Source organism: Candidatus Hydrogenedens sp. (assembly GCA_035378955.1).
Lineage (GTDB): Bacteria > Hydrogenedentota > Hydrogenedentia > Hydrogenedentales > Hydrogenedentaceae > Hydrogenedens.
Genome location: DAOSUS010000002.1, coordinates 57672 through 112230 on the forward strand (window position 1 = coordinate 57672; position 54559 = coordinate 112230).

Sequence of the window (54559 nt, forward strand, 5' to 3'; positions counted from 1 at the left end):
GCTGTATTACCTGCTTATATAGCAGGTATGGTGCTTGCAGAATTTAGTCAAAGGAATCCAGTTTGGTTGCGGAGATTACGAACCTTAACTGTAGGGTTTCTAACCCCATTTTATTTCTTAAGAGCCGGGACACTTGTATCCATTCCTGCATTAATTTCTGCTCCTCTTCTTATCATTGCCTTATTAGTAGCAAAGGTAATTTCCAAAATATTAGGGCTATATCCTTTCATTTCTCAATTCCGGCGAGAAAAGAATGAACGATGGTATTACACCTTGATGATGTCCACTGGACTTACCTTCGGAACTATATCGGCTCTATTCGGGTATACTCATAAGATTATTAATACAGAACAATATTCTTATATCGTGATTACGGTTATTGGAAGTGCTGTAATTCCAACGATGATTGCGTCTTATTTCTTTACCCCCAAACATCTTTTAACCCGAAAACCTCATCCCACAGAGGCTACACATGAATTATCAGAAGAGTAATATCTTTAAATAACAAAAATAAATTGAATATTCCCTTTAACTTATGCGATAATATAATCCCCGACAGATAAAGAGAGCGGTAAGGGGGAATAATCAGAGAAAAATTCCGTTATAAAGACGGATAATTATATATTTGAAGGATATAAAAAATATATTATCAACAAGTATTCGTTTAATTAAAACTAAACAATTAACTTTTAACAAGAAAGGGTTCAGTTATGGCAATCAAGGTTGGTATTAATGGTTTTGGTCGTATCGGTCGCACGGTATTCAAACTGTTGGTAAAGAATGCAGATTTTGAGGTCGTTGGTATAAACGATATTACCGATGCGAAGACATTGGCTCATTTGCTTAAATACGACAGCACATTTGGTGTTTTCAACGCAGAAGTAAAGGCAACGGAAAATTCCATTATTGTTAATGGGAAAGAGTACAAAGTAACCGCAATAAAAGACCCGTCCCAACTTCCCTGGCGAGATTTAGGTGCAACCGTTGTTGTTGAATCCACAGGGATTTTTACAAAGAAAGACGATTGCTTAAAGCATGTTTCTGCAGGGGCTAAAAAAGTTTTATTAACCGTTCCTCCGAAAGATGAAGTTGATGCGATTATTGTTATGGGTGTTAATGATGAGACATTAAAACCTACGGATGTAGTTGTTTCTAACGCCAGTTGCACAACGAATTGCCTTGCCCCTGTGGCTAAGGTTCTTCACAAGAATTTTGGGATTGTTCGTGGATTTATGACCACGGTTCATGCGTATACGAATGACCAGCGCGTGCTTGACATGCCTCATAAAGACCTTCGTCGTGCCCGTGCTGCTGCCAATGCGATTATCCCTACAACAACAGGTGCCGCAAGAGCCGTTGGTAAAGTATTACCTGAATTGAAAGGCAAGTTAGATGGCTTTGCCATGCGTGTTCCGGTGATTGACGGTTCCGTCGTTGACCTTGTTGCGGAATTGGAAAAGAAAGTGACCAAAGAAGATATTAACAGGGCTATCAAAGAAGCTGCCGAAACCTATCTTAAAGGTATCCTTGCTTACACCGAAGACCCGATAGTCTCCTGCGATGTTATCGGCAATCCTAATTCCAGTATTTTTGATGCACAAAGCACTATGGTAATGGGTGATAACTTTGTGAAAGTAGTATCCTGGTATGACAATGAATTTGGTTATTCCAATCGCTGTGTTGATTTGCTTAAACTGATGGCAAAATAACCTATTGGAATGCATAGAAATACATATAACAACACACCTTATTGAAAGGATGTGGATATGAATAAATTAACATTGAAAGATATTGATGTTCGTGGGAAGCGTGTCCTTATGCGGGTAGATTTTAATGTTCCTCAAAATGAGGACGGTTCCGTCCGTGATGATACCCGTATTCGTGCCGCTTTGCCCAGCATTCAGTATGTTCGCGAAAACGGCGGAAAATTAATTCTAATGTCTCATTTAGGAAGACCGAAGGATTATATTAAAGCGGGTGATACCGAAGGATTAAAAAAATTGAAGATGGACCCCGTTGCAGACCGTTTACGCGAGTTGATAGGCGGTAATGTAAAGAAGGTAGACCAGGTAGTCGGTCCTGAGGTGGAAAAAGCAGTAGCAGAAATGCAACCCGGTGATATTTTATTACTTGAAAATACACGGTTTGAAAAAGGTGAAGAAAAGAATGACCCAGAACTTTCTCAGCAATTGGCAAAGTTAGGGGATGTATATGTCAGTGATGCCTTTGGAACCGTTCACCGTGCCCATGCCTCTACGGAGGGAGTTACCAAGTTTATGCCTGTAAGTGTAGCAGGTTTTTTGGTAGCCAAAGAGATTGAATACTTTGAAAAGGTATTGAAAAATCCGGAGCGTCCTCTGGTGGCTATATTGGGTGGCAAGAAAGTAAATGACAAAATTAAGGTTATTGAAAACTTGCTAAATCTGGTGGATGTTCTGATTATTGGTGGCGGTATGTCTTATACCTTCTTAAAAGCCATGGGTTATGAAATTGGCGATTCACTTCTGGATAAGGAAGGAATTGAATTTGCCAAAAATGCTATGGAAAAGGCGAAAGAACGCAATATCCCGTTATTACTACCGGTAGATATTGTAGTTGCTAACCGTTTTGCTGTAGATGCCGATACGAAGGTTGTTCCTGCGGATGGTATAGAACCCGGCTGGATGGGGATGGACATCGGACCGAAGACGATAGAAAAATTCTGTGATGAAATTCGCAAAGCAAAGATGGTGGTATGGAACGGACCTGTAGGCGTATTTGAGATGGAACCTTTTGCGAAAGGTTCGCGTGCTCTTGCAGAATGTCTTGCCCATAGCGGTGCTATTAGTGTTATTGGTGGTGGTGATACCGCAGCCGCCATTGAAGCATTTGGTTTGACGGATAAGATGTCCCATGTGTCCACGGGTGGTGGTGCATCCCTTGAAATGTTAGAAGGGAAACAACTACCCGGTGTAGTCGCTCTTACAGATAAAGATGCAGTTTTCGGATGTGGTTGTGGTTGCACTTGCTGTTAATCCGCTTTTTGAGATATAGCAACAATTAAGTTTATAATATAAATGTAATTTTAACTACCCAACACCTGGAGAGGGGATATGTGAACCTCTCTCTAAGGTTGGGCGAATGAAAGGAAAAAAATATGGCATTAACAAAGGAGAGAAAACAAGAACTTATTCAGGAATTTGCACGAACCAGTGATGATACCGGTTCTCCCGAAGTGCAGGTGGCCATTCTCACAGAGAGAATTCGCGAACTTACAGAGCATTTGAAGAAACATAAAAAAGATTTTGCAAGCCGTCGCGGTTTACTTCAAATGGTAGGGAAAAGGCGTTCGTTATTAGCATATCTCCGTAAGAGTGACTTTGAACGCTATCAGGTTCTCATTGATAAACTTAATCTTAGAAAATAACAATCATTATTCACGCCTAAATGTAAAGAAAATTAAATATGGTAGAAAGAATTTCAGTAACAATCGGCACCAAAGAAGTTTCATTTGAAACGGGGAAAATAGCAAAGCAGGCACACGGGGCTGTAATATGTCAGTGTGGAGATACTATGGTGCTATCCACTGCTTGTGTTGACCTGAACAATAAATTGGAAGTGGACTTTTTCCCGCTGACCGTTGATTATCGCGAAAAATTTTATTCAGTAGGTCAAATACCCGGTAACTTTTTCCGTCGGGAATCCAAACCTTCAGAACGCGAGGTGCTTGTATCACGATTAACCGACCGTCCTTTAAGACCTTTATTCCCAAAATCCTTTAAGAACGAGGTTCAGGTCTGTCAAACAGTCCTGTCCGCAGACAATATCCATGACCCAGATGTGTTATCTATTAATGCCGCTTCCGCAGCACTTCATATTTCGCCTATCCCATTTTTAGAGCCTATTGGTGCTGTTCGTATCGGTTATATTGATGGAAATTTCGTTGTAAATCCCACCATTGCAGAAATAAAAGACAGTCGGATAGACCTTGTTGTGGCAGGTACAGAAAGTGCCATTTGCATGGTGGAAGGTATGGCAAAGGAAGTATCTGAGCAGGTAATGCTTGAAGCCCTCGAGTATGGACATGTCTGGATAAAAAAATTGGTTTCCGCTATTGAAGAATTGCGAAGCAAATGTGGGAAGGAAAAAATACAGATTGAAGAACCTGTAAAGAATGAAGCCTTAGAACAAGATATTCAGCAATGGCTTTCAGGTAAAATGGAAGCCGTTTTGTTCCAGACGGAGAAACAGGCACGCAGAGATGGGATTAGTAAACTTCAAGAAGAATTGCTTGCCTATATAAAAGAAAAATACGGTGAAGAACAATATCCCGCATTGGAAATACAGGCAAAAGAAATCTATGAAGAAATAGTGCGTAATACCCTGCGGGGACGGGTCATTAAAGAAAATCTCCGTGTAGATGGTCGTAAGTTAGACGAAATTCGTCCTATCAGTATAGAAGTAGGTATTCTGCCGCGTGCTCACGGTTCTGCCCTGTTTACAAGAGGTGAAACGCAGGCTTTAGTTACCACAACTTTAGGTACCAGTCAGGATGAACAGCGATTGGACGAATTAACCGGTGATTCGATGAGCCGTTTCTTCTTGCACTATAACTTCCCGCCATGGTCCGTAGGAGAAGTGGGAAGATTAGGTGCCCCGGGCAGACGTGAAGTTGGACATGGAAAATTGGCAGAACGGGCTCTTACCGGCGTTCTTCCTTTTGACCCCAACGATTCCACTGTCGTGTCAGACCCGGACACATGTTTTCCTTATGTCGTTCGGGTAGTTTCGGATATAACGGAAAGTAACGGTTCCAGTTCCATGGCATCTGTTTGTGGTGGTTCGTTAAGTTTAATGGATGCAGGTGTTCCTATCAAGTCCCATGTAGCAGGAATTGCCATGGGCTTAATCAAAGAAGGAGAAGAATTCCGTGTCCTGACCGATATTTTAGGGGATGAGGACCATCTCGGAGATATGGACTTTAAAGTCTGTGGCACGCGTAACGGAATTACGGCTTTTCAGATGGATACAAAGATTAAAGGTGTTCCTCGCTCTGTTATGGAACAAGCCCTCGAACAGGCTCGACAGGGGCGATTGTTTATATTAGATAAAATGGAGAAAGTCTTGCCTCAACCACGTGCCGAAATTTCTCCTTATGCCCCACGAATATATACTATTAAAATCGACCCGGATAAAATTCGTGAAGTTATTGGTCCCGGTGGAAAAGTTATTCGCGATATCCAGATGAAAACAGGGACAGAGATTACCATACAGAATGACGGAACAGTGATGATTGCTGCGGTGGACAAAGCGTGTGCAGACAAAGCAACCGATATGGTGTTAGGAATTACTGCAGAGGTTGAGGTCGGGAAAATCTATCATGGAAAAGTTACCCGCATTATGAATTTTGGTGCTTTTGTCAGCATTCTTGGAAATCGAGAAGGTCTTGTTCATGTATCCGAATTGGCTCCTCATCGTGTTCGTGAAGTTACCGATGAGGTGAATATAGGCGATGAGATAGATGTGAAAGTGATTGAAGTGGATAAATTCGGTCGTATCAATCTTTCCAAAGTTCAAGCGGATATGGAATTGGGTAAAATTCCTAATGTGCCCAGAAATAGGAACAACTATTCCGAACCGCATTATGAAAAAAGAGACCGAGGCGGAAGAAATTTTAATCGCAACGATTCCAATAGACATCGACGTTAATTTTAATAGGAATATCTTACCATCAATAAAATAGTTCGATGAGACATTTTAAACGGGCAAAGCGTTCGATAAACCTTTCTTTAGAAGAGAATATATGTACCTATACATTACCTAATGGTATTCGAGTATTTACAAAACAAATTCCATACTTATTTTCAGCTAATTTAGGGGTCTGGGTACCTGGAGGTTCAGCGTCCGAACCGGAAGGGAAAGAAGGACTGGCTCATTTCCTGGAACATCTTTTTTTCAAAGGCACAAAAACAAGAACAACGCGCGACATCATGGAGGCGATTGAATGTAAAGGAGGACAGATTAATGCCTTTACCACGCAAGAATATACCTGCTTCTATATTAAAACACTGACGGAATATGTGTCCCTTGCCATCGAAATCCTATCGGACATCTTGAAAAATTCGACCTTTAAGGAGATAGACAAAGAACGGAATGTTATCCTTGAAGAAATTTCTTTATTGGAAGACACACCCGAAGATATAATTTTAGACCTGTTCCATCAATTTGTATGGAGGAAGCATCCCCTTTCACGACCTATATTAGGAACGGCTCGTTCTGTCAAACATCTAACCCAAAACGATATCATCTCGTTTTACAAAAAAATTTACTCCGCACAAAATATAATAATTACTGCAGTTGGAAATTTTAATGAAGAAGAACTTCTGCATAACTTCCAGCATTGGTTTCACGACTTTCCGAAAAAGACGAGAAGAGAAAAAATGGACCCCAAGCCCATATTTCATGCGGGAATGAAACATCATTCGCGGGATATATCGCAGATGCATTTTTGTTTAGGTTATCCGGCTCCTTCGATGACGGATAAAGAACGGTTTATCTGTGAATTGGCGAGTAATATTCTGGGAGGTGGTTCTACATCGCGGCTCTTTTATCGCATTCGTGAACAGGAAGGGCTTGCCTACAATATCTTTTCTTTTCACGACCTATTCCGTTATGCGGGGACTTTCGGCGTGTATGCCGGTGTAGCACCCGAAAATTTCAGGGCTGTAGTTCATATTATTCTTGATGAAATAAAAAAACTCAAAGAGATACCTATTTCAGAGACAGAACTTGAATTATATCGTCAGGAACTTAAAGGGGAATTATTGATGGCGCATGAACATGCGGAAACACACATGACCCGTATCGGTAAAAGCATTATCTATCATAACCATATTCTCTCCATACAAGAAATCCTCTCAGCTCTTGACCAAATTACTCCCTCACAAATATGCCAGTTCTTCCGCAAATATTGCACTTCTACCAATATCGCTCTGGTGTCATTAGGTCCCGCCAAATACAAACTATCCCACAAAGATATTTGTTTTTAGAATTTGTAGAGATTTATAAAAAAACTATAAGACATAGGTAATAGTTAATCCTTGTGCTGTTTGACTTGAAAAATAATACTTTTTCCATATAAGAACCCCTTTTATGAATACATGAGACCTTTATTACAGATGTCCATATTATATGATAATATATAGGTATCATAAGAGAGAATAGTTGTATGTTTATAGTAGATATTATCAAATCGTTAAATAAGATGTTGGGACTATTTAATCCGCAGTTAGCCCCTCATCTGGCTCAGGTTACTTATTTAAGCAAGAGAATGGGCGAACACTTAGGTTTGTCTCCACAAGCCATGCAGGATTTGGTAATCGCCTCATCCATCCATGATATTGGCTTGCTTTCTTTATCTCAGAAAGAAAGTTTTTTACTTTTGGAAGAGAATTTTCCTGCAACACATTCATTAACAGTCTTTTTATTGTTTAATAAAATTCCCTTTTTCCATCAGGCATCTAAAATCGTTAAATATCATCATGTTAATTATGGAAAACAAAATGCCCGTTCCGTTTGTAGTAATCCCGATAACAATTCGGTTCCCTTAGAGAGTTTCATTATCAGATTAGCAGACCGATTGGCTGTTCACATAAATCCGACACAACCGATTCTTGAGCAGATAAAGGATGTTTATCAATACATTGAATCAAGCAAAGAAATTTATCATCCGGAAGTATTAGATGTCTTTCATTCTGTTATTAAAAAACAGGACTATTTATGGCTTGATTTGGTCTCTATTCCGCCAGATTTGATGTTAGAAAAAATTCTATTGGAAAGTGTGCTTCAATTACCTCAGGATAGCATATTTACAGAAATTGCGGAAGTGATTGGATATTTGATTGATTTCAAAAGTCAGTTTACGGCAAGTCATAGTTATTGTGTGGCGGAAATATCATCCTGGTTATTTCATTCAGGCAAATTTCCTGTGGAGGAGCCCTGTAATATTATTCGGGAGGCAGGTTTTCTTCACGATATAGGGAAATTAGCCATACCTATAGATATATTAGAGAAACCGGGAAGACTTAATTCCAAAGAATGGAACATTATGCGGGCTCATGTATATTACAGTCATACGGCTTTAGAGACGATGTATAAAGAATATCCATGTTTGAGATATACCCCCTATCATCATGAAAAATTAGATGGTTCGGGTTATCCTTTCGGTTTGAAGGGAAAAGATATTCCTATGATTGCCCGCATCATTGCTGTAGCCGATGTTTTCACTGCAATTACAGAGAACCGACCTTACCGTGGCGAATTGAGTGAAGGTGAAGTTGTAAAAATTATGAAGCCCATGGCAGATTCCAAGAAGTTAGATGAAGATATAGTGGATTATGTGCTGGCACATTTTAAGGAAGCGAAGAGACGGCGTGATGAATCGGAGTCTTTAGCCCAGCAGGCCTATAAGAGGTTTCGAGAAGATATTAAACGATTTTATGAAATCGAAACGAAGAATAAAAAATAAAGAGACCAATATTCTGTATTTAGCGTTTTGTTCACGATGAATGTTTTCGGGATGTTCTTTTCTATTCGGGGGTATAAATAACCGCTAATATGCGGGCGTTTTCTTCGTTGGCGGAACGAACCTCATGGGGAGTGGTGGAGTCATAGTAGATACTATCACCGGGGGCTAATATAAATATGTCCGAACCATACGATACCTGTATTTTCCCGTCAAGGACGAAAATAAATTCCTCCCCCTCATGCACTGAAAACATGCAGTCCTCAGAGACCGTAGGATGAATATCAATTAAAAAAGGTTCCATGTGCCTACCCGCTTTGTTATAGGCTAACGGATGAAATTCAAGTGTGCTGGTGTCTGAGGCAACTCGTATGCCAGAAAAGCGGACTATGGGACTTTTCTTATCTCCATTACGGGTAATTACGGGTTCTGCATGCGGTTTGTCATCTAACAAAGTACCTAAATGTACACCCAATCCGCGGGCTATCTGGAGAAGAGGGACTAATGAAGGTGAAAGATGTCCTTCTTCCAGCGCTTCAATGATTTCAGGTGTGCAATGACTTCTTTGGGCTAACTCTTCACGAGAAATCCCTTTGCCCTGCCGTAGTCGTGCTATATGTTGCCCCAAACTGCTTGAAAGTGCCATAATGAATTCTCCTGTTCAGTTAAAAAATCCAAAAAATATTTGTATTTATCATATCATAAGAAAGCGACTTATTAATACCCTTTGTTATTATGATAACTAAAAACAAAATTGAGACGACAAGATATATTTTTGAAAAGGTATATTCCCAATATCATCATAGACGATTTGCAATGAATGACCCAATACAATGGATTTATTCGTATCCCGATAAAGAGGATATGGAAATCGTGGGGCTTGTCTCTGCACTTTTGGCTTTTGGAAATGCAAAGTCATTTAATAGCAAAATAAAGAAAATTATTTCTTTATGGCGTTCTCCGTCAAAAGAATTATTAAATTGGTCTCGCAAAGATTTTCAAGGGGTTCTTGCAGGATTTCAACATAGATTTGTAAACGGCAAAACCGTGGCTAATTTTTTATATGGACTTCGTCGAATACTGGAAGAGTATGGAACAATAGGTTTTTGTATATTAAATCATTATGAAAAATCATCGGGAAATTTATGGAACACATTACAAAAATTTACAGACGAATTGCGTAGATTAGCAGATAGCCCTTTATATTTTTTAGTTCCCATGCCCAATAAGGGTGGGGCTTGTAAACGGTTCTGGCTTTACCTTCGCTGGATGGTGCGAAAGGATGAGATTGATGTGGGCTGCTGGAATTTTATCAAGCCGTATCAATTAATCATCCCTTTAGATACTCATATTTATCAATGGGCTGTTTCTCTCCGTCTTATATCGGTTCGTTCTCGGAATGCGAAGACGGCAATGGTATTAACAGAGATTTTTTGTAAAATATGTCCTGAAGACCCGTTGCGGTATGATTTTTCCCTTTGTCAGGCGGGTATGTTGGGAATGCGAGACAAAATCTTATATGATGAAAGGAAAGGTAAATAATAACTATTGAGGATATGTTTATGGAAGTAGGTATAACGAAAAAAGTTGCTGTATTAGGTTTGGGATATGTAGGACTTCCTCTTGCACTGGAATTTCATAGAAGTGGTCTGGAAGTATGGGGAATTGATACGGATAAAGAAAGGATTCATAAACTTAAATCGGGCTTATCCTATAATGATGATGTATCTGATGAAGTTATTCAACAAGCGATGAAAACAAACCGTTTCTTTGTAACGGATGAATATGAAATACTCAAAGAAATAGACGCTGTTTGTATTTGTGTCCCTACACCCTTGAATAAGATTCAGGAGCCGGATTTATCTTTTATCATACAGGCGGTTGATGCTATCGAATCTTATTTACATCAAGGGATGCTGATTGTTCTTGAGAGCACAACTTATCCCGGCACAACAGAAGAAGTGGTATTACCGCGTTTGTCCAAAGGTGGATTGTGTGTAGGAAAAGACTTCTTTCTTGCTTTCTCACCGGAACGCTATGACCCCGGGAATAAACAATTCCATATACGAAACACACCCAAAGTTATAGGAGGAATTACCCCTACATGTACCCAGAAAGCCCAAGAGCTCTATCAACATATCATTTCTGAAATTGTGCCTGTGTCGAATGCGAGAACGGCAGAAATGGTAAAGTTGTTGGAAAATACTTTCCGTGCAGTCAATATAGCACTGGTCAACGAAATGGCTATGATGTGTGATACTTTGGGTATAGATATATGGGAGGTGGTGGATTCTGCTCGAACCAAGCCGTTTGGTTTTATGCCTTTCTACCCGGGACCCGGCTTGGGTGGACATTGTATTCCTGTTGACCCTGTGTATCTATCCTGGAAAATGAAAACATTAAATTATACGGCACGGTTTATTGAATTAGCCCGAACAATAAATTCGTCCATGCCCAAATATGTAGTAGAGAAGATGGCAGATGCCTTAAACAAGCAGAAAAAAAGTATTCAGGGAAGTAAAATTTTAATTTTAGGGGTAACTTATAAGAAAGATATTTCAGACCTTCGAGAATCTCCTGCCTTGGATATTATTTCGCTACTTATTAAAAAAGGGGCGGAAACATATTTCTCTGACCCGTATGTAAGCCAGTTAGAAGTTGAGGAGAAAATATTGCAATCATACCCGATAAAAGAGGGCTTGTCTTTATTTGACCTTGTGGTTATAATTACGGACCACTCTGTTTATGACTATGAAGAAATTGTCAAACAGTCTCAATTCGTTTTAGATACACGAAACGCTACAAAGAATGTGGCTCCCTCCTTAAAACAAAAGGTTATAAAGCTATAGACTTACCGATAATATAATTTTATATGTCCAATGCAGGATGTCTGTATGGAATTATTTTTTTGAAAGATGTTTCGAGTAGAAAAAGTTAATCCTGAGAGGTATCAATATAGGGAGTTGGGAGGAGTGTCATGTAATCGTTTAAAAATCCGCGGTCCATAAAACACTCGATAATTGTCTTTCCTAACGGATGTAAATCCGGGGTGATGTATTTCTTTAACTCGTTACGGAAAAAGTTATAAAGGATTTCAGCACCTTCATCATAGGCTTCTTCATCCACTTCTGGTTGATAATAAGTCTCAAATAAGAAGTTAGGCAAAATCTCCCCTTCAATTCTAACTGTTTTTAAGGTATGTCCCAATAACGGACATCGCGAATTAACCAATTGAGTGGGCTTAAAACGAGCAATTCCTCTCCGTGCGAGGTATTCTCGGGCTAACCATTGGGGTGCAAAACCAACTTTCCAGGCACCTATATGCTGGTTAGGGCAGAGGATATGATATACCCGCGGACTGGCTAAAATTTGGTCGAGTAATAGGTTTGCATGATGTACATACTTTCCAGTAGCAAAGGGCCAATAAGAGCCAACTCCTTCGGAGGTCATCCCTTCGGTATGGACGATAGAAGGGTTATCATGTCCTCGTGGAGCCACCAAACGCCATAGCCAACCTAATGCCGATGGTAAAAGGTGGAACATACCAATAATACCATAAGAAGGTTTCTCTTTGGTGCATGGAGGTGTTCGTACACCAAAACTGCGAATATCCACAGAAACGGGCTTGTTGATAACATTGGGCATAATACGGCGAGGGACAATTACGCGTGGATTGGGACAGGGTATGCCTGGTTCGTCTTCTGTGTGTTCCCATATCATAGCACGAGAATTGGGAACCGCATTAATATTCAGGAATAACAAAGGTTCTGGTGGTTGTGCTGTAAGTGCCTCAAAGGTAAGGTCCATCCCATACCTACCTATATGATTTACACGAATAAACCAACCTTTTTCCGCATCGGTTACAGTGATTTTTCCATCTCCACGCTGGAAGGAAGGATGACAAAGAGCCATATCATCACTTACAGGTCTCAAAGCACAAGCACGGGGTAATTCTAATAAAATTTGCTCATTAGTTTGGATATTTGTCCCTACCAAAATACGACCATCTTCCTCACGATGTATGGATTCGAGCATCTCACTTTTTCCACCACCACTGGCGCCTTCATGTAAAATGGTTACCACATTGTCATAAGGGGTAATTACCTGAACTGTGGAACTATGCGTTGTTATCCAACCTTCCTGCTCCCCTAAATGTAGCAGGTATCCATAAACCCCTTTCTTAGCACTGGGACCCGGATATAAATTGTAGGAAAAGATTTCGTAATATTCTTTTCCTCGGTGATGGACAACAACCTGTTTTTTGTTAAAATGCGTATGACGAAAAACAGGGGCAATATACATAATCAGTTTCGGGTCAAATTTAGTAGTCAACACATCCCACGAGACAATTCCTTGAAGCAGTGCTAAACCTAAAGCAAAGAAACCCGCATTAGCAGGAGCAATTGCGAAAGCCTGTTTCCCTAAAAAATCACCCCCTGCCATAAAACCAAACATAATTAATTCCTGAGTTTGGAGCCAGGCAAAGGTTTCCTCTGCAAGTTTTTCAAAAGGATAGCCAAACACATCCTCAAAATAGGGTTTATCTGTGGGCTCTTTGTCTCCAATGAATGTGCAATCAGGGTCCCTTCTTCTCATATAGGGTTCTGTATAATTTACACAAACACCGTTCCTAACGCGATTAACGGTGGCTTCGTGATAATTACCTATTCCTGGAATATCATATTCAACTTTGAACTGGGCATCCGGTGCGGAAGAACCACAGGCTATTTCAATTAATTCATTAATAGATGTAGCAACAGAAACTTTCTTTGATTTTGACAAAATATTCTTTATTTGTTCTGGCATTTTTACATTTTTCCAGTTTCTTTCTATCTTTCGCATAGAAGAATCCCTTTTGTTGCTTTTCCATTACATGAATTAAAAATTAAATAAAGTAGTATATCAAAAATAATTAAACAAATTCGATTATTTCGAACAGATTTACTTAACAAAGTATTCGGACCAATTTTTTATAATCGGCAGGTCTTTTCCATCAGGTTCCAACAAATATAAGTCAAAAACAAATCTACCTGTACCCCCAGGACGGTCATCGAGGTAAATCGAGGTTTGATAATTATTGGAGGCGGAAGGTTGGTATAACACGAAAGGATGTAAGGGACGGGTATCCATATCCATGGGGATTACGATTACTTCCTTTTGAGGTAATGGAGAGAATAACTGTGCAGAGACAACTTCTGGTCCATCCCAGCGGAGATGTTCAATACGATATTCATTCCCTTGGATATGTAAAAGGTCCTGTCCATCAATCAGTATTTCAAAATGTCCCAACCTTTTCATTATTCCTTGATATTGTTTGAATATTTCCTTGTATTTTTCCTGCTGTTCCTGAATAATTTGGTCAATTTCTTTTTGGGAGGGAACTGCTTCTAACAATTTTTTTTCCGCTTGCAAATCCTTTACCGCCCGTTGAGCATGTTCTATTAAAACATTTACGCCGTCTAACTTATAATTAAATCCCGGTATATTTCGGAATGTCTCACGGGAATTGATTAGTTTTAACAGTGCATTTTGTAAAGAGTTCTTCTTTTCTACAGAGCTATTCTCCAGATAATCGAAGAAATTAAATGCTGTTTCCATATAGTCAAAATGGGTGTTTATGAGAGAAAGGGTCATGTTAAGTTGTAATTCTAATTTATTAGATAATTCTTCAGACTTAATCTTATTTTTTATGTTGTTAAATTTTTCAAGCATATTTTTTGCTTTCGACAATCCGAAATTTAATTGCGTTTTTGTAAACTCGCACCATGGAAGGCATTGCAGATATATATTTTTTAGGAACTGGATGTGTCCTTTCCCCAAATCAATCAATGGATATCCTTCTGCAACAAAGGTGCCAACACGCATGTGAGGGAAGGAATTAAATTGACCATAGGCAATCGGTTCGAGGAATAAGCCGTATTTATATGCATTTGCAGTGTCCATAAGAATATCTGCCATTGGTTCTGCTAATTCGGGACCTAAATTTATAGCACAATAGTCGTGAGCTACCTGTCTTATATCAACATTGGGTTCCCATGTAAGACGGTATAATGTATAAACATAAGCACTTCTTGTAGACCATTCATTAGCAGAGATACCTCCGAGATAAGATAAACCTGAAACATTGGTATTATCCGCAGATAAGAAATATTTCAACCCGTTTTGAAAATATTCACCGGAAAAAGTAGGGAACAGATGGGTATCAGACCCTTCATAATAGTTCATCGGTTCAAAAATTACTATAGTTCTGTGAGGGCTTAAATTAAAAGTGCGATTATAAGGTTGAAACCACCAACGGTCTGCACGCGTTACCTTTATTTTCACGAACAGATTATTGGTCGGTATTTCATCCGTAAACACCTTTTTAAAAACCTCTGGCTGACAATGGATTTCGTATTCCCTCAATCCCCAGTTCTTTTGAAAATAGGTTTTATTAAATTCACCGACGACAACCTCGTGAATATTTTTCAGTAGGAGCCTATATCGTTCCTCATAACTCATCGGGCAGTCGGGGCAATCGTGTAAAATATCAAAGGGATGGTAATTGTCCCAGAAGCCTGAAATATCGTCCAGACAAATTTCTATTCCATCTAAATCAGGTAGGGCTGTAAATAAAAGCCTATATTTTTCTTTTACCCGTTCCCAGAATTCTGAAAGACAGGGATTGAGAAGTTCAGGATTATTATCAAACAAGGAAGGATGATAGGTAAGTTCATTGCTAAATGCGAAGTAGTGCATACCCAACGAGTGAGCCAAATCCATAAGAGGTTTTATCTTTTTAATATGTTCTTGATTGTTTTTCTTTTCTGGTTCTGAATTCCAGGGAACTAAGTCCAATGTATTCATCCCAGACACCCAATTAAAACCATAGCGGAAAGAGGTCTTTATTTGTTGTTCTGTTGCTCCTCCGTGTAAATTTCTGCCCCATGAACCGGCAATACGCACAGGGAAAGCAGGTGCTCGTTGTGTATTTATCTCTGGAATGGTTCGATTTACCTGTAATCGGTCTAAAATCCAATAGAGACCATGTGCCGTTCCAATCTCTGACCCTCCAACCAATACGACTATTTTTGAATTATCGGATTGACATAATGTTTGAATAACAAATCCCTCTTCAGGTATATCTTCGGATAATTTATCTTTAAACTCCTTCGGAAGATTTTTTAACAACTCCTTTTCCGTTTTGTTTACAACAATCATTGTATTTTTCCCTTGCTGAATTTTGCCCTCGGACAAGATGGATAACGATATATTATATTTTTTACTTTCAGCAATCAGGTCCTCCAGAGCTATTGCAGTAGGCGTCTTATCTTTCAGTTGCTTTGAGATGTGAAAGTTCCATTCTTCCGCGTGCAGGATAGCGGTACATAATGGGGTAAAGCACACAAAGAAGATAGGAAGAGTTCTCATATCATTATCCTTATTTTTTGAAAAAAATGATTATTACATCCTTGTTCATTGTAGGATTAAAGGTTGATTTTTGAAAATCTCCGTAAACAGAGAGAACAGACAAGCCAACTTCATCGGCATAATTTACCAATTCCGATGAGGAGAGTTTTAATAATATATTGGATTCGTTTGATGTTTCATATTTCCCTTGAACTTGTGTAAAATAATTAATAGCAAGAAAAATCACATCCTTATCTGGTATGAGTGTTTTAATGACAGTAACTTTTTTGCCATTTATTTCTTTTTGCACATATTTTGTTTGCATTTCTTTCATATCGGAATGCTCATAATTAAGGATTTGCAGGATAAAAGTACCACGGGGAGATAATAGGTTTTTGATTTGGGCAAAGAAATCAGAAAGAAGATTTCGGTTAGGTAACAGGCATAGCGAATTGCCAAGACATAGGATAACATCCCAGTAACCGATAAGAGGTAATTTAACAATATCACCTACGATATAACGGATATTGGCTGACTGCTTTTGTCTTTTTGCATACCTTAACATATCTGGACTAACATCTACCCCGATAACAGATGCTTCTTGTTCTGCGAAAAATCGTGAATGAACACCCGAACCACAGGCAAGGTCTAATACTTGTGCAGGCTGTTTATATTGTTTCAATATCTCCAACAACAAGGGTCCTTCCCGTGATAATCGAGCCTTTTCATCAAACAACAGCGAGTAAAACTCTGCAATACTATTGAAACCCATGCAAAGGCACCTTTTAGATTTGTAAAAAATCATAAATAATTAATTTGAATATTCCTATACCTATTGTATCAAAAAAATCATGTAGAGATATAGGAAAAAAACAGTTCTTTTATAAATGACATTAGGACGGTATTTTGCTATTTATCTGTATCATTTTTAGGTAATGAAATTAAATTGTGTGTAGGTGGTAAGGAAGTTTGTCTTTTGATATTAACGGATTGTGCCTGTTCTATTTCCTGTCCTATTAATTGTGCAAGTTTTGCCATGGTTTGATAAAGGAATTGAACCTCTGACTTTAAGTTTTCAGCTGTTGATGAACTTTCCTCTGCAACGCCAGCATTTTGCTGTGTCCCTTTATCTATCTCTGTTATTGCTTTGGTGACCTGAGCAATTCCATTAGATGCCGATGCAGAGGTATTTGTTATTTCTTCCATTATATTTGAAGCCTCAATAACCCCTTCTACCATTTTTTTGAAATTTTCAGATGCATTATTTGTAATAGCGGAACCTTGCTTCACTTTATCCACAGTCTGTCCAATAAGCGATGCTGTTAAACGAGCGGCTTCTGCGGCTTTCATTGCTAAATGCCGAACCTCATCCGCTACTACTGCAAAACCTGCACCTGCTTCACCAGCTCTTGCTGCTTCAACAGCCGCATTTAAAGCCAAAAGGTTTGTTTGGAAAGCAATTTCATCAATTGTTTTTATCACCTTGGATGTCTCGAAACTGGCATTTTCAACTTCCTTCATGTATGTGCTCAAACTCTGGATAGACTCTTCAACTTTTTTAATCTCTACTAATTCTTTCTGGATTATTTGATTGGCTTTGGAAGAGCTATCAGCACTCTTCTTCCCGATGGAGGAAAGTTCCTCAAGCGTAGAAGTTATCTCTTCAATAGATGCAGCTTGTTCGGATGTAGATTCTGCAAGAATTTGATTTCCTCCTGTTAACTCCTGAACACCGGATAAAACAGATGAGGCAGATTCCCGAATACTATCTGTAATTTCAGATATATTTTTTGTTACTTTTCGGATAACATATAAAATTATTAGAGCAGAAATAAGAATGATACTTGTGCTTATTATAATGTTATTTCTCGTGTTTCCTGTGAGCTTTAAAACACTCTCTTTGCCCAACTGTACAGGAGCCGATTCAATTTTCGTTAAAATATCACGCCCTAAGAGGTTTAATGATGATATTTTTTCGTCCAGAGTTTCTAAATTTTTAATATATTTGACAGTAAGGTCATTCATTAATAATCCTGCTTTCTTGGCATTCACGGGGAGTTGGGCAAAATCGGTATTTTTCAACCTTTCTATATCCCTATCTACATTTTCAAACAAAACTTTGAAAAAATTTATAATTTCTTCTTTCGCGGTAGTATCGTAAGATAATCGTTCGAAAATATTTAGTAATTTATAATTGGTTGTTGTGTTTATTAAAGCCCCAACAATTACCAATTTTTCTAATGTGGTTACTTTGCCTTCTTCTGATGGGTCTACAAGTCTTTTTACCACTTCATTAATATAGGTATCCGACTGTAAAATATTTTCTTCAGCCTTTTTTCTAACATCAGCCTTTAACTGCAAGTTTTCAGACCGTATCTTTTCAATCTCTGTGCAAAGTTGCAATATATTTTCAATGTCTTTTTTGTATGGGAGAAAAATGTTATTTTTTAATATAAACTCCTTTTTATTCTCTATTTCTGAAATTGGAGTTCGATTAGATATAAAACTGTCAATTAATGTCCAAAACTCACTAAATTGGCGACTTGCATCTGCAGATGTATTTATATTTTGAGAAAGGGAGTTTCCTAAATTCCTACCGTAAACAAATAAAATACCCTGAATAATAATTAATAGTATGTATGTTAAAATTATCGCAAATAATAGTTTCCCTTGAAAACCTTTAAATAGCATAGATTTTTTCATTTTAGTTAGTCCTTATCATAATATGGATAAAAAATTGGAACACATATCATAGTCAATAATATAAGATTAAAACAAAATACTATGATTAGATTTCTTCCTCTAAAGTATTTTAATTTCATATCCTGGTGAAAATTAAATATTTCGGGTAAGTATTTTATGGCGGTGTTTTGAGAAGTTATCAAGGAGATATTGGATTTTAGTAGAATATCTCAAAATAAATTTGGGTAGAGGAGGTTGTTATGCAAGTAGAAGTTATTTCCCATTGCAATGAGATTAATCGGTGCAATCAACGAGGAGGGCGAATGTTCTCTATTTTTGATTTGTTAGAACGGGAAACGCTGGATATAGAATTAGCCAGTTTTGCCCTTTATTGGATTAGTCAGGGTGCTTCATTCCTTGTGGGAGCCAATCCCGGGGGAGCAGGGAAAACCACGGTAATGGGTGCTTTACTGAACTTTGTTCCATTCAATGTGCCCCTTGTTGCTGCTACAGAGCAGGAAATATTTCAGGGAATAAAACAAGGACAAAATAAGAAGAAAAAGTGTTATATATGTCATGAGATTGGGGAGGGACATTGGTTTGCCTATCTCTGGGGTTCCGCATTACGAAATTATTTTTCACTATTAGATTATGGGCATATTCTTGCTACCAACCTTCATGCCGATGATATAGAAGAGGCATACGACCAGATATGTATTGAAAATCGTGTCTCGGAAAGATATTTCCGCCGGATTAATTTGATGTTTTATATCCGTATTTTATCTGGATACCGAAGGAGGATAGAAAAGGTATATTTTTCACGAGGAAATATAGCCCACGAGTTGGTTTATGAGGCTAACAAACGGGTGAATTTGATTAGTAATTACATAGAAAATCAAATATATTTTAAGAAATGTCAGGATTTCTTAATCTCACATCTCGGGAAACTACATACTATTGAGGAAACACGGCAAGCGTTGCTAACATTTTTACCCGTAGAAATAACCTGATTTTCTTAATCCAATTCAATGTGTTTTTATTTCAGGTATTCTATAAGCTGGGAAGGTGAAATAGGGATTTCTTTTACACATCGGAAACCAATAAAGGGTGAACGCATTTCCGAATCTGCACTTCGACTTTGGGCAAGGGAAGTTTGGGGAGACGCAAAATCACCGCCCATAATAACACGGGGACAAAAATCATCTTGTGAACAATCGGGATTGGCAGGTGTGCTTGTCCATTCGGATACATTTCCTAACATATCAAAACAACCCATAGGGCTTTGGTCATCAGGATAGGACTTAATAGGTAGTGGAGTATTATTCACATTACCTACATTTGCCGAATTATCCTTCCATACATCGCCCCAGGGATACATTATTTTTCTTTCTCCCTGTGCGGCTCGTAGCCATTGCCAGACGGTGGGTAGACTTTTTTTGTAATAACTGGCATAAGCGAGAGCATCAAAATAATTTACCATTGTAATAGGTAATAAATCCTGTTTATCTGTATTGACATTGAACTCGGGAGAAGGTGGAAGTTCCCAATTTACAGAACCTGATGTGCAGAATGTTTTGTATTGTTCCTGGGTTACTTCGTTTATATCGATGAAAAATGCGGGGACAGTATATTGTTGGTTGTTCCATGTAACATTCCCTTCAGGAATGAGCACCATTCCCTCATGTTCGCAAAATATGGCAGAGAGGTAACGAGCACATGAAAATAACAAATCGAATGGAACTGTTTCGCCGGCATTAAATTTTGTTTGTATCTGTTGAAGTAGAGGTTCCCCCAAACTTAAGTATTGTCGTGCATCATCATCTATGGCTGCCCTATCTTTTGCTTTTTCAGCAAGACGAAGTAGCAATTTGATATAGGTGCTTACGGTGGGGACCTGATTACTATTAAGAACGACGAGATTCCCTTCCGAAAGGGCTTCTTGTGCGAGCAATTGTTCTCTATATCGTTCGGCGAAAAATAATCCTGCAGAACAAAGTAATAGAATAAGGGTAACTAAAGACCAGCCTATTACTTTTGGTGTAAGAAAAGTCTTCCATTTTTTAATTCGTTTTGTTGGATGAGAAATAGAGATTTCATCACCAGCGAGCACCAGATTTTTTAATGGCTCTAATGCCTTTCTTAATTCCCCGGCACTCTGGAAACGGTTTTGAGGGTCGGGTTGAATGCATTTCTCTACGATTTTATCCAATTCCGGGGGAAGTTCTTTGACGAGTTCTGAAGCCGGTTTTGGAATCCCTGTCGGAACCTGACCTGTTAATATCTCATATAACATAATTCCACAACTGTAAATATCTGAACGAGCATCTACATCCCTGCTATTTCGGACCTGTTCTGGGGACATATAGAAAGGTGTACCCATTACAACGGAGACACCCGTTAACCTTGTATCTGCCATCAGTTTTGAAATACCGAAATCCATCAGTTTTACAGTGTTTTGTGGAGTAACCATCACATTTTCGGGTTTGATGTCGCGATGAACTGTAAACTGGTGGGCATATTCCAGAGCGGAACATAACTGGTCAAAGTAAATTAATATCTGTTTCAATGGAAGACGCTGTCCCGGTAGCATACTTTCCAGAATACCCCGTAGGGATTTCCCTTCGATGTATTCCATAGATATATATAGGATATTTCCTGCAATTCCTATATCATGCACGCGAACAATATTGGGATGAGATAATTTTCGGGCAATGCGGGCTTCATTCAAGAAACGGTCAACAATCATGGGGTCTTTGGCAAACTGGGGCAATAATAATTTTAAGGCGACTTCTTCTTTTAAGGTGTTGTCGAACACCTTATAAATACTGCCCATACCGCCCCTACCGATGAGTTTTACAACGGTATATCGGCTTCCAAAAATTTCTCCGCGGTGTAATGTCCCCTGTTGAAAATTAGGTGTATTCTTTTCATACGGTATTCGCTCTGCTTTCTTTGTTTCTGCGGTCATGGGACTGATTTTTATGGCTGGCAATGGAGCCTTGCACTTCTGGCACTGAGTAGCTCCATCGGGATTAATATGATTACATTTTGAACATCTTACCTGTGCCATTATAAAACCTTTTTTCTACAAAAAATTTACTTCATATCTATTATATACTTAACAGGAGTTTCTATGAAAAATCTTTCTGCTATACTTAATTTGTTTTGAAATAGTAGATATGTATCTAATTAATTCTGGGGTTTGTTCACGAAGAGGGGAAACATTGTGTTTGAATTTTTACCAATTCAAAAAAAGTATAAGGGTCTACAAAGGCAACGGTATCTGTTTTTTGTTGCGTTAAGTCAATAACTGTTTTATGCCAGGTCGGAGATTTTAAGATAGTTCGGATAAATCGGAAGGAGGGTAATGGCTTCTTTGCATATTCGGCTATGATATCGGAAGATTTTTCTGGAGGTTCCATTAAATCTATGCCCATGCGAACATACGGTAATTTCTTTTCATAACAACCTAACGAGGATATTTTCTGGGCAGTAATTCCATCGGGCGAGAATCGGGAATATGCTTCAAAGCCATCTTTATCTAAACCTGGGGCATAACCATCAATGATAAACCCTGTAATAGATAAGTCGAACCTTTTGCTATAAAACAAATTATGCTCGACCCAGGCATTCCAACCCGCAGGAATGCCGTATTCTCTATGGGAAGCAATTAACATTCCGGGATTCAGATAACCTGCCCCACAATCGCCATAGACAAACCAATCTTTCGGGCTTGCATGTGTTCGAACATAGTCGAATACATGAGGAACACGGCGGGACAAATTGGGATTAAAAGGGAAGATACAGGTAATTTCACCATGTGCTGGGTCAGACCACCATTTGGGCACAGTCTGATTTAACCAGGCGGCAGAGTCGAAGTCTCCCATGTAAAAACACACATATACTTTGGGGGCAACTTTACCATCGGAGGTTATATATCCTTGTTGTTTCAAATTCTCAAAGGTTGGTTTCTGATTTTGCGGGTAAAATGACTTTAACGGATAATGTTGATAAAACGAGGCATTTGCCATACCAGCAAGTCCTAAAGCATCAGCATCCAACACGCCATTAAAAGAAGAAACCATCTTGACAAATTCCCATTCGGTTGGCACTCCTTCATGTTTTCCGCCCATTCCTGCTTCTTTCGTATATTTCCATATCCATGGAGTAAAACCGCCTATCTGATAAATCATGCCCTTTGCGTTTCTGTACATACTCAATAAAATTTCTCGAAGTATTTTACGGTCTGTTCCCGCGGGTTGTTGAGGTTCATCATTTGCAGGCTCATCATCCCAGATTCCTAAATCGAAGAAGAAAGCCCTCCGAGATATGAAAAAATCATGATTCATAAGGGTGGCATTTGGGAACGAGGCTGAAGAAGGCTTTTGAAACCAGTATCCGTCAATGTAATAGGCTAAAAATTCAGGACTGCATAAACCCGTATCTAAAAATTGTTCTTTTGCCCAGAGGTAAGACCGTGCTTTTAAACTCACGGAGGATATATCGGAATAATCTTTCGGCTTTATCGTAGGGAGAATTTCTAATGTTTCGTTATTTACGAGCCATCGAAGATTTTTTGTAAAAGGAAGATTTGTTGCGATAACTTTTTGGAAAGCACTTTCATTTGAGGTGTCATATCTCAAACAAATACGATTTTCCAGCCCTGCGATTGTACTGGCAAGATTAGATGAGGGTTGCACTTTTTCGGAGTATATAACTATTCCCTCGATAAAAGGATGAAATACATTCAGCAAAGTAATCCAATCATCTACCTGTTTTACCTCTTTTTTGTCTAACCACCCGCCCGATTTCCGAAATTCATTCCACCAAAAATCATCCGTTTCTTTCATAAATCGGACAAATAAGCGTGGTTCTGCACGATTTACTATTCCCTGTAAAGAAGCCAATAAATGTCCTGTATCCCAGGCATCGCGAGCGTTGTTTTCGGTGTTCATATCTTTTTCTGTTGACCATGAGAAGTCATAATAGTAAATAGGCATAGGTTCTGATATTGCAAAAGGCGGAGCCAAAATTAATAATGAGAGAAAAAACAACATGGTTTTCCCCTTGTATGTTGTTATTCGCTTTCGTATATATTTTTAAGTTACAGTTGTTTTATTCTTATATTTCGGAATTCTACACGGGAGCCATGTCCAAGTAAAGCAATGTGTCCTTCTTCATTAAGCAAACCGGGGTGTGCCTTTTCATCCGGGCTGGGTTTGCTTGCCAGTTCTTTCAAGTCTGCTGTTAAAATCTCTACTCCATTGACACGGACGGATATTTTTGAGCCCTGTAAAAGGATTTCTTGCTGGTTCCATTCTCCACATTTTTTTAATGGAGCAGGGATTGCAGGAGCTAACACACCATATATAGAACCGTGATATTGATACGGTTTTAAACGGCTGTTTTCCGGGGCATTGTCATCTAAAATCTGTATTTCCATTCCATCATACGCGGCATGTTTCATATAAGGAACGCGTAAGCCGATACCATTATTCGCACCGGGATACAATTTAAACTCAAATCGTAAAATAAAGTCCTTATAAGGCTTTTCTGTAAATAGATTCAAATGGCAGGTAGGTAAACAGACTAGTTTCCCAAATTCAGGAACAAATCCGCGAGTATATCCACTCCAACCTTTCAAGTCGTTACCGTTAAATAGGGATGTAAACTGGTTGTCATCGTTATAGATTATAGGCAGGGCAGCAGGGGCATTTTTACATTTCTCAATATGTTTCTGAATATTTTCTTTTAATGATGCATCATCGATATATTTCAAAGCATTTTCCAGATAGGGAACCATATCTTGTCCTGTAATGCCGTTTTCGTTGTTTTTATCCGGCAAGGCAATTCGCACCAGTGTTTTGTTAGCAATATCTGCGAACTGAGGATTGTTACAATATTTTGCAACAGTCAGGAATGAATCGCTATTGCATATTCCCCCTAAGATGTTAAACATATCCCCTATGTTTTCGGGCCTAATTTCAATAGCCTGTCCACATATCCATACCTTTTCATCTGGGGCTAAATCGGGCAGGGATAAAAAGCGGATGAGTGTTTTCCATACATCATTACGGTAGGGATGGTTAGGGTTCTTTTTTAGGAACGCAATTATATTATCAGCAAGTTTCGGATTATCCCAAAGGGCAAGAGCAGAAATGGCACTTTCTATTTTTACCTTGTTTGTAGAAACATCAGAAGGTAGATTGAGCCATGAAAGGACAAAATCCCGTGCCGCGGTGTCATCTACTTTTGCAAGGATAGAAAGTAATAATCCATATTGTTCTGGTTTTGCTTTGTCAATTGCAGAAAAGATGGGCTTGCAACGGTCTTCATCCTCTTCACTTCGTAATATTTGAACAAGGGCTTCACTAATAGCGTCTTGATTTTGGTTTTTCGGGTTGGTCAATTGTTTGATGAGAGTAGGAACATCCTTCGGCGTGCCCATGAAGGCTATCGCATTGAAAGCCGCTTTTTGGACTTTTGCATCTTTGTTTTTTGTCTGTTGAAGTGCAAACTTGAAATATTTTTCTGCATGCCGTTGAGCCAGAATGTCCAGAGCAATAACTAATTGTTCTTCCTTCAGTTTTTTCAGAGACGAACCCAATTCTGCAACGGTTTCCTTTGGGGGTGTTTGAAGAAGAGCCTGTTGAATAGCATTTAAATCGGATTTATCCGAAGTCTCTTTTAACCGTTTTACCAGAATGGGTATCGCTTTATCTGCATCCATCTTTATTAAGGACTGTATTGCTTTCATTCGAATTTTCTCGTCCGAATGGTTTAATAAAGGTGTAATAGCAGGAATAAACAAGGGGTCTGGGGTTTTTCCTACGGCGTCCAGAATTTGATAGACATTGCCACCAGAGGCACTTTTAACAAGTGCTTCTTTTAATATATTTTTACTTTCTTTTGTATTCGTTTGAGACAAATATTGTAGTGCAACAGCAGATATTTCCGATTGAGGATTGTAAATTTCACGGGCAAACAAATCCAGAACATCTTTGGGAGGTAGATAGGCAAATAAATGTAGTATGGCACATATAGCCCCGATATCATTCTCTTTATATGCTTGTTGCAATAGGGCTTCCAAAATATTTTTCTGTTGGGGCGTTATGCTGCTTTGTTTTGCTACCCTTTCTATCTGTGTGAAGAGCAAAGAATAAAATTGTTTTTTGGCAAGTGGCTTATCCGCATTTAATTGTGTTTCCAAAAGTTTGTAATATTTTTCGCTGTCATTTTCCAATTGTGCAAGAGCAATTAATATCACTTCTTTTGTTTCGGGTGTAGCAGAGTTGAATAATTTTTCTAATTCTGTAATTGCTTGAGGATTGCCTATCCCTGCCAGAGCAGAGATAATCCCTTGCTGACATCTTCCTTCGGAATGGGAAAGGTTTTCACAAAGTTTTTGAAAGCATATATCGTTATTTATCGTTTGCAAGGCACGGATGGCATAATCACAAAGGTCGGGATTACCGATATACCCAGCGATTGCTTCTACAGCCAGAGGATTTCCCAACATCTGTAGTTCGCTAATTAAAAACGCCTTGATTTGTATATCTTGATTTGCTTGTAGTGCTTTTATAAGACCTTTTGCTACGGTGTTTTGGAGTTCTATCGGTTGTGTAGACGCATAATTGACTAATATACGGACGAACAGCCTTGCATTACGGTCATCACCCTGAGGTTTTATATGCTGACATAGTTCTGCAATTTTTGTTTCGCCCTGTTTGCAGAGTTCTTCACAGATAACATAACTTTCTGAAAGGGACGCAGTCCCTATTTTTTCTAACCATTGCGTTATGTCTGCCCTTGTTGCAAGGGGAATAAAAAGGAAAATGGCTATAAGGGTAGAAATTGTAAATATTTGTGTTAATTTATTCAATCTTTTCATGGTTGGTTCTCCTTATACTTGTAAAGTCCAGGGTGCACGCATGGGTTGGTCAATAAGTCGGTTTGCTTCTTCATCGCCCACAAACACTTGCTTAACAGGGTCGAAACGCAAACTTCTGCCCAATTGCATAGCAATCTTTGCCAGATTTACAATGGTGCATGAACGATGTCCATTGGTTTCATTTAGAGGAAACTTTTCCCGTGTGCGAACAGAATGTGCAAAATCACAAGGCAAAGGCTCAGGATTGGGAAACGAGGCTAATTTTTTCTCAAAATTAGGAATATCCGATTTTAAGCCCGGGTAAAGTTTCCCTTTAGGTCCTTCGAGATAAGGCAATCCGGGTTTCCCTTCTCCATCGAGAATAATTTCACAGCCATCTTCATAGCGGAGACGAATCCATCGGAAAGAACTTACGGCGTCCGGATGTTGAGGTGGTGCGGATACCTCGATTTCTACAGGGCTTGTATCATCTTTGCCTAACAAATATTGGACCGGGTCTAAATAGTGTTGTCCCATATCCCCCAGTCCACCACCATCGTAATCCCAATATCCGCGGAAGGTTGAATGAACGCGATGGGGATGATAAGGCTTATACGGGGCAGGACCTAACCAGAAATCATAATCTAATTCGGGAGGAACTGGTTGCGGTTCTAAATCTGTTTTTCCTGACCAGAAAAATTTCCATGTAAAACCTGTGGACTCGCCCACATTAACTTTCAAGGGCCAACCTAACATGCCACTGTCCACAACTTTTTTTATTTCGTATGCGGTTGTGCCAAAGCCATAAAAAGTGTCCTTCATTCGGAACCATGTATTCAGGCGAAATATACGACCATACCGTTGAACTGCTTCTACTACTTTTTTCCCTTCTCCAATGGTGCGGGTCATGGGCTTCTCGCACCAAATATCCTTACCGGCACGGGCCGCATCAACGGAAATAATGGCGTGCCAATGCGGAGGTGTTGCAATATGCACAATATCAATATCCTCACGAGCAAGCACTTCACGATAATCTTTGTATCCCTTAACATCCGGTCCTGCTTTTTCCATTGCCTGTTTCAGGTGCTTTTCATCTACATCACAAACAGCCAGTAGCCGTCCATCTGTGTATCCAATGTGTCCCATTCCCATACCACCAACCCCGATAATAGCACGGGTCAATTCTTCGTTCGGTGAGGCATAGGCTTTACCTCCTAATATGCGTCTCGGTAGAACCATGAAACCCAATCCTACCGCACCCGACGCCTTTAAAAATTCTCTACGCGTTGTTTTCTTTCGAGACATATTTTTATCCTCCAAAAACATAGGTTACTTATTTATATTAGAACAATCGTTTCTATTATGTATAAATATCATTTTATATTACAAAAAAGAATTCATATAGATGAAGAATAAAAAAGAGATTTTCGAAAGGATAAGAAGACTATTAACCCTCTATGGGGTAAGTAAATAAGGGATTTTCTAACTTTGTTTTATTCTTCGTGAAAGCATATTCTATTCTTTTGTGTGCTTTTATTTTTGTTTCACATCAATATCTCTTAAAGGATAACCAAGAAAGATTAGAAATCCCACAAAGGCACTTAATCCTCCTGCAATGGCAACCCATCGCAATCCTTGTTCCGTTACTTCATTACTTCCGCTACCCCAATATGCCAGCACAGAGAAAATTCCACCCGAGATACCTATAAATATTTTTTGTATAGTTCCCTGAATAGCAAAAAATATCGCATCGCGTCTTGTTCCCGTTTTCTTTTCATCCTCATCAATTACATCGGTCAATATGGCGAAGGGTAATACTGCTAATCCTGCCACAGGGATACCCATCCACATCACTACAATTAATAAATGAACAAAGGAACTTCCTATCGGATATAGACCTACAGCCGATAGGAAAAATAATCCCAGACTTGCCAGTAGTAATGTCAGAGAGAAAACGCGATATTTCCCAAAGCGTTCCACAGCCGGACCTACAAAAGCAAATAAACACATGGTAATCAGCAATAGAGGCAACATCAGGTAAGTTACAAAAGCCTCACCTTTCCCTAAATATACCTTAACCCAGAATGGGAGACTCATTACAATACAGGTAAATGCAAGAAAATAAAAAGAGGTTCCAAAAACAAGATGCAAGAACGACCTGCTTTTTAATACCCATATAGCGGACTGGATAAATGAAACATTTTGTTCATCTTCTTTTGGGACATTGCGTTCTTTCCCTGTGATAGCGATAGGAAGTAATGAAGAAAAGGTTAGGAATCCAACCAGTAACGACATTATTGTCCAGCCATAATTTTCCTTCACCACACCTACCAGTGCAAATACCACACTGCCGAGCATAACGAAAACGCCTTGAGCTGTCATTAATCGAACACGGTCCATGCTTTCTTCACCCAATTCTGTAAGTAGAGATAGGTAAGGTGTTAATACCCCTGGATAAAACAAAAGATATATTTGTATTACAAGGTAAGCATAAACAGCCTGCAACCAGAGAGGTGCCATTACAGGTGGATGCCACATTAAAAAGAAGAATATCACTAATGGCAACAATCCAAACCGAACAAAAGGTATCCGCCGTCCCCATCTCGTCCGACAGGAATCACTCCAATGACCAATGAGCGGTTCCGCAACGGCTCCACAAACACGAGCTATCATAAATATAATACCGAAAAGCGAAGCGGATAACAAAGCGTCTTTTTCATTCGGCACATATCGCATAAAAATCCACTGTGTAAAAACCATATCCGGCAAAGTAAGAGCAATACCTCCCAACCCAAACGATACCTTTGTCTTTAATGAAACCGCCATAAATTACCACCTATTTCTAAGTTAGAGTGATACTCCAAAACTTTTCACGGTGAGGTAATTATATCAAAATAAAACCTAAAAAACATGCGCAGATAATTAATTCTTATCGGTTACTTAAATATTATTCTCAAAAAATTCTATAAAAATTTTTATGCGGGTTATGATTATGTTTATGAATAAGTGTGAATGAATGGCTAGCCTATGTTTTTTGCCTGTGTAAAGGGTGCTGACGGGGGTTGCTTTGATGGAATAATTTTGAGTGTTTTTTCTTTTGTCCATAGTGCAAAGGTATAATAAAAAAGTAGTATAATTGACATGGTATAAGAAAATATGCATAATATTATGTATAGTGAAATAATTTTCACATAATCAATTGAAACCAAGAAACCGATGGAGAAAAGAAATGTCAACGATACCTAACGCTGAAGATGCAAAAGCAAAAAATAAGGCACTGGAAATAGCACTCTCTCAATTGGAACGGCAATATGGTAGAGGGACATTAATTCGTTTGGGTGATGACCGTTTTACTCAGGGGGTGCGCGCTATATCTACAGGCTGTTTATCATTAGACCTTGCCACAGGAATTGGTGGATTGCCTTTAGGGCGTGTGGTTGAAATCTTTGGGCAGGAATCTTCCGGGAAGACGACATTGGCTCTTCATGTTGTTGCCAATGCACAAAAAGAAGGGGGTATCGCATGTTATATTGATGCGGAACATGCTTTAGACCCATCGTTTGCGGGGAAGATAGGTGTAGATATAAATAATTTGTTGGTATCCCAGCCGGATTATGCAGAACAGGCTTTAGATATATGCGAAAATTTAGTGCGAAGTAATGCGTTTGATGTGATTGTTATTGATTCTGTTGCTGCATTAGTTCCGAAAGCAGAGATTGAAGGGGAAATTGGTGACCAACACATGGCTTTGCAGGCACGGCTTATGTCTCAGGCATTGCGTAGGCTTACGGGAGTTATTAGTCGTTCTAAAACACTGGTAATATTCATTAATCAGATTCGGGATAAGATAGGAGGCACTTATGGGAATCCCGAAGTTACTACGGGTGGTAAGGCACTAAAATTTTATGCAAGCATGCGAATTGATATGCGAAGGGTTAGTTCTGTAAAGGAAAAAGAGGTTGATATAGGAAACCGGGTGCGTGCCAAAGTTGTCAAAAATAAGTTGAGTGCACCTTTCCGTTCTGCGGAATTTGATATTTTGTTTGAAGAAGGGATTTCGTATGAAGGTGATTTGCTTGACCTTGCTATCAATGAAAAAATTATCCAGAAGAGTGGTGCCTGGTTTTCTTATAATGGCGAAAATATCGGACAGGGAAGAGAATCTGCTCGCAGATACCTGAAAGATAACCCGGAATTGTGTTCTCAAATTCGTAATAAGGTATTGGAAAAACATGGTATTACGAATTTACCCGAAAGTAAAGAAAGTTAGTTAAATTTATAAGAGAAGTAAGGAACAAACGAATCGCTCCCCATTCCGAGAACATATCGAAACCGATGGAAAAACACGATAACCACCCAAGACTGCGTTTTATCTCTATACTTTTTATCTTGCTGGCTCTTTTATTATCCGGAGGCTTTTTATATGCACGCTATAAATTATTATCATTGAAAGCAAATTATGAGCGAGAGATAAGCCAGAAAGTTAATGGGAAACTCTCTGTGGGTAAAATTCTTCCTAACGGGTTGCGAGGACTTCGCATTGATGATATTTCCCTTCGTGTGGATTATAAAGGGATAAAAGCAGATGTTGTTATCCCTCGCACTGTGGTTCATGTAAACTGGATAAACTTCCTTTATGGGGAGTGGAGTTTTGACCGTATTGAGGTTAGCCAGTCAGATATAAAGATAAATATTGAAGACCCGTCCTTTTGGGAGGAAATACGAAAAACCTCAGGCGGAAATTCTTCTATAGATTTGAAAGATATTTCGTTTCGTATTGTTGGGGAAAGAAACAATATTTCTATTCTGGGACTAATTCCCGAACATGAATTGCAGTTAAAAAAGTTACAATTTGACTGTTATCGTTTTGCGGATTCTTCTGAAATTCGGGCAAAGGTGGAAACGACGGTTTCTTATCTGCCAGAAATTCCTGAAGAAAACACAATCAACCTGGATGTTCGGTTTCGTTCGATGGAAGATTTTGATGTAAGAGCCTCCAGTGATAAAATTTTGCTTACGCAGCTGGAAAAAATAATTTCTTTTTCCAATTTTCTATATTCGGAAGGGTCTATAACACCTTCTCTGCGTATAGCGGGGTATCCTAATCAGACTTTAATCCTTGCTGTAGAAGCACCTTTTGAAAATATAAAAGCGAAATCGCCGAATATCCCATTGGAGACAATCACGGGAGAAATTACTGCTCTTGCAGATGTTAAGTTATCGGAAAAGCGACTGCGAATTACTACAGCGGATATTACTTCTCCAGAATTCGATGGAAGTCTTTCGGGTTTGATATTTCTTGATAAACCTGCTCCCGAATTAGACTTGACCTTGGAAGTGCGTAAAATACCTCTGGTAGATATTATTACTTCTCTAACACAACAACAAATAAAACCTTATGGCGATTTTGTTTTAACCTTCGACCAGTTAAATAATTTGCGTTTCGGAATTCGGGGAACATTTTCAAAGCCTATTTTAGAGGCATTAGCCGATGTAACGAATGGGACATTGGAATTCACACCCACTCGTCCCGAACTTCCTTCACTTCGTGCAAAACTGGAACTGGTGAAAGTAGGCTGGGCAGCAGAGGGGAAATTACCCAAAGGCACATTGGTCCTTAAAGAGGGTGTCGTTGAATATGCTCCTTTGAAAATCAAAATTGATGGCATTTCCGCAACCTGCATCCTGGATACAGATGAAATAACAATAGATTCCTTATCAGGGATTTATAACAATTCCCCTATAACAGCAAAAGGGGTATATAAAGTTCAAGAAAAAATGGGTAATTTTACTGTTAGTGGGACGCTGAATTCATTAGAAAAGCTCCCATTTTTAAAAGAAGATGACGATGTATCGTTATCCGGGAGCGCTACTTTTCAAGCAGTATTGGGTTATCAACCGGAAAAAATAACAGCCCAATTAAATGCGGAATTAACCTCTGCTGATATAGGTTTTCAATGGTGGTTTCGTAAACATTCGGGAATTGGGGCAACAATACCTAATTTAAATGTTACATTTATTCCGCAAAAGACATTGACGATAGAAGGGTCTGCATTGCTGGAAGCAACGCCGTTAGATGCAAAATTTGAATATGCTTATTACAATCGAAAATTTAATCTGCGTAGAGTAAATGTAACCACGAACGCATTAGATATTAATACTGCAAGTAAATGTCTCCGTGTCCCGTATGAAGGTAGAGGAGGAATTGCGACCAACGGTTCATTCCTTTGGGAGAAAAAGACACGAACGGAAAAATTTGGTGAAACCATGCGAATTGGAATGGATATAGATTGGGCTTCCTTCCTTGCCAAGGATACCGAAATCCCTCTGCAAGCAAAAGGTATCTCTATTCAGGCGTTTATTGATGAGCGAGACTTGAATAATCGCACACGCACTTTTACCATCACCGCCAAAGAAGCAGATATTCCTCCCATAGGGGTAAAATGGCTATTACCTTTACGGTCAAAAGAAGAGGCAGAGGCAGAACGAATACGAAAGAAGGAACCTCCTTCACCACCGGAATATTGGACCTTTGCCCTCAATGCAGATAAGATAACCATGAGTCCATGGGAAGGAACTCATTTTAAGGGGATTGCTTATGATAAACCGCAGATTTCAGGATTAGACCGTTTTTCTGCTCAGGTTGGAGATGGAACCATAGAAGGAAGTTATTCCGTTACTTCTCCTGAAAATATAAGCGTTTTAAAGGCTCAGTGGAAAAACATTCCCGTTATTTATCTTGTTCGTCATTTAAATTTGCCAGAAGCCATGGAAGGTAACTGTACAGGAAATGTAGAATATTCTCTCGATTTAGATGATAGCAATACTCTCTCGGGAAAAGGAACTTTTCAGGTGGTTAACGGGAAAGTGAAGACAGACCTTTTCCTGAGCCGATTTGCACCGGAAATGTCACCTGCAAATTTCCCCGCAACATTACCTTTCTATACCTTTACAAGCGATGTCCAAATGGAAAAAGACCTTATAAAAACGCCTAATGTTCAGTTCCGTTCAGAAGGTTTGCAGATTAATGGTAGCGGGCAATTCATTATTGACGGGGATATGGACTATGATTTGTCTGTAACGCTATCACCTGAATTGGCTTCACAAATTGCAGTAATTCGGGAGAGTTTTAATATTCGTGGACATCAAATTATCCAGAACCCGATACAATTAGGTTTCCGTGTTCATGGTCCTTCATTTAGCCCTAAGGGACAGGTTAAGAATTTGCCACCCCTTGGGGTTACATTAGTTAGTGGTGCGGCAGAAATTACGACAGAGGCCTTTCGCGTTATTGATATTCCCCGTAAAATTTTGGTGGATTTGCTCAAATTAGGTGGAGGTGTTCTCGGTTCAGCCACCGGTCCTCCAAAATGAAGTAGAACTCCGTAATTTGCGATAATTGTTAAATGAAATGGAGTTGGTGTTGACATGAAAATAAGTATCAGTCGAAATGGAATAAAGTGTCTTTCCTGTGAGAAAGTGTTTATACATGAGGAATGGATTTGGTCACGAATACTTGGCTCAAAGAAAGAATGGCAACGGCAGGATTTTTGTCTCTCTTGCTGGGAAAAACAGGAGAAGCAGGAATCTATATCACAATGGCGGCATCGTTATATAGATACAAAAATGAGAAGAAAAGAACAGGAAGTAGAGGATAGCCCCCTGCGAAAACTTTTTTATGAATCGGTGGAAAAAGAACAATCTCGTATGGAACTTGCCATTGCTTTTCTGGCATCCCAGTTGTTAAGAAGGGAGAAGATATTTAAAAAGATAAAAGAAATGGCTATCTCTCAGAGAGATGGCTATATTATTATGTATATTGACCGTATAGATGACCGCGTTATTGAAGTAAGAGACCCGAACTTTTCTTTTGCTGAAATGGAAGAAGCCAAAAAAATCGTTTTAGAACGACTTGGAGATAAACCCGAAACGGAGAACTCAAACCCGCAAGATAGTATTTCCCATGTATAATGATTTTCAATCACCGATAAAGAAAAAAGAAGACCCCTGGGGAATTTATATCTCTCCCAACAGACTTTCGATAATTTTAGTCGTTGTAATTCTTCTTCTTGTTGCCTCCTTTATTTTCGGGGTTTTCATGGGCAAAAGAGAATTCGCAATACAATTGGAACAGCAATCGAAACAAACCGAAGCAACGGCAGAAAATAAGCCATCTGTAAAAACAGACACCCGTGAAAAAACAGAACCACCCAAAAGCGAAACTCCAACGACTGCAAATACAAACTCTACAGAAGGCGCATTCGAAAAATTAGAAAATACTTCTCCTGTAGATAAACCCACGACAGAACAAACGGTGACTACAGTTGCTCCCACTTCTACTACGGGAAGTAGTGCAGAACCTGCTAAGGCAACGGAGACACCGACAACGGCTATCTCGGATACATCAACTATAAGTCCTCCAACGGATAACCCACAACCCCCGAAACAGGTTGAATTAACACCCATAACCCCGCCCATTGACCAAGATATAACCACTCCCCCTGTTGAAAAACAATCTGTATCCCAAAATAGTGTAACCCCAGATGTTAATGTAAAACAAAAGCCCAAAACATATAGCATCCAATTATCGGCTTTAACAGGAGATGATGCGGAAAAGAGAGCCCGTAGTATAGTGGAAAAATTCCAGAAAAAATACAAAAACCAATTTGTTTTTAAAATTCAGCCCGCAGGAAAGTTTTACAAAATCGCTGTTATTAATATCCCTGATGAAAAAACAGCCCGAGAGTCGTTAAAGATTCTTTCACAAGAACCCGATTTCAAAAAGGCATTTATTGTGAAACCACAAAAATAATTTTTTATAAATTACATTTTTGTCTATAATATATAAAACAAATTGCCAATGAGAGAATATCAAAGGAGGCAAAACAAATGAATAATGTATATGCTGTGAGTGTGGTTGGCCCGGGTGCATTAGGATGTCTTTTTGCAGGAAAACTTGCAAGAGCGGGATTTCGTGTCCACTTAATTGACTATCAGCAGGAACGAATTAATCGCTTATCGAAAAGTGGAATAGAGATTATAGAAGGAGACAAGACAGAGAAATATTATGTGCATGTAACAGGGCATATCCCTACCATGCAAAATTTGATTATTATTCTGGTGAAATCCTATTCCACAGCCAATCTCACCTTGCCACCAGATACTCCTGTTCTTACATTACAAAATGGATTGGGCAATGTTGAAACACTTTGCAAAAAAACAGGGGCAGAAAATATCCTTGCAGGAGTAACCACAGAAGCGAGCACTTTAATTGCAGAAGGAAAAGTGCGACATACGGCATCGGGACTAACAACCTTTGGAAGTTGGACCACAGCATCTGTGAAAGAGCCATTAGAAATTCTGGAGAAGGCAGGATTTTGGGTAGAAATTACTGATAGCCCAAGTCAGATTATCTGGGAAAAAACGGCTATAAATGCAGGAATAAATCCATTAACGGCTATTCTAAATGTTCCCAATGGTATGTTGTTGAAAATTAGAGAAGCGCGAGAATTGCTTCGTGAACTTGTGATAGAAGCATCTAAGGTAGCAGGAACAGAGGGCTATCGTTTTTCACGAAGTCTGGTGGAAGTGGCAGAGGAAGTCTGCGAAAAAACGGCAGATAATATATCCTCGATGTTGCAGGATATCCGTGCCGGGAAACGAACTGAAATAGATTCCATAAGTGGCGAAATTTTCCGCCGCGGGACATCGGCATTTCTCACAACACCGCGAACAAAACTGGTTTATCAACTGGTTCGGAGTTTGGAACAGCGTGAGATTACCTGACATTCCATACGACAGTCCCTATACCTTCTCACGAAAACAAAAAATTGCGTTAACAATTCTTCCTCCCGTTATTTCTTTTTTTCTGAAAAATCTCTTTGCCCTTTGTGAATGGACTGTTTTTGATAAAGAGGAATATGTTGACCGAACGATGGAAACAGAGGGACGAGTATTAATTGCTTTCTGGCACGAACACATGGCTTTTGGAGCTCATTTGTTTCAAGGAACACATTATCATACCCTAACGAGTTATAGTTATGATGGAGAATTGGCTGCGCGTATAGTTCACCGTTTTGGATTAGAGGCTGTTCGTGGGTCAAGTTCTAAAGGGGGAAGCGATGCATTAAAAGGATTACAAAAAGCACTGGAAAATCAGGGCTGTGTAGGCTGGACATTAGATGGTCCCAAAGGTCCGCGGCGAGTTGCGAAACCCGGTATCGCCGTTTTATCGGCAAGAACAAAAACGCCCATTGTGCCTATGACGGCAATTGTTAGCAAGTGCTGGCGCCTTAACTCATGGGATTGTTTTCCCGTTCCCAAACCTTTTTCTAAAATATATGTCAGTTTTGGTCCTATAATTCCTCCTCCATCATCAGAAGAAGAACATCAAATTGAAAATACCCGAAGAGAAGTTGAGAATGCACTAAATACACTTATCCAACGACTACAAAAAGTAACAGGTATCCAGGAAAGTATATAAAACAGATAAATCAATCCCTAATTCTGTGGGGAATATAAAGGGATTAATGTAGATAAAGAGTTACAAAGTTTCATTTCTTTTTTTGGGTGTTGACTTTGAATATTTATATTGTATAGCACATCCTAATAAGCCCAGTCCTAACCATGTGAGCATACTAATCATTCGAAAATAGGAGGGTTCGAAATCGGGAGTAATAGAAAGGATACCTATCAATTCAAGCAATCGCACTATAGCCCATACGACAATTAGCGAACCAATAGAAGATGTTGCAACAACAATGATTATTTTTTCGATAACAAAAGATAGAATACCTCCCAATATGCCTGAAATAAGTAAGATAATAGGAATATTCATTACCGGCAATAAAACAATCCCGAAAGAAAATCCACCAATCACACCTAATAAAAAAATTCCTGATTTGTAAAAGAAAATCGCAAAAAGACTACCTAATATACCTAAAAAAAAGGAAAGAGCAATCGTTAAAGGGAAAAGGTGTGTTGCATATCCCTCAAGAAGCAGGAAAGAACTGGAACTTAATATACAAAAGCCACACAATCCAATAATCCAATAAACTATGCGATAACCTGTAAAACATATCAGAAAGCCCAACAACATTACTAAAAATATCGTAGATAGATGGATGGGAAAATTTAGTATTTGTTGAAAAATATCCACAGGTTTTATCAGACAGAAATTTAAATAACTTACTTTTCCCTCAAATCAAGTCGTGGTCTTCCCTTGTTTTTTATAAAAAACTCCAAGTAGTAGCAAAGTTAAAAGAAAAACAATCCTATCCCCTTTGTTTCCCAGCTCATTTCTCTGTTGTGGATGTGTGTTACAGGAGATAATATTTCGCAACCAGGAGCCTTGTCCACCCATGTAAATATAATATTTTTTACCATATACCTCAATCACAAGTATTCCAGATACTTTATTGAAATCTTGGGGCGTAAATTTGACCTGAAACTTCACCGTTTCTTGAGGTTCTACAAAAAACGACCGTTCTCCGACGATTTGGAACTCAGGTTCACCTATAACCCAGATATAGAAAGGAATAACTTCTGTGCCGATGTTCTGAGCAGTAAATTCACTAATCACCGAATTTTTCAACGAGACACTACCAAAGTCCAGATTGCTATTTACCGCAGGTGTTATTATTAATGGGACATCTTTATCAATAGGAGGAATTTCAATTTCCCCTTCATTAGGGTTTTCCTGTGGAGTTATTGCATTCGAGACAAACAAATCAAAATCCCCTTCTGCATTTTGAAACTCTTTACGGTTTGAAATTCGGTCGCCATCCAGGTCTGCTGTTGCTCGTAGGTATAATCCACCACTTAAATTATAATTTTTTAAATCAATTGTAATTCCAACTTGACTTATAGCCCCCTGAATAAAGTATTGGATAGCCATAGGTTCTCCTAAGGTAATAATTTCCGCACTAAAGCGTTCAATTTCATCACAAGTAATGCCGTATAATTGTTGAATGGCGATACATTTACTACCCAGAGTATTATCCTTTTTTATCTGAACCCAATTAAAGTAATAAATGGCAACCAGTAAATCATGGTTTGGTACGGTTTCGTCTCTTAGAACGCGGTCTAATAATCTTGCATGAGCACGGTCAGGAATACCATTTTTATCTTCATCAATCTGGTCCGGGTCGGCATTGGGGTCAAAGGCTTTTATAATTTTTACAAAAATATTTTCGGCTTCAATATCTAAAACATAGGCAGTTGAAGAACAAAGTAATGATAAAATGAAACAAAAAGAAATAAATATTTTTTGTATTTGTGTTATTTTCATACTTTATTTAAAATTAAGTTGTTCGTTTTCCTATTAGACTATGTTTCCTGTAAAATAGATTTATAATATTTACATTTATTTAATGAATATCATTCCAACAATTTTAGTTCTATTATATTAAATTCACGAGGATAAAACAATGAAGTATTTTAAAACGGCACAATTTGTTCCCGGAAAGGGAGATGCATGGACTTATTACGAATGTGATGATAATGAAACGATACAACGACAATTGACCTATATCCCCGAAACAGAAGAAATTTCAAAAGTGCCTGACCCCATTGTAAAAAGGTTATACCGTCCTGAATTGTTAGAACCTTCCGCTGCAGAAGAATTTATATCCCTCTGGGAAAAAAAATAAACATTAAAAATATTAAATGGAGAAGTTAAATTGAAAATCAAAAATCCTTATTTGAATTCGGCAAATTCTATTTGGGTAAAAGGGAATTTACACACACATACAAGTGTAAGTGATGGTGCCTTCAGCCCACAGGATACTATAAACCGATATGCTTCTTTAGGCTATCAATTCCTTATGTTTAGCGAACACGATTTGGTGGCTCCTATAAATGGGCTGGACACAAAGGGAATGGTTATCATTCAGGGGAATGAAATAACAGAAGAAGGACCCCATTTGCTTCATGTAAACGCGAAAAAGAAGGTTAATCCCTATCTAAACCGTCAAAAGGTTCTGGATGAGATACGAAAAGATAATGGTTTTGCTATTATTTCCCATCCTAACTGGGAAGAGGATTTTAATCATTGTCCGCAGGAATTTTTGGAGACATGGGAAAATTACACGGGTATTGAGGTGTACAATGGTGTTGTTCGTTGTTTACCGGGAAATCCCTGTGCCACAGACCGTTGGGACTTACTTCTTTCTCAGGGAAAATTTGTCTGGGGATATGCCAATGACGATACCCATTGGGAAGAGAACTTCGGCGTTGCATGGAATGTTGCACAGGTTGAAAGTTTGACCCTGGAAAATGTCCTGAACGCTCTAAAAAATGGGAACTTTTACACCAGCACAGGAGTTGAGATAGAAAAAATCATTGTCAATTCAAATAAAATATCTCTAACTACCTCCAATGCTAAGAAAATTGCTGTTATTGTGGACTATGGTCGGAGAATTAAAGAAGTTCATGGGAATTCTATCTGTTATGAAATTAGCGATACTTTCCCATATTCCTACATTCGTTTTGAATGTTGGGGAGAAGGTGAAGCTCAAGCGTGGACGCAGCCTTTCCGTTTGGTATAAAAAATAGCCATAGGATTGTTTTGTATACAAAGAGTTTCTCAATAGAAAAGGTAAAAAGTAGCACTTGTGTTTATACCCATACATTCCCTCTTTTTCTCTTCCCTGTTTTATCTCGTCAGTAAGGATGTTGAGAAAATCGTTTAAATGGCGTTTGTCCTGATGTTCCAAAATTTCCCTTAAAAGGTTGAAAATAGAATTACATTGTTCAATAATATTATCATAGTAAATCTTTTGCTTTTAAACGAATTGCTTTTTCTTGTTAAAACGCAAAGATAGTACATTTTTTGAAAAATGAACGGCTTTGTATCAAGATAAGAAAGAGATAAATTGTGGAAGAGTGATATGTGTTTTATAGATTTATTGCATGTGAAATTTACTAATGACAAGGAGCTGTCTAATGAATAATCGAGATTGTTACGGAAAGCCTATATATTTTTTCTTATTTCTATTTTGTTGCGTGATTTTTCTTTCTGGAAGTAGTTCCTGGGCAACTCCAATTCAGATAAGTAGTATTGAGGAGTTACAGAAGATAGGCAATGATGCAAACTACCCCTTAAATGGAGTATATGAATTAACAGAAGATATTGACGCAAGTGCCACATCAAACTGGAATGAAAAAGCGGGATTTAAACCTATAGGAACATTTAATAATCCATTTGCAGGTGATTTTAATGGCAAAGGTTACAAGATAAAAGGTCTTGTCATATCGCGGGCAGATGAAGACGATATAGGATTGTTTGGCTATGTAGATGCAGGCGGTAAAGTTCATAATCTCCGTTTGGAAAATGTTTCAATTAAGGGTAATTCGAATGTAGGTGGGATTGTCGGACGAAACGAGGGAGTAGTAACTCAGAGTTGTGTTAATAGCGGAACGATAAAAGGAGCCGATTATGTTGGTGGTCTTACAGGACAAAATGTAGGAACAGTAAGTCAGTGTTATAATCTTGCGACGATAACAGGAAATAACCGCGTTGGGGGACTTATAGGCGAAAATCTGGCTTCCGTTAGTAATAGTTACAATTCAAGTTCCGTTACAGGGAAAGATTATGTTGGGGGACTTATAGGCTATAATAATAGCCAGGGAAATAATGTAACTAATTGTTATAGTAGGGGAACGGTCAGGACTACAGCCGCTTCCACAGAAGAACGCATAACAGGTGGACTTATCGCAAAAAAAGAAAGTGGTAATATTAACAATTGTTACTGGGACATAAATGCGTCGGGGCAGAGTACTTCTGATGGAGGCACAGGAAAAACAACGGAGGAAATGAAACAGAAAGGCACTTTTATAAATTGGGATTTTGAAACCGTTTGGAGAATTTATTCCAGTGATGTATATCCTTATCCCTATCCTTTCTTACGGGATATTAGTCCGGGAAGTATCATTGTGGACAGTGTTGGAGAATTACAGAAGATAGGAAAGATTTATCCTTTAAATGGCGAGTTTGAATTAATTAAAGATATTGATATGTCGGGCATAGATTTGCCTCCTATTGGAACGAACAAAGATAATCCCTTTAAAGGCAAATTTGATGGGAAAGGATATAAAATAATCGGTCTAACAATTAATCGAACTTCCGAAAACTATGTTGGTTTATTTGGCTATGTTGATACAAAAGGCGAGATTAAGAATTTGAACATAGAAAATGCTTCGGTATCAGGGTCTTCTTTCGTTGGTATATTGGCGGGTCAAAGTTATGGTACCGTGAGTAATTGTTATACAGAGGGTTCTGTATCCGGGTATACCAGTGCTTCTTCAAGCACTTCTTCCTCTATTGGTGTATTAATAGGTCAAAATCATGGGACAGTGAGTAGTTGTCGTGCAAAGGGTTCCATTTCAGGCTCTACAAACATTTCTTCTATCGGAATATTAGCGGGTCAAAATTATGGCACTATAAGTAGTTGTCATGCAGAAGGTTCTGTGTCCGGGTATGCTTCGATTGGTGGTGCCGTAGGTTCAAATTCTGGCAAGATAAGTAGTTGTTATGCAGAAGTTACAACGCAGGGGAGTATAAATGTTGGTGGTTTGGTAGGTGAAAATAATAATGAAATAAGTAACTGTTATGCTACGGGTTCTGTTTCCGGTATTTTATATAGTGGCGGTCTTGTAGGCGGAAACTATAGGGGCACAATAAATTATTGTTATTCAGCAGGTCCTGTATCAAAAACTTCAGGGGCTTCATATATTGGCGGACTTTTGGGATATAATCATTTAGGTACGGTAAGTAATTCGTATTGGGATACAGAAACATCAAAACAGAGCAGTTCTGCGGGTGGCACTGGTAAAACAACGGCAAAAATGAAACAACGAGCCACTTTTGCAGGTTGGGATTTTGAAAAGGTATGGTATATAAAAGAAAATGAATCGTATCCGCAATTAATATCCCAATTTGTTGGTTTAAATGTTGTTCCAGATGTGGTCGGTATGAATCAGAATTCCGCACAGACTGTAATAAAGTCTGCAAATTTGACAGTAGGGGATGTTATACAGGAATGTAGTAATGACACATCCTCAGGGAATGTTATAAGTCAGAATCCCCCAGCGGGAACTCAAGTAGACCCGGGTTCCGTAGTTACTATTAAGGTTTCCACAGGTGCATGCCCAATGACATTAAAAGAATTAAAGAACATAATAAAGAAGCGTTTTTCACTATTGGATGCGAATGGAGATAACTTGATAAGTTGGGATGAATTAAGTATTGTATATCCCTGGTTAACTCGAGAGATATTCAGTCAAATAGATACCAATGGCGATGGGAATATCAGTCAAGACGAAGCAACAACAAAGAATGCTTGTGGCTGTACCAGCAAATCTTTTGGCAACGATTCCTTATGGAGACATCTATTTGATTTTATATTTATTGGAATATTATTGTTTATGATGAACGGTTCACGATTAAATAAATAAAGATTGTTGATATACAGTAAGTTTCGAGAATTCTCTCTATTGTTTTGTTGAGTTATATCCTATAATTTTGTGATATTATTGGCAGAAAAGGAAACCTTTTTTATGTAATTGGGTATTAAATTAGTATATTATATTTTTCAGGAAAAAAAACTGTAATAAAATCGAATGAAAACAATATTCTATATTAGGTAAGATAAGAACTTAATATACAGGAGTCTGAAAATGAAACATATAAAAGAATTAACCACCTTGCACAAAGCAGAAATTGAAACGACTTTGAGTATCGGACAGATATTAACCCTTGTTGCAAATATTTTATCTGTCGTGGCTCAGGCTTTTGTTGCTAAAGAAGGAGGTTCAACTTCTTCTAAGTAGTTAAAATAAAAGGAGATAGAAATAATGAAAAGAATTCAATGTATCACTGTAAAACCATCAAAGGCACAGCAAGGACAAGGTTCTAATTTTTGCACGAATATCGAAAGCGATTACCAGGCATTTCTTTGTTTCTTACTTTCTGTGCTTACGAATTTCTTCCTGCCCTTAGCAGAAATAAAAAAACCACAAGAAACAACAAATACTACAACCAGTTCATAAAATACGGGACAATTGAAGTTTGTAAAATACTGTATATTTAGTATAATAGATTTATAGTTTAAAGGTATTTTTATGAAACATATCAAAAAACAGACATATAACAGACCTGTTCAAGCGGTTACTGTTGATGTTCTTTTGACTCTTTTTCTACAAATATTAGAAGCCGTTCGAACTTTGCTTGAAACGAGAAATACAGATAACACCTCAACATTGGACGGAAGTGGTAAGTGAGAATGGTTCGGAAGAAGATACATATAAAGAAAATAACACAGCCTATCGCTGCAAGTGATTTTCCTTTTACCACTGTAAATATAATAAAATTTATTGAAGATATTATAAAGATTTTTATTCCTGTTTTTAAGAACAAAGACCCGGAAGCACCGCCACCGAGTACCGGTACAACGATGCCGACAACAACAAATACATCTTCAAGCAGTTAAATAAATTTGTATATAATAACAATCAAAAAATTGCAATATGGGAAAGAGGAATATGAAACACATTCGAAAAATGACATTACGGAAAGCCGACGCTTTTACAAACTTCTTAAATGCAGTGTGGCGTGCCTGGCAGGATTTCCGTTACGAAAAGAAAAACGAAATTGGTTTTTAATTTTTCGTTATCATAAGCAGGGATTTTTTTCGATTGTATCCATGCCATCGTAGGGCGTGGAGGTGCGGAATTTTAACTGCGGGATGTAACCTTTCTGTATGATAAAAAAAACTCATGCGATTATTCGCAATGCAGACCGTTTTGATGCTAAAGAACTCCTTCGTTTCTATCTGCACAAACCTATATTTGCTTCCCTGCTGGATACGAAACGGGAACCGCTCATGCCCAATCTGAGCGAGTTAGAGGAACTTCTGCAACATAAAGATGCGGCTCAGTCCTTTTATGCAGTTGAAAATAAAATGGGCGACATTTGCGGTTTCGTTGTCCTGAAAGGGATAAATCCCGAAGCACTTTTTGGAGAGATAATGCTTCTTTTTGAAAATGAAACATACGAAAGAGAAGAGGTTCTAATTCAAGAAGCACTGGAATTTATTGAGACGCGGGCATTTGAACAACTCCATCTAAGAAAATTAATGACGACCTGTTTGGATGAAGAGGAAAATCTGCGAAACTTTTTATTAAATCATTCCTATCAATGCGAGGGATGTATGCGAGAGGTGCTATTTACCTCTGGAAAATGGCATAATCTTGAGACATGGGCAAAATTTCAAATAACGAAAGTTTGTCGGAAGAATTGAAATAAGAAGGGTTTTTTCGTGAGTATTATTACAAAATCTTTTATCCGTAGAGCAGACCGAGACGACTTAGATACACTCATCCGCTGGATGGAAGATGAAGATTTTCAATATTTTTTATATGGTGACCCTGCCCGTTCTCCGCGAACTATTCGTGAACAGATTATCGGATTTCTAAGTAAAAATACAGGAAGTCCTATCCCTGCCAGTGTCTATTTTATCGTTGATTCTCCAGAAGGACCTTTAGGTATGATTTCACTACAAAATATTAGTTGGCGAAATCGTTCCTGCAATCTGGATGTATATATAGCCCCGGAACATCGAAATCATCTGACCACGGGGATTAATGTTTTTCGTGCATTAGAGTATGCCTTTGACGAACTCAATTTACATCGTATTACCGCTATTATTTATTCCTTTAATAAACCTTCATGGAAATTATTGGAATTTCTGGGAGCCCAAAGGGAACTTACGCTGAAAGACCACATTACCCGAAACGGTGTCTGGCATGATGTTTATGTTTACGGCTTGCTAAAAGAGGAATTTCAAATCTGGCGTAAGAAAAATACTGAACATACAAGGGAAATTACCCTGCAAAAAATGGCAGAAAGCATGAAGAACCATCTGGAGAAGTCTCTGTGAGTATCAGGATAATTCTTGTCGTCCTCTTCTCCATGTATTTTCTACTGGAATTATGCCGCCATTTTTTCCAAATTCAGAAATTAACTGCAATTGTAAAAATCATTCAGTCTCTTTTACTTATTTGTGCGGTTGTTTATTTGATTGTTCAGCAAATACTCCCGAGAAATTTATTCTTCGTGCCGAACTGGATTACAGGATTGTTATTAGGGCATATTTTATACACTCTTGGTTTTCTTATCATAGTAGGTTTTAATCCCATCGTTAAAAATCAATTTCTATCCTTTTTACAGGTATGCCGTTTTTCTTTTCTTTCGCCTATGATATTAGGTAGAACTTTCATTGTTGCACTTACAGAGGAAATTATTTATCGCGCTACTATCCAGCCTATTCTGATAGGAATAATCGGTAATGTTGTTATTGCCATTCTGATAGTATCCATCAGTTTTACCTTAGTGCATGAACATATTTTTAAAAATCAATTACGGCAGAATGTCGAATTTTTGATATTCTCTGTTATTATAAGTATTCTCTACCTGATTACAAATGATTTAGGTTTTGTAACAATTGTCCATTTCATTCGTAATATGGAAAGCAATTACCTGGAATTTCAGGAGAAATTACAGGAAACAAATGACCCTGAGAAATGTTTGGACGAGTTAGAAAGGACCCTGTTTGAGGTAAGCGGAGTTTCTTGATGTATAACAACGAATTAAATACAAATGTAAATAAATATACAGTTTATCTTGATGCGGTGTCGAAGACCTTTCACACATCCCACTTTCTATATAAAGATGAAGAAACAGGGAAGAGGAGTTTGATTAAAAAGAAGGAAGCCTGCGCCGCAGATAAAATAACTTTTGGTATTATGCCCGGTGAGATTATGGGGTTATTAGGTCCCAATGGTGCTGGAAAAACAACTACTGTAAAAATGATTTCGGGACTGGTAAAGCCGGATAGTGGAACGGTTTATGTAGATGGTATGAATGTGGAAAAGAAGCGAAAGCAGGTTCTTTCACAAATCGGGGTTGTGCTTGAAGGAACGCGGACCAGTATCTGGCCCCTGACACCTCTTGAAAACCTTTATTATTATGGAAATTTGCGAAATGTCCGCGGGAAAGTCCTTAAAGAAAGAGCCCATCAATTGCTCGATTTTATTGGACTGAATGATAAAAAGGATATAGAAGTCCGTAAACTTTCACGAGGGCAAAAGCAAAAATTAGCAATATGTATCGCTTTAATTGCAGACCCCAAGATTATCCTGTTGGATGAGCCGACTACAGGTCTGGATGTTCAAAGCAGTCGCTCGATTAAGGACAAAATTTTAGAACTAACACGGAAGCACGGTCGTTCTGTTTTAGTTACAACCCATGATATGCATGTAGCCCAGGAACTCTGCGACCGTATTGGAATTATTAATAAAGGGAAATTAATTACCTGCAAACCTACTTCCGAACTGCTGGAACTATTTTCAAAACAAATCTTTTCGTTACGGTTAGACCGTAATCTGGCAGATGGGGACCTGGATACCCTTGCTCCACAGATTACCCTTCTTCAAACAGACCTGACAGCAGATGGACCTACAATTACTGTGCAGGTGCCGGAACCGTATGCAGAACGTTCGGAAGCATTATATCTTTTATTTGAAACACTCCGCAGAAAAAAATATCAATTACGCTCTATACAGCAAAAACAGGTAAATTTAGAATATATCTTTTTACAACTTACAGGAGAAAAACCCGTACTTGACGGGATAAAATTAGAAGAACAGGAATAATATCATGCTTGGCTTCTTACTTATTATGAAGGCAGAGATTATACGCGGTTGGATTATTACCCGACGCTACTGGTTTCGCACTTTGACGGGACTTATTATCGGGTATGGAATGCTCATGATACTTATCGCCGGTTTTTTTTATAGTCAGCCCGCTATAGAAAAAGGAATAAATCAACTGGATGACCCAACTCGTGCTACCAACTATATTTTAGGTTTTATTATTGGTTTATTTGCCTTCGGTGTAATTGGTATGTTCACACAGGGTATTCAAGGTATGGCTCAAACAGGTGTGTTAGAACAATTATGTATGAGCCCTTATGGACTGGTAACAAATTTTCTTGCCCGTGCCGTAGTTGCGTCCGTAACAACAATTTTTTATTCCGCTCTTATGGTTTACTTTGTGGTGATTAGTGTTGGTGGAAAACTATTTTTTGACCCCATCCCTGTGATTGTTTTGCTGACCTTATCCTTTATTAACCTGTTAGGGTTTGGGTTCATGGTGGGTGGACTGGTTCTTGTCTTTAAGCAAGTAGGGCAACTGACGATTATCGTGCGGATGGCATTGTTTGCATTAGCCATTTTTGCCCGCGAAGAATTTTTACAGCAAGGTTGGCTTATATCTCTTTTTATGCATGCCTTGCCTATTACAGACGCTTCTATCTGCTTAAAATATGTGCTTGTAAAAGGACAACAGGTAGCCCCGGGACAATTTATGTCTGTATTTTTCCATCCCTGCTTCTATTGGCTCTGTGCCAGTTGTATCATTTGGACATTTATTGGAATTTCCCTGTTTAAGATAATGGAAAATTATAGTAGATATAAAGGCACATTAGGGATTTATTAATGAGCAAGATAAGACCCATATATACCTTTGAACGAGAGGGGAGGTTTTTTGCAGTAGATGTGTTTGATACCTTTTGTTTTGAATGCGACAAAATCACGCACGATACCCTGCCATATTATCCTGAAAATACACAGAATAAGATATTAAATCTCCTATCCGCACAGTATTCGGAAAAAGAACTGCTGGAAGTCTGGAATGAACTTGAATACCTTCGTTCTATCGGGTCTATTCTGAAATATCAAAAAATAGAGAACTGGGCTCAATCCCTTACACAAACTCTTCATCTCGATACCCTTTCTTTCTTGATAGATGAAAACAGCCTATCCCAAATGCAGAAGATTATTTCATTGGCTATGCTAAAAGCAGTGCCTTATATTCAGGTAAATCAAAAATTCCGTATCAATTTATGGCTTCATCAAAAATTCGAAGCACTTCAAGACATCCTCAGCGTACTACATGAACTCATCCATGAAAATTTTGCGGTTAAAGATAAAAATGTGCAGATAAATCTATACCTGCCTGTTATGGGTTATATAAAGAAGAAATTAAAGATAGAAGATAGGGAAGAACTATTTTTAGTTTTTCCAAACATTTCTACGGAATTTATAAAGCAGATAGAAAATTTTAGTGAAACGGATTTTCTTGATTTTATAAACAGTCAAAATGGATATATTCTTTTCCTTTCGGAAGAATTGCCTTTTAGCCCGACTGTCGAGAAAATTTTTGATTATGGTGTAAAAAAAGTAATAATAGATTTATTTGCCCCACTTGTCTTAAACCCTGATATTGAGATTGAAGCATTCTTCCGAGAATTAACGCAATTGACCTCGATGTATACGCAACAATTAAAAAAAGGGAAGCGATATATCTTGGAACCCCTTATGCAGTTATTCCGGAACATTCAACAGGGCATTCCTATAAAACGGAGAGACCCTGCAGGGTTACAGGAATGGTTTATAACACCTACCGGCGATGTTTACGGTGGGTATTTATACTATAAAAAGAATACCTGCTTTATGGGAAATATTCAGAAAGATGAAATCCCTCTTAAAGAAACCGAAGGGCTATATCATCTGGGGGTTCATACAACACCTGCATGTATTACTTGCTGGGCTCAAAATTTCTGTGGTGGTGGACATGGAATGATACATTACCGATATACAGGGAAAGTAAATGAGCCCAAAGAGGAATGGTGCATAGCCCAACGGCAATGGATAGAAGAAGTGATTGTTCGTTATCAAGAATTGAACAATGCAGGTATTACCCTTTCCTCCGATATACCTGTAAATATGGATATTCAAAAGCCCGGCAAATTAACTGTTCTGAAGCATATATTCCGTAGTTTTTTTAAAGAGCAAATTTCTATTCGACCCCTTCGACCTCAGGATGAAGATTGGCTTGCTCCATGGGAAACATGGAATAGTAATATCTATTTCACACTTAAAAATGGGAATATTTTAACAACCACAAATCATGAAAAGGAACAAGAAATTTTGAATACCGCAAGGGATTATGAGGAATGGGTTATTATTGATAAAAAGACAAAGCCTCGGGGACTAATAAAAATACAACCTCATACAGTTCCCAATCTATCCGTAGTGTATTTATATTTTCATAATCCAAACGATTATACCAATAAAGATATTCAGGATAATTTCCAGATTCTATTTGGTCAAATCAAAAATCGTTTTCCTAAAAATCGCTGGCTTATCTATGTTAATCCTGACGACACACCGCTGGTCTCTTTTATTGAAAAACTCCAATTCCAGAAAGCAGGCACTTTTCGGGATGCTCTATTTTTGCATAATAAATACCACCCCGTTGATATTTACATGGCATAGAAAAACAAAAATATGCTTGGGGTGTTGTAATCTATCATACCAACAATCCGTGAAGAATGATTGAAAAAAATAAGACCAATGTGACCCGTGTGTCCCATGAGATATACGAGATAATTAAAAAAGAGAATAAAAAACTATCCCATACGATTGTGATAAACCCGATAGACACACCATACCCCATACCCATATAATAGAAAATGTATTTTATCTAATAGTGGTGAGGGTATGTCGGAAGGTGTGATCTTCCTTTTACCTTCATTTGTCTCATGGGTCACATCTGGCTCATTCTTTGTAAAGGGGAAAGTATTACAGGTCGTTGTCTATTTCTTTTAATTTTATTTTCGTAAAGGCATCAATTATTTGTGGGTCGAAATGTTTCCCTCGTTCTTCCAGAAGGTATTCTAATGCTTCCTCGTGTGAAGCCACACCCGTGCGGTAATTGCGTCGGGAGGTCATGGCACAGTAAACATCGAGCACTTTTAATATGCGGGAAAGAAAAGGTATCTGTTCGCCTTCAAGACCTTCGGGATACCCATCTCCATCGTAACATTCGTGGTGTGATGCAATCACCTCTACCAATTCCGGGAAGATATTCCATTCTTTCAGCATGTTGGCTCCAATGTGAGCGTGTGATTTTAAGAGCACCCATTCATCATAAGTAAGCACCGTTTTTTTCAGTAAAATATCGTTGGATATACTAAGTTTCCCAATGTCTCTTAACACACATCCATGTTCTAAAATCCACAATTGATTGGAAGTGAGGTCTAATACATTCCCTAACTCTTTTGCTAATTTTACCATGCGTTGTGCCCCACCTAAAGGAATACCTTCGCGGGCGTCAATGGCATTGGCAATTAAATAAAACAAAGCATCATATTCATTTCTAACAGTGCGTATGATATCCATCACAGTGTCTATCTGGGAACTTTGTGTAATCGCCATCATTACACCGGAGAAAAAGGCAGATTCGTTTTGAGAATCTATAATGATAGGGGTATCATCATCTTTAAAAGCATTTTTTACTTTCTTTAAAACCTGAGGTGATAAGGTAGAAGAAACAATCCGAAAGTTCATCTTTATGACTCCTCTTTCTTCTTGTTGCGTATTTCAGGGAAAGAATCCGGGAAGGTAACACGAACCCTTTTGGAAAAATTGATATATAAATAACAAACAATAAAGTAAATTAAAGAACCAATGGTTTCGTATGCTATCTTGCCTAATACAAGGTCGTAGTAATCGGGTGGAAATTCGACCAAGGAGAATAAAAGAGCCATTCCGAGAACTAAGGAACATAGAAAGGAGATTAGATAGGCTTTTGTTATTCGCACAGCCCCGTTCCATAAGGATAGAATGCTTGCACCTGCGAAAATGCTGAATAAAATTACAAAAGACCGCAAACCCGATTCAACAATCAGAAACAGCCGCAAACCGGGAATGTAATCAAAGTCACCTGAGGCGTTCTGATAATCATTTATAAGATTATAAATCCCGACGAAAGGCGTCAGGAAAATAAACACGATACAAAAAAACAAAAGAAAACCTCGAACACCCGGTTCCGGTCCTCTTTTGATTTGTGATTCAGAACTATTTTCGCTAAACAAACTCATATAAACAAACCACTTTGCCTTCTATAATAATAATTTTTATTAATACATTATTCTATACTATTTTGTGTTTTCATGTTAAAAAGAAAAGCCTGACGAATTCGTTCTGCAAGCAAAGTATTTCTACGAATGGATTGCGTAGATTTGACAGCCTTTTGAATTGCATGTGGAGAGCCGATAATCGTTACCATTTTTTTGGCTCGTGTAACAGCAGTGTAAAGGACATTGCGTTGTAAAAGCAAATAATGTTGTGGAAGTAGAAGGAGAATAACCACCGGGTATTCACTCCCCTGGGATTTGTGTACTGTAGCCGAATAAGCCAGACTAATCTGGTCTAATTGTTCTTGGGTATATAAAACAGGACGGTCAGGTTCAAATGTAATGGTAATATAACCCTTATCCGTATCCACCTCCGAAATAATACCTATGTCCCCATTAAAAACATCCTTTTCATAGTTATTTTTTATCTGCATAACTTTATCCCCGATGCGAAAAGAGGTGTTTGGTATGGGTTTTCCTTTGGGATTAAGTACTTCCTGTAAACGATAGTTCAAATGATGAACACCGCCATCACCACGACGCAGAGGAGCAAGAACTTGAATATCTTTTATCGGGTTGTATCCAAATCGTTGTGGAATGCGTTCTTGAACAATATGCAAAAGAGTTTGTAATGCGGATTGACTATCTGCACGACGGATAAAGAAGAAATCTTTCTGATTGAATTCTGGGAAGGAGCCCTGATTAATTCGATGGGCATTTACGATGATACCGCTTTGAGCCGATTGACGATATATCGTTTTTAATCGAATAACAGGAAATGCCTGACTGGCTATAAGGTCAAATAAGACATTACCCGGTCCTACGGAAGGCAGTTGGTCTACATCGCCTATAAAAACGATATGAGAAGTAGATGGAACCGCACAAAGAAGATACCAGAGCAAAGTCTGGTCTATCATAGAACTTTCATCTATAATCAACAAATCGCAAGGAATTGGATTTGTCTCATCTCGAGCGGGTTTTGAGGTTTGTGGATTAAATTCAAGTAATCGGTGTATAGTGCTGGCAGGATGTCCTGTAACGGCTTCCATCTGCCTGCCTGCTCTTCCTGTGGGTGCAGATAAAACAACACGCACGGGATAATCTTTCAGGAAATATACAAGCGTTTTTATTAAGGTTGTTTTTCCAGTGCCTGGACCTCCTGTGATAACGGTTATTTTGGAGGAAAAAACTTTTTGTAGGGCTTCCTTTTGTTCGGGGCTTAATTCGGGTAATCCTTTATGCGAAGTTGAAAAGAATTGTTGTATCGGCAAATGAGGTGGCAAACTACTCGGCGAATGATATAGCCGTTTTAAGTGTTTGACACATTCATTTTCAATAAAATAGGGGAAAGGTAGATAGACACTGTCATTTTCCATGCATATCCTATTGGCGTCATTCATTTCCTTTAATACAGGGGCAATCTGATTTTCTTCCAGAGATAGCAATTCAGAAGTTAATGAGATAACTTCTTCATAAGGTAAGAAAACATGTCCATCATTTTCCGCATCGTGTAAGGTATAGCGAATTCCGGCTTCGATACGGCTGGGATGTTCAGGGCTAATCCCTAACTCTTTTGCGATACGGTCGGCTGTTTTAAAGCCGATACCCTGAATTTCCGATGCTATCTGAAAAGGGTCTTCTCTTAGATATGTTAAAGTTTGATTTCCGTAATGCTTGTATAATTTTGTTGCCAATCCTATAGGGATATTATATTGCTGTAAAGTAATCAGCATTTCCATAAACTCTTGCTTTTCTTTCCAAACCTCGTGGATTATTTTTGCTCTCTTTTTCCCTAAACCCCGAACAAGAGCAAGTTTTTCTGGCTCATGATTTAGTACATGTAAGGTATCGGCCCCGAATGTTTTTATTATCCGTTCTGCATATCCACTTCCCACGCCCGGTATGGCGCCCGAAGCCAGAAATTGAGCAATGGCTTCTGCGGATGAAGGTTGAAGTAATTCCATATTTTGGGTTTGAAATTGCGGACCGAAACGAGGATGAATAATCCAATGCCCTGAAATCCGAACCGTGGCTCCTTGCGATATAGGAAGGGACTTGCCAACGATAGTGATTAGATGATTTGTGTCTTTGCGTCGTAAACGGGCAACAAAGAAACCACTGGAAGCATGCTCGTAAACAATTTGTTCAATAAGTCCCTCAATTTCTTCGGGTCCGAACTCTTTAGGTGTAAACGGGATTTCCAGTGAATAAGGGTCCATTGAGGTAAACTTTAGTTATCTTTTAGGTCGGACGGGTCGGATAAGTCAGACAGGTCAGACCTTTTTTATCTTTATCCACGAACGGAAACAGGCTTTTGTTCCTTAACCGATTCTATCTCTGCTTCGATAAGGAGCAATGTTTTATATGCTTCCTCGGATGGAATAATATCCGAATCGCGGTCTTTTTGTAAACATTCCAGAAAGTGTTTTAATTCTCCTTCGTAACCATCTCCTTTGAGAACTTTAATCGGTTTGGGTTTACCTCGATTGGGATAATAAGTGAGCGATAAATCGCGAGACATTTCCAGAGTTCCCTGTTCCATTGCAATGGTAAAAGTCATCGAGAAAGGATAAGTCGTGCTATATTCCCAGGCTCCTTCCGCAACAACCCAATGGCGGTCTGGATAATTATAACTGGTAATAATATGGTCAATTCCTCCCGGGGCAAGACTTACACCCAAACTCTGAACAGTCTTGGGTTTGCCAAATAAATAGCGAACAAAATCTGCATCGTGAATATGAAGGTCAAGGGCACATCGGCCAGAGTGTTGTGAAGATTGAAGCCAATTTTGCCAACTCCAACCGGGAAGAGGACTAATCCTGCTAAATTTTGCTGTACGCACTTTCCCATATTTGCCGCTCTCAACCATTTCTTTTGCAACGATGTAAGAGGGCCAGAACCGAATGCAATGAGCAATGTATAAATGCCTTTTGTATTTCTTTGCGGCTTTTATCATTTCCATTGCTTCGGTGGAGGTGCGAGCCATAGGCTTTTCACAAATTACATGTTTCCCTGCTTGAAATGCTTGTATTGTAGTAGGAGCGTGAGCAGGTGTGGGTAATGTTATATCTAATA

The 54559-nt window shown here is 38.6% G+C and carries 45 protein-coding genes (1 of these 45 running past the window's edge); 29 read left to right on the plus strand and 16 right to left on the minus strand.

The window, feature by feature from the left end; translation table 11 throughout:
• The 7 genes from PLA12_00810 to PLA12_00840 all read left to right on the plus strand — a co-directional run.
• Positions 1–492, plus strand: partial view of a cation:proton antiporter gene (locus tag PLA12_00810; GenBank protein ID HOQ31030.1) — the 3' portion only. It extends 702 nt beyond the left edge of the window; only the last 492 of its 1194 coding nucleotides appear in the window; its start codon lies off the left edge, out of view; the stop codon is at positions 490–492.
• Positions 493–710: 218 nt separating this feature from the next.
• Positions 711–1709 carry a type I glyceraldehyde-3-phosphate dehydrogenase gene (gene gap / locus PLA12_00815; GenBank protein ID HOQ31031.1) on the plus strand — a complete coding sequence of 333 codons (999 nt, stop codon included), beginning with the start codon at positions 711–713 and terminating at the stop codon, positions 1707–1709.
• Positions 1710–1766: 57 nt separating this feature from the next.
• Complete coding sequence (locus PLA12_00820; GenBank protein ID HOQ31032.1) at positions 1767–3014, plus strand: phosphoglycerate kinase; 1248 nt, start codon at positions 1767–1769, stop codon at positions 3012–3014.
• Positions 3015–3136: 122 nt separating this feature from the next.
• On the plus strand, positions 3137–3406 hold the full coding sequence (rpsO, locus tag PLA12_00825) for a 30S ribosomal protein S15 (protein ID HOQ31033.1): 270 nt from the start codon (positions 3137–3139) through the stop codon (positions 3404–3406).
• A 38-nt stretch (positions 3407–3444) separates the two neighbouring features.
• On the plus strand, positions 3445–5688 hold the full coding sequence (gene pnp / locus PLA12_00830; GenBank protein HOQ31034.1) for a polyribonucleotide nucleotidyltransferase: 2244 nt from the start codon (positions 3445–3447) through the stop codon (positions 5686–5688).
• Between the two features lie 38 nt (positions 5689–5726).
• Positions 5727–7028: a pitrilysin family protein gene (locus PLA12_00835; protein HOQ31035.1), complete on the plus strand. Its 1302-nt coding sequence runs from the start codon at positions 5727–5729 to the stop codon at positions 7026–7028.
• A gap of 179 nt (positions 7029–7207) precedes the next feature.
• Complete coding sequence (locus tag PLA12_00840; protein ID HOQ31036.1) at positions 7208–8506, plus strand: HD domain-containing protein; 1299 nt, start codon at positions 7208–7210, stop codon at positions 8504–8506.
• Between the two features lie 61 nt (positions 8507–8567).
• Here the strand turns inward: PLA12_00840 and PLA12_00845 are convergent, their stop codons facing one another.
• A complete protein-coding gene (locus tag PLA12_00845) occupies positions 8568–9149 on the minus strand; it encodes an XRE family transcriptional regulator (protein HOQ31037.1) in 582 nt (193 codons plus the stop codon).
• A gap of 170 nt (positions 9150–9319) precedes the next feature.
• Between PLA12_00845 and PLA12_00850 the strand changes: the two genes are divergently transcribed.
• Together PLA12_00850 and PLA12_00855 are read left to right on the plus strand one after the other, a co-directional pair.
• Positions 9320–10045 carry a TIGR02757 family protein gene (locus tag PLA12_00850; GenBank protein ID HOQ31038.1) on the plus strand — a complete coding sequence of 242 codons (726 nt, stop codon included), beginning with the start codon at positions 9320–9322 and terminating at the stop codon, positions 10043–10045.
• A gap of 20 nt (positions 10046–10065) precedes the next feature.
• Positions 10066–11352 (plus strand): nucleotide sugar dehydrogenase, encoded by a 1287-nt coding sequence (locus PLA12_00855; GenBank protein ID HOQ31039.1) that lies wholly within the window; start codon positions 10066–10068, stop codon positions 11350–11352.
• 85 nt (positions 11353–11437) lie between these two features.
• Here PLA12_00855 and PLA12_00860 read toward each other — a convergent pair whose 3' ends face one another.
• From PLA12_00860 to PLA12_00875, 4 genes are all read right to left on the minus strand, one after another.
• Entirely contained in the window at positions 11438–13345 is a 1908-nt protein-coding gene (locus PLA12_00860) for a DUF4914 family protein (protein HOQ31040.1), read from the minus strand.
• Positions 13346–13444: 99 nt separating this feature from the next.
• Positions 13445–15913 carry a hypothetical protein gene (locus PLA12_00865; GenBank protein HOQ31041.1) on the minus strand — a complete coding sequence of 823 codons (2469 nt, stop codon included), beginning with the start codon at positions 15911–15913 and terminating at the stop codon, positions 13445–13447.
• A gap of 10 nt (positions 15914–15923) precedes the next feature.
• Positions 15924–16664 (minus strand): class I SAM-dependent methyltransferase, encoded by a 741-nt coding sequence (locus tag PLA12_00870; protein ID HOQ31042.1) that lies wholly within the window; start codon positions 16662–16664, stop codon positions 15924–15926.
• A gap of 137 nt (positions 16665–16801) precedes the next feature.
• The gene (locus tag PLA12_00875; protein HOQ31043.1) at positions 16802–18595 is read right to left on the minus strand and encodes a methyl-accepting chemotaxis protein; all 1794 of its coding nucleotides are present in this window, start codon (positions 18593–18595) and stop codon (positions 16802–16804) included.
• A 239-nt stretch (positions 18596–18834) separates the two neighbouring features.
• Between PLA12_00875 and PLA12_00880 the strand changes: the two genes are divergently transcribed.
• A complete protein-coding gene (locus PLA12_00880) occupies positions 18835–19584 on the plus strand; it encodes a hypothetical protein (protein HOQ31044.1) in 750 nt (249 codons plus the stop codon).
• 26 nt (positions 19585–19610) lie between these two features.
• On the opposite strand, the gene PLA12_00885 is transcribed toward PLA12_00880, so the two are convergent.
• The 5 genes from PLA12_00885 to PLA12_00905 form a co-directional block, all read right to left on the minus strand.
• The gene (locus PLA12_00885) at positions 19611–21644 is read right to left on the minus strand and encodes an SUMF1/EgtB/PvdO family nonheme iron enzyme (protein ID HOQ31045.1); all 2034 of its coding nucleotides are present in this window, start codon (positions 21642–21644) and stop codon (positions 19611–19613) included.
• A gap of 136 nt (positions 21645–21780) precedes the next feature.
• Complete coding sequence (locus tag PLA12_00890; GenBank protein HOQ31046.1) at positions 21781–23631, minus strand: GxGYxYP family putative glycoside hydrolase; 1851 nt, start codon at positions 23629–23631, stop codon at positions 21781–21783.
• 47 nt (positions 23632–23678) lie between these two features.
• Entirely contained in the window at positions 23679–26465 is a 2787-nt protein-coding gene (locus tag PLA12_00895; GenBank protein ID HOQ31047.1) for a DUF1080 domain-containing protein, read from the minus strand.
• A 12-nt stretch (positions 26466–26477) separates the two neighbouring features.
• Positions 26478–27749, minus strand: coding sequence for a Gfo/Idh/MocA family oxidoreductase (locus PLA12_00900; GenBank protein ID HOQ31048.1), 1272 nt, complete (start codon positions 27747–27749; stop codon positions 26478–26480).
• Positions 27750–27977: 228 nt separating this feature from the next.
• The gene (locus PLA12_00905) at positions 27978–29270 is read right to left on the minus strand and encodes an MFS transporter (protein HOQ31049.1); all 1293 of its coding nucleotides are present in this window, start codon (positions 29268–29270) and stop codon (positions 27978–27980) included.
• Positions 29271–29673: 403 nt separating this feature from the next.
• Here PLA12_00905 and recA point away from each other — a divergent pair, with 403 nt between their 5' ends.
• The 6 genes from recA to PLA12_00935 all read left to right on the plus strand — a co-directional run bounded on the left by recA (position 29674) and on the right by PLA12_00935 (position 36927).
• Entirely contained in the window at positions 29674–30714 is a 1041-nt protein-coding gene (gene recA, locus PLA12_00910; GenBank protein HOQ31050.1) for a recombinase RecA, read from the plus strand.
• A 65-nt stretch (positions 30715–30779) separates the two neighbouring features.
• Complete coding sequence (locus PLA12_00915) at positions 30780–33818, plus strand: AsmA-like C-terminal region-containing protein (GenBank protein HOQ31051.1); 3039 nt, start codon at positions 30780–30782, stop codon at positions 33816–33818.
• 54 nt (positions 33819–33872) lie between these two features.
• A complete protein-coding gene (locus PLA12_00920; GenBank protein HOQ31052.1) occupies positions 33873–34415 on the plus strand; it encodes a hypothetical protein in 543 nt (180 codons plus the stop codon).
• Positions 34408–35256, plus strand: a complete 849-nt coding sequence (locus PLA12_00925; GenBank protein ID HOQ31053.1) for an SPOR domain-containing protein — start codon at positions 34408–34410, stop codon at positions 35254–35256. The genes PLA12_00920 and PLA12_00925 overlap by 8 nt, the downstream gene beginning before the upstream one ends.
• Positions 35257–35333: 77 nt before the next feature.
• Complete coding sequence (locus PLA12_00930; protein ID HOQ31054.1) at positions 35334–36230, plus strand: 2-dehydropantoate 2-reductase; 897 nt, start codon at positions 35334–35336, stop codon at positions 36228–36230.
• Positions 36217–36927 (plus strand): lysophospholipid acyltransferase family protein, encoded by a 711-nt coding sequence (locus tag PLA12_00935; protein ID HOQ31055.1) that lies wholly within the window; start codon positions 36217–36219, stop codon positions 36925–36927. The genes PLA12_00930 and PLA12_00935 overlap by 14 nt, the downstream gene beginning before the upstream one ends.
• 60 nt (positions 36928–36987) lie before the next feature.
• Here PLA12_00935 and PLA12_00940 read toward each other — a convergent pair whose 3' ends face one another.
• Both PLA12_00940 and PLA12_00945 read right to left on the minus strand, forming a co-directional pair.
• Positions 36988–37602 carry a DUF4203 domain-containing protein gene (locus PLA12_00940; GenBank protein ID HOQ31056.1) on the minus strand — a complete coding sequence of 205 codons (615 nt, stop codon included), beginning with the start codon at positions 37600–37602 and terminating at the stop codon, positions 36988–36990.
• A 45-nt stretch (positions 37603–37647) separates the two neighbouring features.
• Positions 37648–38733 (minus strand): hypothetical protein, encoded by a 1086-nt coding sequence (locus PLA12_00945; GenBank protein HOQ31057.1) that lies wholly within the window; start codon positions 38731–38733, stop codon positions 37648–37650.
• Between the two features lie 139 nt (positions 38734–38872).
• Here PLA12_00945 and PLA12_00950 point away from each other — a divergent pair, with 139 nt between their 5' ends.
• From PLA12_00950 to PLA12_01010, 13 genes are all read left to right on the plus strand, one after another.
• Positions 38873–39094, plus strand: coding sequence for a hypothetical protein (locus tag PLA12_00950; protein HOQ31058.1), 222 nt, complete (start codon positions 38873–38875; stop codon positions 39092–39094).
• Positions 39095–39124: 30 nt separating this feature from the next.
• Positions 39125–39991 carry a CehA/McbA family metallohydrolase gene (locus PLA12_00955; protein ID HOQ31059.1) on the plus strand — a complete coding sequence of 289 codons (867 nt, stop codon included), beginning with the start codon at positions 39125–39127 and terminating at the stop codon, positions 39989–39991.
• Between the two features lie 397 nt (positions 39992–40388).
• Positions 40389–42899 (plus strand): GLUG motif-containing protein, encoded by a 2511-nt coding sequence (locus PLA12_00960; protein HOQ31060.1) that lies wholly within the window; start codon positions 40389–40391, stop codon positions 42897–42899.
• A 222-nt stretch (positions 42900–43121) separates the two neighbouring features.
• Positions 43122–43274, plus strand: a complete 153-nt coding sequence (locus tag PLA12_00965; protein ID HOQ31061.1) for a hypothetical protein — start codon at positions 43122–43124, stop codon at positions 43272–43274.
• A gap of 24 nt (positions 43275–43298) precedes the next feature.
• Positions 43299–43493, plus strand: coding sequence for a hypothetical protein (locus tag PLA12_00970; GenBank protein HOQ31062.1), 195 nt, complete (start codon positions 43299–43301; stop codon positions 43491–43493).
• Between the two features lie 72 nt (positions 43494–43565).
• Positions 43566–43724, plus strand: a complete 159-nt coding sequence (locus PLA12_00975; GenBank protein ID HOQ31063.1) for a hypothetical protein — start codon at positions 43566–43568, stop codon at positions 43722–43724.
• A 2-nt stretch (positions 43725–43726) separates the two neighbouring features.
• A complete protein-coding gene (locus PLA12_00980) occupies positions 43727–43933 on the plus strand; it encodes a hypothetical protein (protein HOQ31064.1) in 207 nt (68 codons plus the stop codon).
• Between the two features lie 270 nt (positions 43934–44203).
• Positions 44204–44743, plus strand: a complete 540-nt coding sequence (locus PLA12_00985; protein ID HOQ31065.1) for a GNAT family protein — start codon at positions 44204–44206, stop codon at positions 44741–44743.
• A gap of 18 nt (positions 44744–44761) precedes the next feature.
• Positions 44762–45382, plus strand: coding sequence for a GNAT family protein (locus PLA12_00990; GenBank protein HOQ31066.1), 621 nt, complete (start codon positions 44762–44764; stop codon positions 45380–45382).
• Positions 45379–46077, plus strand: coding sequence for a CPBP family intramembrane metalloprotease (locus PLA12_00995; protein HOQ31067.1), 699 nt, complete (start codon positions 45379–45381; stop codon positions 46075–46077). The genes PLA12_00990 and PLA12_00995 overlap by 4 nt, the downstream gene beginning before the upstream one ends.
• Positions 46077–47156, plus strand: a complete 1080-nt coding sequence (locus PLA12_01000; GenBank protein ID HOQ31068.1) for an ABC transporter ATP-binding protein — start codon at positions 46077–46079, stop codon at positions 47154–47156. The genes PLA12_00995 and PLA12_01000 overlap by 1 nt, the downstream gene beginning before the upstream one ends.
• A gap of 4 nt (positions 47157–47160) precedes the next feature.
• A complete protein-coding gene (locus PLA12_01005; protein ID HOQ31069.1) occupies positions 47161–48000 on the plus strand; it encodes an ABC transporter permease in 840 nt (279 codons plus the stop codon).
• The gene (locus tag PLA12_01010) at positions 48000–49841 is read left to right on the plus strand and encodes a hypothetical protein (GenBank protein ID HOQ31070.1); all 1842 of its coding nucleotides are present in this window, start codon (positions 48000–48002) and stop codon (positions 49839–49841) included. The genes PLA12_01005 and PLA12_01010 overlap by 1 nt, the downstream gene beginning before the upstream one ends.
• Before the next feature lie 306 nt (positions 49842–50147).
• Here PLA12_01010 and PLA12_01015 read toward each other — a convergent pair whose 3' ends face one another.
• From PLA12_01015 to PLA12_01030, 4 genes are all read right to left on the minus strand, one after another.
• Complete coding sequence (locus PLA12_01015) at positions 50148–50915, minus strand: HD domain-containing phosphohydrolase (GenBank protein HOQ31071.1); 768 nt, start codon at positions 50913–50915, stop codon at positions 50148–50150.
• Between the two features lie 2 nt (positions 50916–50917).
• Positions 50918–51448: a DUF2569 family protein gene (locus tag PLA12_01020; GenBank protein HOQ31072.1), complete on the minus strand. Its 531-nt coding sequence runs from the start codon at positions 51446–51448 to the stop codon at positions 50918–50920.
• A gap of 47 nt (positions 51449–51495) precedes the next feature.
• A complete protein-coding gene (locus tag PLA12_01025; protein ID HOQ31073.1) occupies positions 51496–53703 on the minus strand; it encodes an ATP-dependent RecD-like DNA helicase in 2208 nt (735 codons plus the stop codon).
• Between the two features lie 71 nt (positions 53704–53774).
• On the minus strand, positions 53775–54559 hold a 785-nt coding region (locus PLA12_01030), incomplete at its 5' end, for a Gfo/Idh/MocA family oxidoreductase (GenBank protein HOQ31074.1).

Coding starts and splice junctions, on each gene's coding strand:
- gap (HOQ31031.1), top strand. CDS start 711: ATGGCAATCAAGGTTGGTATTAATGGTTTTGGTCGTATCGGTCGCACG.
- PLA12_00820 (HOQ31032.1), top strand. CDS start 1,767: ATGAATAAATTAACATTGAAAGATATTGATGTTCGTGGGAAGCGTGTC.
- rpsO (HOQ31033.1), top strand. CDS start 3,137: ATGGCATTAACAAAGGAGAGAAAACAAGAACTTATTCAGGAATTTGCA.
- pnp (HOQ31034.1), top strand. CDS start 3,445: ATGGTAGAAAGAATTTCAGTAACAATCGGCACCAAAGAAGTTTCATTT.
- PLA12_00835 (HOQ31035.1), top strand. CDS start 5,727: ATGAGACATTTTAAACGGGCAAAGCGTTCGATAAACCTTTCTTTAGAA.
- PLA12_00840 (HOQ31036.1), top strand. CDS start 7,208: ATGTTTATAGTAGATATTATCAAATCGTTAAATAAGATGTTGGGACTA.
- PLA12_00845 (HOQ31037.1), bottom strand. CDS start 9,149: ATGGCACTTTCAAGCAGTTTGGGGCAACATATAGCACGACTACGGCAG.
- PLA12_00850 (HOQ31038.1), top strand. CDS start 9,320: ATGAATGACCCAATACAATGGATTTATTCGTATCCCGATAAAGAGGAT.
- PLA12_00855 (HOQ31039.1), top strand. CDS start 10,066: ATGGAAGTAGGTATAACGAAAAAAGTTGCTGTATTAGGTTTGGGATAT.
- PLA12_00860 (HOQ31040.1), bottom strand. CDS start 13,345: ATGCGAAAGATAGAAAGAAACTGGAAAAATGTAAAAATGCCAGAACAA.
- PLA12_00865 (HOQ31041.1), bottom strand. CDS start 15,913: ATGAGAACTCTTCCTATCTTCTTTGTGTGCTTTACCCCATTATGTACC.
- PLA12_00870 (HOQ31042.1), bottom strand. CDS start 16,664: ATGGGTTTCAATAGTATTGCAGAGTTTTACTCGCTGTTGTTTGATGAA.
- PLA12_00875 (HOQ31043.1), bottom strand. CDS start 18,595: ATGAAAAAATCTATGCTATTTAAAGGTTTTCAAGGGAAACTATTATTT.
- PLA12_00880 (HOQ31044.1), top strand. CDS start 18,835: ATGCAAGTAGAAGTTATTTCCCATTGCAATGAGATTAATCGGTGCAAT.
- PLA12_00885 (HOQ31045.1), bottom strand. CDS start 21,644: ATGGCACAGGTAAGATGTTCAAAATGTAATCATATTAATCCCGATGGA.
- PLA12_00890 (HOQ31046.1), bottom strand. CDS start 23,631: ATGTTGTTTTTTCTCTCATTATTAATTTTGGCTCCGCCTTTTGCAATA.
- PLA12_00895 (HOQ31047.1), bottom strand. CDS start 26,465: ATGAAAAGATTGAATAAATTAACACAAATATTTACAATTTCTACCCTT.
- PLA12_00900 (HOQ31048.1), bottom strand. CDS start 27,749: ATGTCTCGAAAGAAAACAACGCGTAGAGAATTTTTAAAGGCGTCGGGT.
- PLA12_00905 (HOQ31049.1), bottom strand. CDS start 29,270: ATGGCGGTTTCATTAAAGACAAAGGTATCGTTTGGGTTGGGAGGTATT.
- recA (HOQ31050.1), top strand. CDS start 29,674: ATGTCAACGATACCTAACGCTGAAGATGCAAAAGCAAAAAATAAGGCA.
- PLA12_00915 (HOQ31051.1), top strand. CDS start 30,780: ATGGAAAAACACGATAACCACCCAAGACTGCGTTTTATCTCTATACTT.
- PLA12_00920 (HOQ31052.1), top strand. CDS start 33,873: ATGAAAATAAGTATCAGTCGAAATGGAATAAAGTGTCTTTCCTGTGAG.
- PLA12_00925 (HOQ31053.1), top strand. CDS start 34,408: ATGTATAATGATTTTCAATCACCGATAAAGAAAAAAGAAGACCCCTGG.
- PLA12_00930 (HOQ31054.1), top strand. CDS start 35,334: ATGAATAATGTATATGCTGTGAGTGTGGTTGGCCCGGGTGCATTAGGA.
- PLA12_00945 (HOQ31057.1), bottom strand. CDS start 38,733: ATGAAAATAACACAAATACAAAAAATATTTATTTCTTTTTGTTTCATT.
- PLA12_00950 (HOQ31058.1), top strand. CDS start 38,873: ATGAAGTATTTTAAAACGGCACAATTTGTTCCCGGAAAGGGAGATGCA.
- PLA12_00960 (HOQ31060.1), top strand. CDS start 40,389: ATGAATAATCGAGATTGTTACGGAAAGCCTATATATTTTTTCTTATTT.
- PLA12_00965 (HOQ31061.1), top strand. CDS start 43,122: ATGAAACATATAAAAGAATTAACCACCTTGCACAAAGCAGAAATTGAA.
- PLA12_00970 (HOQ31062.1), top strand. CDS start 43,299: ATGAAAAGAATTCAATGTATCACTGTAAAACCATCAAAGGCACAGCAA.
- PLA12_00975 (HOQ31063.1), top strand. CDS start 43,566: ATGAAACATATCAAAAAACAGACATATAACAGACCTGTTCAAGCGGTT.
- PLA12_00980 (HOQ31064.1), top strand. CDS start 43,727: ATGGTTCGGAAGAAGATACATATAAAGAAAATAACACAGCCTATCGCT.
- PLA12_00985 (HOQ31065.1), top strand. CDS start 44,204: ATGATAAAAAAAACTCATGCGATTATTCGCAATGCAGACCGTTTTGAT.
- PLA12_01000 (HOQ31068.1), top strand. CDS start 46,077: ATGTATAACAACGAATTAAATACAAATGTAAATAAATATACAGTTTAT.
- PLA12_01005 (HOQ31069.1), top strand. CDS start 47,161: ATGCTTGGCTTCTTACTTATTATGAAGGCAGAGATTATACGCGGTTGG.
- PLA12_01010 (HOQ31070.1), top strand. CDS start 48,000: ATGAGCAAGATAAGACCCATATATACCTTTGAACGAGAGGGGAGGTTT.
- PLA12_01015 (HOQ31071.1), bottom strand. CDS start 50,915: ATGAACTTTCGGATTGTTTCTTCTACCTTATCACCTCAGGTTTTAAAG.
- PLA12_01020 (HOQ31072.1), bottom strand. CDS start 51,448: ATGAGTTTGTTTAGCGAAAATAGTTCTGAATCACAAATCAAAAGAGGA.
- PLA12_01025 (HOQ31073.1), bottom strand. CDS start 53,703: ATGGACCCTTATTCACTGGAAATCCCGTTTACACCTAAAGAGTTCGGA.